Origin of the sequence: Ructibacterium gallinarum, assembly GCF_014982785.1 — a bacterium.
Taxonomy (GTDB): domain Bacteria; phylum Bacillota; class Clostridia; order Monoglobales; family Monoglobaceae; genus Ructibacterium; species Ructibacterium gallinarum.
In genome coordinates, this window is record NZ_JADCKB010000007.1 from 1 (window position 1) to 57,671 (window position 57,671).

The 57,671-nt window shown below is 40.5% G+C and carries 42 protein-coding genes and 1 rRNA gene (1 of these 43 running past the window's edge); 7 read left to right on the forward strand and 36 right to left on the reverse strand.

What is annotated here, in order from left to right; all coding sequences use genetic code 11:
- The 3 genes from INF28_RS04360 to INF28_RS04370 all read right to left on the reverse strand — a co-directional run.
- Nucleotides 1–62, reverse strand: a 16S ribosomal RNA gene (locus INF28_RS04360); the annotation flags it as partial.
- A 191-nt stretch (nt 63–253) separates the two neighbouring features.
- Nucleotides 254–415, reverse strand: a complete 162-nt coding sequence (locus tag INF28_RS04365; RefSeq protein WP_226392256.1) for a hypothetical protein — start codon at nt 413–415, stop codon at nt 254–256.
- Nucleotides 416–675: 260 nt separating this feature from the next.
- A complete protein-coding gene (locus tag INF28_RS04370) occupies nt 676–1,725 on the reverse strand; it encodes a 3D domain-containing protein (RefSeq protein ID WP_226392257.1) in 1,050 nt (349 codons plus the stop codon).
- Between the two features lie 486 nt (nt 1,726–2,211).
- On the opposite strand from INF28_RS04370, the gene INF28_RS04375 reads away from it, so the two are divergent.
- From INF28_RS04375 to INF28_RS04385, 3 genes are all read left to right on the forward strand, one after another.
- On the forward strand, nt 2,212–2,973 hold the full coding sequence (locus INF28_RS04375; protein WP_226392258.1) for a tRNA1(Val) (adenine(37)-N6)-methyltransferase: 762 nt from the start codon (nt 2,212–2,214) through the stop codon (nt 2,971–2,973).
- Nucleotides 2,970–3,848 carry a 16S rRNA (cytidine(1402)-2'-O)-methyltransferase gene (gene rsmI, locus INF28_RS04380; protein ID WP_226392259.1) on the forward strand — a complete coding sequence of 293 codons (879 nt, stop codon included), beginning with the start codon at nt 2,970–2,972 and terminating at the stop codon, nt 3,846–3,848. The genes INF28_RS04375 and rsmI overlap by 4 nt, the downstream gene beginning before the upstream one ends.
- 239 nt (nt 3,849–4,087) lie before the next feature.
- The gene (locus INF28_RS04385) at nt 4,088–5,200 is read left to right on the forward strand and encodes an ABC transporter ATP-binding protein (RefSeq protein ID WP_226392260.1); all 1,113 of its coding nucleotides are present in this window, start codon (nt 4,088–4,090) and stop codon (nt 5,198–5,200) included.
- Between the two features lie 225 nt (nt 5,201–5,425).
- Here the strand turns inward: INF28_RS04385 and INF28_RS04390 are convergent, their stop codons facing one another.
- Both INF28_RS04390 and INF28_RS04395 read right to left on the reverse strand, forming a co-directional pair.
- Nucleotides 5,426–7,105: a stalk domain-containing protein gene (locus INF28_RS04390; protein WP_226392261.1), complete on the reverse strand. Its 1,680-nt coding sequence runs from the start codon at nt 7,103–7,105 to the stop codon at nt 5,426–5,428.
- 120 nt (nt 7,106–7,225) lie between these two features.
- Complete coding sequence (locus tag INF28_RS04395) at nt 7,226–8,017, reverse strand: N-acetylmuramoyl-L-alanine amidase (RefSeq protein WP_226392262.1); 792 nt, start codon at nt 8,015–8,017, stop codon at nt 7,226–7,228.
- 148 nt (nt 8,018–8,165) lie between these two features.
- Here INF28_RS04395 and INF28_RS04400 point away from each other — a divergent pair, with 148 nt between their 5' ends.
- On the forward strand, nt 8,166–8,798 hold the full coding sequence (locus tag INF28_RS04400; RefSeq protein ID WP_264175688.1) for an NAD(P)H-hydrate epimerase: 633 nt from the start codon (nt 8,166–8,168) through the stop codon (nt 8,796–8,798).
- 28 nt (nt 8,799–8,826) lie between these two features.
- Here the strand turns inward: INF28_RS04400 and INF28_RS04405 are convergent, their stop codons facing one another.
- The gene (locus tag INF28_RS04405; RefSeq protein ID WP_226392264.1) at nt 8,827–9,708 is read right to left on the reverse strand and encodes a helix-turn-helix domain-containing protein; all 882 of its coding nucleotides are present in this window, start codon (nt 9,706–9,708) and stop codon (nt 8,827–8,829) included.
- Nucleotides 9,709–9,813: 105 nt separating this feature from the next.
- Between INF28_RS04405 and INF28_RS04410 the strand changes: the two genes are divergently transcribed.
- On the forward strand, nt 9,814–11,064 hold the full coding sequence (locus INF28_RS04410; protein ID WP_226392265.1) for an FAD-dependent oxidoreductase: 1,251 nt from the start codon (nt 9,814–9,816) through the stop codon (nt 11,062–11,064).
- 58 nt (nt 11,065–11,122) lie between these two features.
- On the opposite strand, the gene INF28_RS04415 is transcribed toward INF28_RS04410, so the two are convergent.
- From INF28_RS04415 to INF28_RS04525, 23 genes are all read right to left on the reverse strand, one after another.
- The gene (locus INF28_RS04415; RefSeq protein ID WP_226392266.1) at nt 11,123–13,069 is read right to left on the reverse strand and encodes a Sip1-related alpha-galactosidase; all 1,947 of its coding nucleotides are present in this window, start codon (nt 13,067–13,069) and stop codon (nt 11,123–11,125) included.
- A gap of 44 nt (nt 13,070–13,113) precedes the next feature.
- Nucleotides 13,114–14,871, reverse strand: coding sequence for a sensor histidine kinase (locus tag INF28_RS04420; RefSeq protein ID WP_226392267.1), 1,758 nt, complete (start codon nt 14,869–14,871; stop codon nt 13,114–13,116).
- 14 nt (nt 14,872–14,885) lie between these two features.
- Nucleotides 14,886–16,091: a response regulator transcription factor gene (locus INF28_RS04425; RefSeq protein ID WP_226392268.1), complete on the reverse strand. Its 1,206-nt coding sequence runs from the start codon at nt 16,089–16,091 to the stop codon at nt 14,886–14,888.
- Entirely contained in the window at nt 16,088–19,057 is a 2,970-nt protein-coding gene (locus INF28_RS04430) for an S-layer homology domain-containing protein (RefSeq protein WP_226392269.1), read from the reverse strand. The genes INF28_RS04425 and INF28_RS04430 overlap by 4 nt, the downstream gene beginning before the upstream one ends.
- Nucleotides 19,058–19,072: 15 nt before the next feature.
- Nucleotides 19,073–20,806 carry an S-layer homology domain-containing protein gene (locus INF28_RS04435; protein ID WP_226392270.1) on the reverse strand — a complete coding sequence of 578 codons (1,734 nt, stop codon included), beginning with the start codon at nt 20,804–20,806 and terminating at the stop codon, nt 19,073–19,075.
- A complete protein-coding gene (locus INF28_RS04440) occupies nt 20,803–24,036 on the reverse strand; it encodes a right-handed parallel beta-helix repeat-containing protein (protein WP_226392271.1) in 3,234 nt (1,077 codons plus the stop codon). The genes INF28_RS04435 and INF28_RS04440 overlap by 4 nt, the downstream gene beginning before the upstream one ends.
- Nucleotides 24,037–24,070: 34 nt before the next feature.
- Nucleotides 24,071–27,244, reverse strand: coding sequence for a right-handed parallel beta-helix repeat-containing protein (locus INF28_RS04445; RefSeq protein ID WP_226392272.1), 3,174 nt, complete (start codon nt 27,242–27,244; stop codon nt 24,071–24,073).
- A 32-nt stretch (nt 27,245–27,276) separates the two neighbouring features.
- Complete coding sequence (locus INF28_RS12990; RefSeq protein WP_226392273.1) at nt 27,277–31,845, reverse strand: SGNH/GDSL hydrolase family protein; 4,569 nt, start codon at nt 31,843–31,845, stop codon at nt 27,277–27,279.
- Nucleotides 31,846–31,925: 80 nt separating this feature from the next.
- Nucleotides 31,926–33,380: an extracellular solute-binding protein gene (locus INF28_RS04455; protein ID WP_226392274.1), complete on the reverse strand. Its 1,455-nt coding sequence runs from the start codon at nt 33,378–33,380 to the stop codon at nt 31,926–31,928.
- A 43-nt stretch (nt 33,381–33,423) separates the two neighbouring features.
- Nucleotides 33,424–34,320 carry a carbohydrate ABC transporter permease gene (locus INF28_RS04460; RefSeq protein ID WP_226392275.1) on the reverse strand — a complete coding sequence of 299 codons (897 nt, stop codon included), beginning with the start codon at nt 34,318–34,320 and terminating at the stop codon, nt 33,424–33,426.
- Between the two features lie 16 nt (nt 34,321–34,336).
- Complete coding sequence (locus INF28_RS04465; RefSeq protein WP_226392276.1) at nt 34,337–35,206, reverse strand: ABC transporter permease; 870 nt, start codon at nt 35,204–35,206, stop codon at nt 34,337–34,339.
- 650 nt (nt 35,207–35,856) lie between these two features.
- Complete coding sequence (locus INF28_RS04470; protein ID WP_226392277.1) at nt 35,857–37,581, reverse strand: hypothetical protein; 1,725 nt, start codon at nt 37,579–37,581, stop codon at nt 35,857–35,859.
- Nucleotides 37,582–37,699: 118 nt separating this feature from the next.
- The gene (locus tag INF28_RS04475; protein ID WP_226392278.1) at nt 37,700–37,840 is read right to left on the reverse strand and encodes a hypothetical protein; all 141 of its coding nucleotides are present in this window, start codon (nt 37,838–37,840) and stop codon (nt 37,700–37,702) included.
- Nucleotides 37,841–38,088: 248 nt separating this feature from the next.
- Complete coding sequence (locus INF28_RS04480; protein ID WP_226392279.1) at nt 38,089–38,814, reverse strand: NgoBV family restriction endonuclease; 726 nt, start codon at nt 38,812–38,814, stop codon at nt 38,089–38,091.
- Nucleotides 38,815–38,820: 6 nt separating this feature from the next.
- On the reverse strand, nt 38,821–40,107 hold the full coding sequence (dcm, locus tag INF28_RS04485) for a DNA (cytosine-5-)-methyltransferase (protein WP_226392280.1): 1,287 nt from the start codon (nt 40,105–40,107) through the stop codon (nt 38,821–38,823).
- Nucleotides 40,100–40,318 (reverse strand): helix-turn-helix domain-containing protein, encoded by a 219-nt coding sequence (locus INF28_RS04490; RefSeq protein ID WP_226392281.1) that lies wholly within the window; start codon nt 40,316–40,318, stop codon nt 40,100–40,102. Before INF28_RS04490 ends, dcm begins: the two co-directional genes overlap by 8 nt.
- Before the next feature lie 165 nt (nt 40,319–40,483).
- Nucleotides 40,484–40,852 (reverse strand): TnpV protein, encoded by a 369-nt coding sequence (locus INF28_RS04495; protein ID WP_226392282.1) that lies wholly within the window; start codon nt 40,850–40,852, stop codon nt 40,484–40,486.
- Between the two features lie 83 nt (nt 40,853–40,935).
- Nucleotides 40,936–42,075 (reverse strand): plasmid recombination protein, encoded by a 1,140-nt coding sequence (locus tag INF28_RS04500; protein WP_226392283.1) that lies wholly within the window; start codon nt 42,073–42,075, stop codon nt 40,936–40,938.
- 433 nt (nt 42,076–42,508) lie between these two features.
- Nucleotides 42,509–42,766, reverse strand: coding sequence for a complexin-2 (locus tag INF28_RS04505; protein WP_226392284.1), 258 nt, complete (start codon nt 42,764–42,766; stop codon nt 42,509–42,511).
- A 92-nt stretch (nt 42,767–42,858) separates the two neighbouring features.
- Nucleotides 42,859–43,911, reverse strand: a complete 1,053-nt coding sequence (locus INF28_RS04510; protein WP_226392285.1) for an AAA family ATPase — start codon at nt 43,909–43,911, stop codon at nt 42,859–42,861.
- 118 nt (nt 43,912–44,029) lie between these two features.
- A complete protein-coding gene (locus INF28_RS04515) occupies nt 44,030–44,347 on the reverse strand; it encodes a plasmid mobilization protein (RefSeq protein WP_404815142.1) in 318 nt (105 codons plus the stop codon).
- Nucleotides 44,328–45,422, reverse strand: a complete 1,095-nt coding sequence (locus INF28_RS04520; RefSeq protein ID WP_226392287.1) for a site-specific integrase — start codon at nt 45,420–45,422, stop codon at nt 44,328–44,330. The genes INF28_RS04515 and INF28_RS04520 overlap by 20 nt, the downstream gene beginning before the upstream one ends.
- 3 nt (nt 45,423–45,425) lie before the next feature.
- Nucleotides 45,426–45,620, reverse strand: a complete 195-nt coding sequence (locus INF28_RS04525; RefSeq protein ID WP_226392288.1) for a LysR family transcriptional regulator — start codon at nt 45,618–45,620, stop codon at nt 45,426–45,428.
- A 189-nt stretch (nt 45,621–45,809) separates the two neighbouring features.
- Between INF28_RS04525 and INF28_RS04530 the strand changes: the two genes are divergently transcribed.
- Both INF28_RS04530 and INF28_RS04535 read left to right on the forward strand, forming a co-directional pair.
- Entirely contained in the window at nt 45,810–46,313 is a 504-nt protein-coding gene (locus INF28_RS04530; RefSeq protein ID WP_226392289.1) for a helix-turn-helix domain-containing protein, read from the forward strand.
- Between the two features lie 15 nt (nt 46,314–46,328).
- Complete coding sequence (locus tag INF28_RS04535; protein ID WP_226392290.1) at nt 46,329–47,186, forward strand: hypothetical protein; 858 nt, start codon at nt 46,329–46,331, stop codon at nt 47,184–47,186.
- A 156-nt stretch (nt 47,187–47,342) separates the two neighbouring features.
- Here INF28_RS04535 and guaA read toward each other — a convergent pair whose 3' ends face one another.
- The 7 genes from guaA to pta all read right to left on the reverse strand — a co-directional run.
- The gene (gene guaA, locus INF28_RS04540; protein WP_226392291.1) at nt 47,343–48,650 is read right to left on the reverse strand and encodes a glutamine-hydrolyzing GMP synthase; all 1,308 of its coding nucleotides are present in this window, start codon (nt 48,648–48,650) and stop codon (nt 47,343–47,345) included.
- A gap of 83 nt (nt 48,651–48,733) precedes the next feature.
- Nucleotides 48,734–49,921: an AI-2E family transporter gene (locus INF28_RS04545; RefSeq protein ID WP_226392292.1), complete on the reverse strand. Its 1,188-nt coding sequence runs from the start codon at nt 49,919–49,921 to the stop codon at nt 48,734–48,736.
- A 174-nt stretch (nt 49,922–50,095) separates the two neighbouring features.
- Nucleotides 50,096–52,585, reverse strand: coding sequence for a M13-type metalloendopeptidase (locus INF28_RS04550; RefSeq protein ID WP_226392293.1), 2,490 nt, complete (start codon nt 52,583–52,585; stop codon nt 50,096–50,098).
- Nucleotides 52,586–52,610: 25 nt separating this feature from the next.
- Nucleotides 52,611–54,287 carry a 2-isopropylmalate synthase gene (locus tag INF28_RS04555; protein WP_226392294.1) on the reverse strand — a complete coding sequence of 559 codons (1,677 nt, stop codon included), beginning with the start codon at nt 54,285–54,287 and terminating at the stop codon, nt 52,611–52,613.
- A gap of 838 nt (nt 54,288–55,125) precedes the next feature.
- Entirely contained in the window at nt 55,126–55,764 is a 639-nt protein-coding gene (gene sigH / locus INF28_RS04560; protein WP_226392295.1) for an RNA polymerase sporulation sigma factor SigH, read from the reverse strand.
- Between the two features lie 95 nt (nt 55,765–55,859).
- The gene (locus INF28_RS04565) at nt 55,860–57,059 is read right to left on the reverse strand and encodes an acetate/propionate family kinase (RefSeq protein ID WP_226392296.1); all 1,200 of its coding nucleotides are present in this window, start codon (nt 57,057–57,059) and stop codon (nt 55,860–55,862) included.
- Between the two features lie 26 nt (nt 57,060–57,085).
- Nucleotides 57,086–57,671 carry the 3' portion of a phosphate acetyltransferase gene (gene pta / locus INF28_RS04570; RefSeq protein ID WP_226392297.1) on the reverse strand. Its footprint extends 413 nt past the window's final position, so only the last 586 of its 999 coding nucleotides appear in the window; its start codon lies off the right edge, out of view; the stop codon is at nt 57,086–57,088.

The window sequence follows — 57,671 nt, forward strand, 5'->3', positions numbered from 1 at the left end:
ACTTGCATGTGTTAGGCACGCCGCCAGCGTTCGTCCTGAGCCAGGATCAAACTCTCGATTATATTGTTATATACTCAAAGCTTTCGCTTTGCCTATATACTCGTAATCGATCGCTTCTCAGCTCTTTATCGAATACTAACGTTAAAGTTCGTTAGACTTTTGTCTTTAAACTTTGGAATTGACAAGGTATTTACCTTGTGCAATTGTCGTAATACTGTACTTCGTACTTTTCGTATTACCGCTTCCTCACTGTTTACTTTTCAAACATCACGTCGCAACTAACTTCGCTTCGCTCCTTTTGGCTTTCCGCCAAAATCTCACCCGCTTCGTTGTTGCTCCTCTTTCCCAAAAAACTTCCGTTTTTCGGGAGCCCTACAACTTCGCTTCGCTCCGTTGTTGCTCCTGGCTGAGCCATTGCTTTACCAGGTTGTCCCTCTGGGGGAACAGCTTGACTATTATACCATCTTTATTTCCCTTTGTCAAGCCTTTTTTTCACTTTTTTCGGATTTTTTTCGTGGCCTTTTTCTGACCCTTCCCTTAAATCCTCTGCCGCTCCCGCAGCAACTTTTATATCCTACCACATCTTTCCCCTTTTGTCAATACCTTTTTCCCTTGTTTTTTTACAAAAACAGCGCAGAGCTCTTCGCTCTGCGCTAAAAACATTACCTTTTTTTCTCAGTCTAAGAAATATATATTAACATCTCGTCTGCCGAATTGATAACAAGTGCTTCGGTTCGGGAAAAACAGATCTACTTTATTTCCCTTGATTGCGCCTCCGCAGTCACCGGCAATTGCATATCCATACTTATACTGTCCGTCAACGGATTCGATATACATCTTCGTTCCATATGGTATCACACGAGGATCCACTGCAACTACACCATACACCAAAGGCATACCCGTTGAAGTCTTTCCAGCCCAGATTCCATTGTCAGCAGGAGAAGCATCATAAGCCGTTGCCTGGAAACGCTCCACTCTAGTATAGTTGGTGGGCTTGCTAGCCGGCACCACACCCAGTTCCCATACATCTTCAGGACCGTATTCTACAATTTCTTCTACCGGTTCGGCAAGCCGTGTTTCCCGTACCAGCTGCCGGGAAATCTCTTTTCCATTCTCGTACTGGATATTGTACTCATATTCAATAACACCATTTTGTCCAGCCTGCACCACTCTTCTTTCACCAGAAGCAAGCGCCGTATTCTCGCGCTCCTGCGTGGAATATGCAATTTCTTCCTGTACGGTTACATTATGATTATCATAAAGAACCACATTAATGCTGGCGCCTTCCGTCACAGTACTGTCTAAGGACGGTGTTACCACATCTCCCGCATCCACAGGTAAATCCAAATCTTGAAGGATATCCGACACTTTTGTTTCTACGGTGCGATAACTCTTGGTTTCGCCCATATAAGTGACACTAACATCCATGGCCCGATAAATTTTAATTACCGCATCATTCTGAATGTCATCAGACAATGCATAATTTAATTCATCGCCCTGATTCAAAACAATACCCTGTTTGGAAAGAATCTTACCGACATTCGTATCCGCCGTTGTTATCCTAATGGGGGTACGGCCTGCATCTGCAATTGTTACTACATTCTGCGCCGCATACGTAAAATTACAACAAGTGGTAATAATCGTTGCCGAAGCAACTACCAGCGCCGCATTCTTTTTAGCCGATGCAGAAATTGCCGAGAACTTTCCTCTCAGTTCTTTTAACATCAAATCACCTCGTAATATTTTTTGACCAGTCCTTCAAAAATGGAAATTTCTGGTTTATGCTACTACATGGCTCATTATAACGGCAAATAAATTTTTCGTCAAATTTTAAATTTGATTTAATTTCTTTTTATTTTGCTTCATATCTCCTCAGCTTAAATCATTAGCAATTTTTCTTCAAAAAGGTCTTTATTTCACCCAAATCCTTTTAAATGGACCCAATTTGGAAAAATATACCATAAATTTTGGTTATTGTGCAATACATATTTTTCTGTTATACTAAAAGAAAGCAAAAAATTTACCGGACACATTTTCGTTACATAGTTGTAACAAAAATGTAACAAGCTTTGCAACCCTTGAAAAATCAAGGATTTTTCCAACCCAGGGGGTCTTTTTTTAAAAAAATTTTTTATTTGTGCAAAATGCACAAATTTATAAGAAAAGTCCTCTCAAAAATGCAAATTTGGATAAATTCGGAGGAATTTGACAATGAACGACAATCTAATATTTCCTCATGAACGTGTTGATGACTTACAGCTTCAAGGACTAAAATTAATTCAAAACCCCAGTGGCTTTTGCTTTGGAGTGGATGCAGTTTTACTAGCCGACTATGCATCTAAAACCATTAAAAAAAATGTACACGTTCTTGACCTTTGTACTGGCAGTGGAATTATTCCAATTTTACTCAGTGCAAAAACACAGGCCGAAAAAATTATTGGGGTTGAAATACAAAAAACAGTGGCACAAATGGCCAGCCGCTCTGTCAAACTAAACGGTCTGGAAAACAAGATTTCCATTTACTGTGATGACTTAAAAAATGCGGCTGAGCATTTTGGAAGGAGTTCTTTCCAATATATAACTTGTAACCCGCCCTATAAAAAATTGGGCAGCGGGATTTTAAATCAAGCAGATGAAACCACAATAGCCAGGCATGAAATTTTATGTTCTTTAGATGACATAATACGAGTTTCTTCTATAATATTAAAGCCCCTTGGAAAGCTGTGCCTAATCCATCGGCCTGACCGATTGGTTGATATTATTACTGCTATGAAACATTATGGAATAGAGCCCAAACGGCTGCGGTTTGTTCACCCTTATCCTTACAAAACCGCCTCTATGATTCTCATAGAAGGAACCCGTCAGGGAAAACCGCAATTATTTTTAGACCCACCTCTTTATATCTACGAAAAACCGGGGATTTACTCGCAAGAAATTCACGCAATATACGGACGGGAGGAATTACAGCTATGAATGGAAAACTATATCTCTGTGCCACACCCATTGGCAATTTGGAAGACATTACTTTGAGGACACTTCGGCAGCTGCAAAGTGTTGATTTGATTGCCGCAGAAGACACCCGTGTAAGCAAAAAACTTCTTCTACATTTTGGTATTCAGGTTCCGGTCACCAGTTATTATGAACATAACAAACGGGAAAAGGGAAATTATTTACTGGAAAAATTAAAAAATGGAATGCAAATTGCTGTAATTACCGATGCAGGTATGCCGGGCATTTCTGATCCTGGAGAAGATTTGGTACGGCTATGTGCAAGAGAGCAAATTCCGGTCGAGGTACTGCCAGGTCCCTGCGCCTTTGCCACCGCCTTGGTAGGTTCCGGGTTACCAACGGGACGTTTTGCCTTTGAAGGATTTCTGACTGTAAACAAAAAAAACCGTATGGAACACCTAAATAGTCTTAAAACAGATACAAGAACCCTTATTTTTTACGAAGCACCTCATAAATTGCTCACCACACTGAGAGATATGTATATGGTTTTTGGTAACCGCCGTTTAACTTTGGCCCGGGAACTGACCAAACGATTTGAGGAATACCGACGCACGGATTTATCCGATGCAATTACCTACTACGAAACCAATCCGCCTAAGGGAGAGTTTGTCCTCGTTCTGGCAGGAGCTGATCCTAAAGAAGTGCATCAACTTTCCATCGCCGATCTACCTTCCGCCGAAGAACTCATCCGAAAATATGCAGCAGAGGGAATGCGGGCTAAAGAGCTGACCAAACAGGTTGCAGACACCCTACACCAGCCTCGCCGTGAAATTTACGAACTTTATTTACGGCTAAAAGATGAACTTGGTGAAATCAGCCGATGCACTGGTGACAAATAATAACTGAATTTTAGCATAATTTTTAGATAAACCTACAAAGCTGTTAGGCATAATTGCCAAGAATTTCTTCCTATTATTTGGTCAATATGTACGCTAAAATAAGCAAAAACAGCCCTTTAGACAATTTCACTAAAAAGAAATTTTTAAATTTGTGTAAATAGGCTCTAACATTCCCTTTGATTTTGTGTTAGAATATTTGCATAAACGATGAAACTTAATATTTTAGGAGGGTTTATATTATGGCAAGTTTGAGTCTTAGAAATATCACCAAGACTTATGCCGGCGGCTTTACAGCCGTTAAGGATTTTAATCTGGAAATTGAGGATAAAGAATTTATCATATTCGTAGGTCCTTCCGGATGCGGTAAATCTACTACTTTGAGAATGATTGCAGGTCTTGAGGAAATTTCTGAAGGAGAACTTTACATTGACGACCAATTAATGAATGACGTCGTTCCTAAAGACAGAGATATTGCAATGGTTTTCCAGAACTATGCTTTGTATCCGCACATGACCGTTTTTGAGAACATGGCATTTGGTTTGAAATTAAGAAAAGTTCCGAAAGATGAAATTAAGAGAAAAGTTACCGAAGCTGCACAGATCCTGGGCATCGAACACCTGCTTGATAGAAAGCCGAAGGCTTTGTCCGGCGGTCAGAGACAGCGTGTTGCTCTGGGACGTGCTATCGTGCGTAATCCTAAAGTCTTCCTGATGGATGAACCTTTGTCCAACTTGGATGCAAAACTTCGTGTTCAAATGAGAACAGAGATCGGTAAACTGCATAAGAAACTGGAAACCACCTTCATTTACGTTACCCATGACCAGACCGAAGCTATGACCATGGGTTCCAGAATCGTTGTTATGAAAGACGGTATTATTCAGCAGGTAGATACTCCTTCCAATCTGTATCTCTATCCCTGCAATGTATTTGTAGCTGGTTTTATTGGTTCTCCGCAGATGAATTTCATCAATGTTACTGTGGACTGCAAACCAGAAGGTACTTATTTAAAATCCGGCGACTTTTCTGTGAAACTGCCTGACGGAAAAGGTAAAAAAGCAGAAGTTCAGGCTTATAACGGCAAAGAAGTTTTGATGGGTATTCGTCCGGAAGATCTTTATGATGATGAAGCTTTTATTTCCACTGTTCCTGAATGTACCACAGAGGTGGATATTGGTCTGACAGAAATGATGGGTGCAGAAACATTCCTGTATTTCCAGATTGCCGGCGTAGATGTAACCGCAAGGGTAAATCCGCGTACTACTGCAAAACATGGAGATCACATTAAGATTGCGCTGGATGCCAACAAGATCCATCTGTTTGACAAAGAGACAGAAAACGTAATTATTCATTAAGATTAAAAGCTTTCATTGCATATGCATTGTTTTTGAGGTTTAAAAAGAGGATAACGGCTTCGTTATCCTCTTTTTTGTACCTTGTTCAAAGGCATCAATCCGTCCATTACATTCTTGAACTGAGCTCTGTATGAGAGAACAGCTTCCATTCTCCAATCGTTTAGAAACCCTTCTTCGATTTAATCTTTGCCATCCGAATAATGTCTACTACTAAATGAAATATCTTCATTCCAAACTCCCCCCTTCTCCGCTTTTCGCCCATTCTTGAATCCGTCCGCAAAGGAGAGCTGGAAAATATTCTAAAACCAATTCTGGATCCGCAAGAATATCTTCCCTGGAAAGAAAATATTCCGTCACAAAGCCCTGTTTATTTATGGCTTTCAAAATCATGGCTCCCTCTTTCATGATATTCCCTTCCGCATCCAATGCGGCCGTCCATACATAATATTTAGGAAACCCGATGCCTATCTGTATGGGTTGATCCCGCAACAAGCGATATTGCACTGCGTAAGGCTCCTCAAAAAATGCTGAAAGCTCCTTTTTTAAAAGCAAATCAAAATCTTCCTCTGCCGGAACATTGCCTTGGATATGTGACCAAAACAATGCGGAAAACATTATTTCCTGGATCGAAACACAGTTGCTTCCATCTGTCTCTGCAAGGTACAATAACGGTTTCTGCTCCTGCTCCATTTCTTCCGGCTCGGCATAATAACAAATATAGCTTCCATGTATCTCGCTGCTGCCTTTGATACCATCCAAAACTTTTGCGTAATAGCCGCGATTTAAACCATACCGATACAATTCTGCGCCGACGCCGAAATCAGGTGTTTGATAAAACAAATTATCCTGCCAAACCCACAGGCTCTCAGCTTGAGCAGTCTCCAATTCTGGCAAATCTACCTCTCTTTGATTGGTCATATTATAACTTCCAATTCCCAAATACCGTATTTCTTCTCCCTGACGTTCCGCTTTACCATAATAGATCATATCCTCCACAACGTCGAAGCAGGAAGTATATCCGCCGTAAAGCTGCGCGGTACTACCTTCTGCCATTTTGTATACATAAAGCTGATGATTTAAACCGTGAATATAATAGATGTTGTCTTCTGCCACCCGGTAATCACTGCAAGGGTGATCCATCATTCGCTGCTCCTGTCCCCCAATGAGATTAGACCGATATAGATAGCCGTCTTCTTTAATATAAAAAAGTTGATTTTCCCTGATCAGAATACCCGAAACGGGGGAAAAGAGAATCTGGCTCGTCTCGCCAGTTTGGAGGTTTGTCCGGTAAACATAATGTTCTGCATTGGTATAATATAAATCCGTTCCGCAGAGCTGCAGTTCTTCTCCGTCCCCAATTCCCTCCTGAAAAAATGTCCCATCCAAAGCAAAGCAAATTCCTTCCGCCCACATTGTCTTTCCCTGCAAGGCACAATACTGAAATGGCCTGCTTGTCTCCATTTGACAAGAATTTTCGATATAAACTGTACTGCCCTGTTCATCCCACAAGACATCATAATCCGCTATTTCAGCCACAAAACGCAAAGGCACCATGGTTCTATCCTCGGTGATGCAGGGTGGGACATCAAGGGAAATACCCCATTCATAATGATCCAAAACCGCTAGCTTATCTCCCACTGTGAGCTGGATCCACGAATCGTCCCGCTCTGCCGTCACGCGCTGCAAAGTCTCATCCCATTGGATAACATATCCCAATGCTTCAAAAATTCTGTGCATGGGGACAAGAACTCTGCCTTCCTCTATGTACGGGGCAACATCAAAATCCAACATGACTCCGTCCAAACAAACCTGGATCGCTTTCTCTTCTGCACACACTTGAAGTCTTTGCCCATTTTCCCCAAAAAGAAACAACAGGCACAAAACCACTGCTATACTTTTTTTCACTTGCACTCCCCTCCTATCTCCATTTTGTACATTATATCATAAAAAGCGGCCAAATCAACGGCCGCTTTTAGCGAAGATAGGTGTTTCATAAATTTTTTATTCCAAAAATACTACTGGGCATCAACCATAGAGTCCAGCCCTGTCATTGACCACAAAAATCCGCATCATATCATTGCTTAATCCAAGTTCACCATTAGCGTTTCCCTGCAAAAAACCTTTTTCTACCAGTTTCTGTATGGTGGGACGTGCCCATTCCGGCATGTTTTCATCGATATAATTATATTGGGTTTCTGCATTTTTCAGTCTGCTTTCCAAATCATTGATTCTCTGATTTAATTCTTCATATTGCTGCATTGTAAGATCCCCACTTTCCGTATTTAATCCAAATCCTTGTATGATTCCTTGTGCAATTGCCTGCACTGTTTCCCGCTTTTTTGTTTGATAAAGCAACATATCATCTTTATCATCGATAAAAGCAACTTCCAGCAAAGCGGCAGAAACGCCCTGCGCCTGCACCTTGGAAATGACACTAAAATTCTTTCTTTTTACGCCGCGGTTGGTATAGCCAACCATCGTCATCTGCTGTAAAATAGCTTCTTCCACCGCAATTCCCGTTTCGCTGGTTGTGACATATGCCTCCGCACCGGACACTTTCCCATTGCCCGCAGAATCATTCACTCCAGCGTTAAAATGCACTTCCAGCACATATTGATACGGCCGGAAGTTAAAGGAATTGGTTTTGAGCCATTCATACCAGTTACGATTGGTATCTCCAACCGTGACATCCGCATAAGGCGCCAAAAACTCCGGCAGCATACTGACCACTTCCCGAGTCAGGTTTGCTTCATAATAACCATTCCCTACGGCGCCACTGTCCCCATCACCATGGCCGGCAATTAAAAAGATATTCATATACCCTCCTCCTTTTTTGATACAGACCGCACCTTTGTCCTATGTTACACTACAGTATATGCGCTACTTTCAAAAAAGGTGACACCTTGCCAAACCTTCCGCGGTATGTTATACTGAAAATATAATTAAAAAGAAAGGATTATGCAATATGAAAGCTCCAGTCTCCGCACAAGAAATGAAAGAAATAGAAAAAACCGCTGCAAGCCGCGGCATTTCCTATCTGACAATGATGGAAAACGCAGGTATAGCAGCTGCCGAAGAGATTATAAAAGAATATAAACCTGAAGGAAAAATTGTCATTATTGCCGTCGGAAAAGGGAACAACGGCGGAGACGGCTACGTTGTCGCACGCCTGCTCCAAGCCGCCGGTGCCATGGTTATGATCATCATGGCAGAAGGTCTTCCCGTGACCGATTCTGCCAAAATCAATTTTGACCGCTGTCTCCAATGCGGTATAGAAGTGGTACAATATGAACCACAGACCAGCGATCCGTTTTTCCAAGGAGCGGATTTCATTGTGGACGCAGTCTATGGCGCAGGCTTTCATGGCAGTTTCCGGGAACCTGCGGCCTCTGCCATACGAGCCATCAACGCCTCTGATGCAAAAAAAATTGCACTGGATCTTCCCAGTGGCTTAAACGCTGACACTGGCGAATGTGCTCCGGACGCCGTACAGGCGGATACTACCGTTACTTTTGCACGCTTGAAAAAAGGACAAACCACTGCGGAAGGATTACAACTGTGCGGTAAATTGGTTTTAAAAGACATTGGCCTTGAATAAATCCCCATACACCTTAATTATATATTGTCTATGTTTTTCTCTGCCTATATTGAATGGGTGTCATCTCGAATGTCTCTTTAAATATCCGGTTAAAATAAGTGACATTCTGAAAACCGCTTTCGAGAGAAATTTCCAAAACTGTTTTTTGGGTTTTTTGCAACTGTTGCAGTGCATGTGTAAGCCTTACTCGATTTAAGTATTCGTGAAACGTCAACCCTGTTTCCCGTCGGAACAAACGTCCCACATACTTTTCATTGAGAAAATACAGCTGTGCTTCCCGTTTCAGGCTAAGCTCTCCGGAAAAATGCATTTCAATATCCCGACAGATTTTTTTCACAACCCAATGCCTGTTCCCGCCGCCCCGCAATTCTGCGCTCTGATACAACATCCGAATCCGTTCTTCCGTCAATCGTGCAAGGGACAGATAATGCTCCCGGCTCACATATTTCTGGGCTTGTGCAAGGCACGAACGCAAGCGTCCTGCATCTGTACCAGTAAATCGGGCTGTTTTCATCATACTTTCTTCTGTCTCACGATAATTCTTTTCAATATATCCAATATAAATAATGCACTTTATGTTCCCATCTATTTTTACGGGATATACCAGTTCGTAAAGTCCATAGGCACACCGTCCGTCAAAATACTCTCCAGTCCGAACTGCTTTTTGATTTGCACGTTCCTTACACCGCAGACATAATTCCAAGCCCAAACGGGTTTCTTTGGCCACATCACAAAAAGGCCGGGCATGAATCTGATAATAAAACGGCAATTCTAATTCCGGTTGTTCTAAAATTCCGGAAATATCATGTATACATATGTGAAGGTCATTTCCTTCACATAATGCTTTAAGCAAAGTCTCTAATGTTTGATATTCCATACTCACCACACCTTTTAATAAGGATTCTTTCATGCCTGATATTATACCGCAAAAGTTTCGTTTGTGCAATAATTCCCTTTCTTTTTTATAAGATTTTCTGTTTTTTTCCATGCATAATAAAAAGTGAGGTGATTAAAATTGAATACATATGATATTGCAGTGATTGGCGGAGGCTTTTCCGGCGTTTGCGCTGCCATTGCCGCTGCGCGGCAAGGCGCCTCGGTTTTACTGGCAGAGCGCGGCAATTGTCTGGGCGGCGCTGCTGTAACCTGTCTGGTGAACCCATTTATGCCATATTGGACACAAGAAGGAAATCAACGCAAATTTTTAAGCGCTGGCCTGTTTCGAGAAATTTTGGAGGAACTGCGAGAAGCCGGCGGTTTAGGAAAAGGAGATATGACATTTCATGAGGAAATCCTCAAACTGGTGCTGAACCGAATGGTTCTACGCGCCGGCGTAAAATTGCTGTTTCATTCTTATTTGACGCAGGTTACAGTAGAAAACGGCCAAATCCAGGACATTACTCTGGCCAACAAGTCAGGCAATATGATCATTAAAGCAAAATATTTTATCGATGCCACTGGAGATGCAGATCTTGCAGTTTTGTCCGGCTGTCCCTATCATTTGGGGCGAGAAGCCGACCAGCTTTGCCAGCCTATGACACTATGCTTCCGCCTTGGGAACGTAGATCTTGCGGCCTTTGAGAAATCAAAAAATAGCATTAATCCGCTTTATCAGCAGTTTCAGCGGGAAGGAAAAATTAAAAACCCCAGAGAAGATGTCCTGATTTTTCCAACTCTTCTTCCAGGCGTTTTGCATTTCAATTCTACCCGAATCGTAAAAAGGAACCCTGTAGATGCCGAAGATATTACCAATGCTGAAATTGAAGCCCGGGAACAAGTTTTTGAGCTGTATCATTTTTTAAAGGAAAACATTGATGGGTTCCAAAATGCTGAACTACTTATGACCGCTATGCAAACTGGCGCCAGAGAAAGCCGCATGATCGACGGTGACTATCTTCTGACTGCCGAAGATTTAAAAAACTGCATCAAATTTGAAGATGCGATAGCTGCTGGAAATTATGACATAGACATCCACAATCCAGAAGGAAGCGGAACCAGCCACTATTATTTCCCCCAAGGAGTTTATTACACCATTCCATACCGCAGCCTGATCCCTCAAAAAACGGAGAACCTGCTCGCCGCAGGCCGTTGTATTTCTTCCACCCATGAGGCGCAGGCCTCTTACCGCATTATGCCAATTTGCAGCACCTTGGGGCAGGCGGCCGGGACCGCAGCGGCACTGGCGTTAAAAGATTCCTGCAGTGTTCGTGCCATCAATATCTCCCGCCTTCAGGAAACACTAAAACAACACGGCGCGTTTTTCTGATTTTTCTACCAAAAGCCCGCAAGGAAGGTTCACCTTCCCTACGGGCTTTCCTTTTTACCTATAAAGACATATTTTCATTCCAAACTTTCAACTGGTAATCCTGCACCTCAGCCCAAGGTCCTTCCTCTTCAGGCGCTGCTCCTCCACTTTCCAAATACCGCACCGTCCCAGCAGAGATATATTTATCAATTCTTCCAATCACGCCATTTCCATCTATTAGAGGTACAATATTATACAGCCGGATATCATCTGGTCCCACCAAAGTGATTTCCATACACTGCTGATATTCCAAAATATGCAATTCCCTGGAAAAATATTCATATACAGCAAAACAATTCCCTGAAAGTCCCGGAACATCCGATGGAGAAATCGTCCCCGATACGTCCGAACTGCCTTCACTCAGATGAAATGCTGCAAGTATTCCGCTTCCGCGACAGATATTCTGTAACTTAAAAATTTTTCCGCTTTTCATAGGATCTGCAATCAAGCAATCCGCTGTAGGCATGGCGGGCCTATCACAGCGGATCACTCTTCCGTCCTCGTACATCAGCGGCAAGAGTACCTCTTTGCGTGTTCTTCCAATTTTATCGCTGATATAAACCGGCCCGCCGCTCATGGCACGCAGAACGCTATTTTTGATTGCCTGTGAATCGTCAGTCCACCACATATCCCAGTCACACCACAAAAACTGTCCCTGTACCAACGAATTAAAGGAACACTGCAAAAGATGCTGCACAAACCACGCTCGGTTCTCCGGCTGAAAATCATCACTGCATCGGCAAATAGCAGAATATGGCCGGTTCCACATATTTTCACTTGCCATACCCATACAGTTGATCAGCTGTCCTTTAAAATGTTTCCGTACCGATTCCTCAATCGCCTTATGCTGGTCTCTTGCCAATTTACCAATGGGTTCCCTGCCCTTATAAAAACCTTTTAAAAAGCTTTGTGCATCGATCTTAACAAAATCTGCTCCGCAGTCTTGTAAAAATTCATGAAACGCATCGTAATACGCAAATGCCTTACCATATTCCCAACTATGTACCAACCGGCCATCTCCGGTTTTTACCAGCAATTCGGAAAGATTTTTCGCAATTTCACCTTCCGGATCAATTCCCCGCCAATAACCGGTCGTAGGGTGCCAGATCCCTATTTTAGGAATAAACTTTTTCATTTCCGAACTACAATGTGCCAATCCATTCGGAAACCGTTCGGTATCCGCCTGAAAGGAATACAGCATGCTGTCATGCATTCCCTGAAACATTTCTTCGCCCCGCTTATCCTGCAGTTGTTTGACCTGCTTGGATTCCGCCCACATATCATCAATAATTGCCCAGGCCACCGGTATTTCTTTTTCTTTAAATTCCCCGCATTTTTCCAAAAGTCCTTGCTCACTTACCCGAATCTGCATAGCATCCCAGCTGCACCATCCTAAATATTCAAAAATCTCGGGATATACCCGTTCTTCCCGAAGCATGGTACTTTTTCCCATCAATTCCGCTGCATATGCGGCAAGCCGTTTCATCAAAGTAAAGGGATCCTTCGATTCTCCCCAAACAAATGCCAGGGCTCTGCACTCATTTTTCCCGTAATACCAGCTGTATACCTCTGCAAGCAGTGCGTTTTTACTTCCCCGCAAGGTACATTTGTATTCTTCAGACACTACCGGAAATATCACGCCAAAGACACCATTCGGCCTTTGATATATCAATGCTTGCGTTTCTTCTGGCACTTCTTCCGGCTTCGTACAAAAGCAGGGTTTACACCAATATTCCAGATAACGATAATCAGCCATCAAACCGGTTATTTCTCCCATTTCTGTTATCTCAATCTGTACGGCACAATCCATATCCAGATAGACAAAATCACCGTATGGAAATTTTTCCGCAGGAAGAACAGCATCTGCGTATATAGCATGCAGACCCTCCTTTTCCATTTCCATCAAACGCGCATTTGAGCAGGAGATACTGCCATTCTGCAGTTTTGCTGTAATACTTAACTTCATTTTACCCCCTCTTTCTTCTAATCAAAAGTATCTCCTATATTATTTTACACTTTTTCAACCGCCGGCATTTCCATCACAACCGTAGTCCCTATTCCTAATACGCTTTCTATATGCACACCGTATGCATTTCCAAAGGCCAAACGGATTCGCTGATTCACATTAGAAAGGCCAATATGGCTTCCTTCCGCAATGGTTCCACTGTTCATCTTAGCACGAATTCGATTCAACTGTTCTGGTGTCATTCCTTTTCCGTTATCGCTGATTTCAAAAAAAAGCTTGTGTCCCTTTTGATAAATATGAACGCAAATCCGACAAAACACATCACCATCGGGGTCACAGCTGTCAAATCCATGCTCAATAGCATTTTCCAATATTGGCTGCAAAACCAGCTTCAGCGTCTGACATTTTCTGGCATTCTCTTCTACCTGCCATAATACGGTATGAAGTCCGCCATATTTCAATTCCTGTATTTCTAAATATTTTTTTGCATGTTCTATTTCTAAATCCAAAGGAATAATATTATCTTTGGTATCAAAAGTAATCCTTAACAGCTCGCCCAGGAGTAACACCAACTGTACCGCTTCATTATCCTCCCGCACTTCAGCAGCAATACAAGCAGCGATTGCCTGCAGTGTATTAGAAATAAAATGCGGAGAAATCTGGGCCTGCAAAGCGATTGAATTGGCTTTATCCAGCATTCGCCGGCGTTGCTCCAGCTCTTTTTCTGCCTGTTTTTGTTTCTGAAATAAATTAAGGATATTCTCAGAAATATAAGAGATTTCATTTGATTTTTGTATTTCCGATGTGTTCTGAGATGGATAAAAAAAACTGCTGACATTTACAATAGAACGGTAAATCCGCATTGCCACTGTTAACGACAAAATACCTGCCATCAATAAAATAATCAAGCTAATCCCTATAAAGAAATTACGCAAACTGCTCATATTGTCTTCCAAAGCATATGGAAAATCTGCCTGCATGGTATATACCAAATCATATTCTGACCAGGTTGCAACAGTAACCCCATGCTTGTCTGTTTCTGAAAATTCCTCTCCGTTTCGTAATTTTTCATAAGATAATTCTGCAGGGAAAAAAAGCTTGAGTGCCTGCCCGGTTAAATCAGGTTCCGAAGAAAAAATAATATGATCTTGACTATCAGAAATGATCAATTGCTTCACATATTCACCGCTTTGAATATTTTTCCAAAGCTTATCTGCATTCACTTGTACAGTAATCAATCCATCCGATTGTAACAATCTACAAACAAAAAGTTCCTGTTGCGTTCCTGCCGACAGAACAAAATATTCTTCTCCTGTTTCACGGAAATGCCGCATCCATAATGTTTGTTCAAAGTTTTCCAGTTTTCCACCAGAAATAGTTGACAACACATATTCATTGTTAAAAGAACAAAGCCAAACACCGCTGATATAATCACTGTAGCTGACCAATTCTGTCAAACTATTGAGAATCGGGCGAATTTTGGTACGGTATTGGTCACCACTCAAATATTGCTGCGAAGACTGCAAAAACATCTGTGCATATTGATTAGATAGGGCATATGTATAATAACGAAAAGCTTCATTAAACATACCATCCATGGTTGCGCTTGCAGTTGTCAAAATCTCCTGTGAAAAAGCCGTCATATTCTCCTTTTGACTTTTTTGGTAATAACCATATAAAACAATACTGTATAAAACAATAATAACCAGCGCGGCGCCGCCAAGCATTTTCAAATAAGAAAAAAAGACACTTTGCATTCGGTATTTTTTGACCAATGCCCAAATTTTTGCCATCCTTTTCATGGCGTGCCCTCCCTTTATTGATTAAGCGCTGCACGATATTCCCCTGGTGCACATCCAAACGTCCCTTTGAAAATTCGATGGAAAGTAGAATAATTGGCATATCCTACCTTTTGGCTTATCTCAGCCACCTTCATATCCGTATTCATGAGTAATTCTTTTGCTTTTTCCATACGAATACGAATGATATAATCAACAAATTTCTCCTGCGTAATATTTTTAAACAGACGGCTGAAATAATAAACGCTCAGCCCCACATATTCCGCCACCTCTTCTTGGCAAATATCCTTCCAATAATTTGCACAGATATACTCTTCTGCTTTTTTCACAGGAGACACAGAATCCACTTTTTCCGCTGTATGGATCACTACCTCGCCTATTTGCTTTTTAAACGCCTGCCTTAATTCCTCTAATTCATAGACGCGCTCTCTAAAGTTCATTTGGGGCTCCGCCTTTAAAACCATTCTGATATCTCTCATCACCCGGTTTAACATAGACCGCACGTTTTCTTTTAAGTTCATTCTTTCCTGATTTTGCGCCACTGCTAAAATGGTAAACTTTTCTTCGGAAATATGCAACACACAATAATAAATTCCGGCATCACATTTGGGAACCATCTGACAAAAAGAATTATAAAATCCTTCTTTTCCATACGAATAATGCGCCAAATAATTATGGAAATTGAGAATTTCCATCTGTGCCAGCAAATACTGCGCCTGTGCACAGCACAGATGAATGCCCGCATCCGCAAGCTGCTGCTCTGCCCCATCTGTTTTATCTCCAGAAAGTAAATTTAAAAACGCCTGCCGGATGGATAAATGAGAAAAACCTTGACTGCGTTCTGCTTTCCATTCTTCTTTGATACGCAAAAGTGTATTTCTTACTGCATCCCGTCCGACAGGTTTTACGAGATAATCTGTAACTCCAAATTGAATCGCCGCCTGCGCATATTCAAATTCACGATAACCGCTAATGAGAACAACCTTGACATGAGGAAAATCCTCATGGAGATACTGCGCCAGTTCTAACCCGGACACTGGACTCATCCGAATGTCCGTTAGCACCACATCCACAGGATTTTCCTTCACATATTCCATAACCCGTTGACCGTTTCCAAAAGCTGCGGCAACCTCAAAATCCAAGGCTTCCCAATCTATCATTTCTCGCAGCTTTTTGCGAAACAAAATTTCATCATCAGCAATGACAACCTGATACACGGTCATGCACCCTTTCTAAAGTTCTGAATGATGATTACATGAACTACATCACCATAATTTGAAGCCACCAGTATTTTGGAGCATTCCTTTCCTGCATCGGCATAGGTCACTACATCTGACAAGCTTCCTATTCTAACCGTTACATCATTGTCTCTTAATTCTACCACATCAACACGGGTGTTGTCTAGTCTAATTACATCTGTAACAAAAACTCCTACATAACCTCCTTCCTCTTCGGCTCCTGCGGGAATTCCGTTGGGGTAATATTCAGGATAAACCGACATATCCTGCGTGGTCAGGGTAACGCTAACATCATCTCGTGACAATGCGTAGCCAAGCATAACCCTTTGCTCCCTGCCGAACCAGTGAGCCGGCTGTGTATTTTGTCCTAAATTTCCATAAGGATTGCCATTGGGCAAAGAATACCCGCCGCCATAAGGTGATATTCCTTCATACATATGATTTTCGTTCGCGGCAATATCCACGTAACTGGATTTGATGTAATACTTTTCCGTATTTCCCGGCAAATACCCCGGATGGCCGCCAGAAGGATTTTCTGCATCCGCATCATAGACCAAATAAATTTGCGCCACCTTTCCTCTGGCATCGGTGCCATACCGAATGATATCACCTTTTGCAATTTGATAGGTTTTCCCAGATGCCTCTGCTACTGCTGGAGGCACCGCGTCAAAGGAACAGTCATCCCCTTCATACAGCTGGACTTCACTGCCCGCTTTATTCGCATAAAGTACGTTGCAAAGTTCTCCTTCTTCATTCAACGACTGCACCACATCTGTTACCACCGCCAACTTATCGCTATTATTTAACGGTTTGCTTCCCGATCCATAGTTTACAAGATATTGTGCCATTTTTGAATTCGGCACAGTAGTATAGCCTGTTACCTGATAGGTCATATTATCCGAAAAGAACGAAGATGTCAATAGGGAAAACTCATCATCTGCCGCGTTTTTAAAGTCTTCCGGAATATTGAAAACACGAGTCGAATCATTAACATTGATTCGATATCCAAAATTTTTTGTATAAGATTTATACATCATCATCTCTTTTTCCGCAGCAGTAATCTCATAAATTTTATACAGGCGCTGACCATTTGTGCCTTCTTCTAATGGCAGTACGATTCTACGGATTTCCTGATTGCTGTTTAATTCAAATTCCACAAATCCTGTCCGCTCCGCAAGCCATGCATCAATCTCTTCCCCTTTTAAGGTATACTCCCGGCCTTGTTCATCATTTAACGTGATACGGCTTGCTACATTATATTCATTCATCTCGCCTGCGGCAGTAAAAACTTTCAGCATCCATTCACCATCAAAACTATCTTTTTTTACCGAATTGACAACAAATCCATAAACAGTCCCTTGCGCCGCATTTCCAGATTCAACCCAAACAATTTTTTGATCCGTATCCAAAAACAAATTTACATTTTCACCCAAGTTTGCCGTTATTTTATTGCTTGCATTCAGATAGTCCTGTGTAAACGGATAAAATGTTCCACTCACTGTCACGCCCGCTTCTCCTGATGCAGCAACGTATTCCACTGTTCCGCTGACTGCTGCGCCACAGAGGATGATCTCTACATCATACATACTGTCTGCAATCATCATTGCCATACTGGGTCCAAGGTCTTCTGTAGATGCCAGGGTTTTATCCTTGTTTTTAATACTTATGTGTTTACTGTGATCTTCTGGATTGAAATAGATGGGTGATGAGGGATCCAGTTTATCATAAATAACTCCTTCATCCGTATTGACACTGCTGGCAAAAACGCCCCGGTAGTCTTTCATAACCACCAAATTGGTGCCATTTTGCATGATCTTAATCCATCCTGAACTTAAGTCACGCATGGTATCGGTCAGCGTAGATACCGCCGTCCCATTATGGATAAACTGTGTTCCAGCCGCAATCGTTTGTGTTCGGGTCTTGCTATTTTCATTATAAGAAACAGTGTTTCCTTCAAAAGAATCAATTTCCTCTGCTGGAATAAAAACATAACGGTTAACATCAGACACCTCGGCGTAAACCAACGTATTTGGACCTCCGTTTTTATCCACATGATAATAAGCCTCTAATATACTCCCTATTTCGGTTCGGATTTCTTCCTGTGTGTCACTTACTTCTATAGTAATATTACCAATCTTTATCTGATTTTCAGCAATCTCACTTCTGCCTGAATAAGAAGTAACACCATTATCTGTCATCTCTCCCCGCACTTGCTCAATATTCAAGAAATCACTCATCAAAGTTTTCCCTGTTGGAGAAAATTGCGTAGACTCTGTTCCGATTTGATCTACCGCCTGTGTCTGCACGCTTAAACAGTTATAAATCAGCTGTGCAACCTGCCCTCTGGTCATACCGCTTTCCGCTAAAAGATCGATTCCGGTGGTAATATCCAGGCGGTTTGCTATGAGCAAATATCCAGCGGGATAGCCTCCGTTTACCTCGGCATTCACCTGATACCCCAACAGACAAAGCATGACTTTGACAGCTTCCTCTGGCAAAACAGGGCGATCAGGTTCAAACAAACCTTCTGTAGTCCCGATCATAATACGGTATTGCATAACTTTTTCAACCGCTGCATATGCCCAGTGCCCCGCCGGCAGATCTGCAAACAATGCGGATTGAGTTTCTGCGCCTTCCCCTGTTTGCGTTCCCTCAGGCAGAGGAGTCCCATGAAATTCATTTTCCCAAATTGCTGTGTTTACCGCCGTTTCTCCTATTTCATCCGTCGCCATCCCTAAAAAGGCCGCTATACATTGCGCAAATTCCGCACGAGTCAGAGCGCCCTCTGGCCGAAAGCTTCCATCCTCATATCCCTGCATAATACCAAGGCCTTTGATAATACGAACTGCTTTGGTTTCGGCCGAAGTTTCTATAGCCGCTTCCGTTTCCTCCGCAGCGACCGGAACTCCCAGCAAACACAGCACAATCAATAAGCAAATGATCCGTTTCATAAAATTCCTCCCCCTTTACAACAGCGCCAGTACTCGACTTAGCAAAACAGCAGCTTCTGCACGGCTGCAAAAATCATTGGGCCGAAATGTCCCGTTATCATCCCCTTGTATTATGCCCGCTGCACTTAATTCCCTAACGGCTTCTTCGGCATAAGGAGCAATTTCTTCTGCATCTTGAAAGACGGGAGCATCACTCTCCGGTAAAGTAATCTGCAAAGTATCAAGTCCCCGTTTCAGCATCACCATAACATCCTGCCGGGTAATATTTTCTCCTACTCCAAAACTTCCGTCCGGTTTTCCTTCTATAATTCCCATACTTTTTGCCGTTGTTAAATAAGTCGCGTACCATTGCACTGCATCAACATCAATAAACGAATGGTCAGCTGGCAGCAATTCTGCCTGAACCAAAAGTACAAACATTTTTACAAATTGCTCTCGCGTGGTTTGTCCCGCAGGTTCAAAGCGGCCGTCTCCCACACCATTAATAATCTTTTTAGCATACAACGCTTCTACTGCATCCTTTGCCCATTCATAGCCATTCATATCAGAAAAAATTTGTTGGGTAACATTATTCGAAGGGAGTAAATCATTATCCACACGAATGGGAGCACCGCTGCTTCCAAGGCTTCCCCCACCAGAATTTCCGCCGCCAGAACTTCCGCCGCCAGTATTTCCGCCTTGGCTAGTCTCCAATGCTTTGATGGCATCATCCATGGCCTTCTGCAATTCCTGAATATTGGCGCCAAAAGCAATTCTAGCCAATACCGTATCTACTTTATCCTGTTTCTGCTGACTTAACCCAAGATAGGTAGATATATTTAAACCGGCATAGGTACCATTTTCAGACAATAAACTGCGAATATGCCCCCAGCCTGGCTGTTTTGGATTGGATACCCCCTGCAAAATTACCATCTGGGCAAAGGTGCGGTAAAAATTGTCCAAAGTCTTCAAATTTCTGCCCATCATGGCTGCAATCACTGTTTTCTTTGCAGTTTCCGGCATATTTTCTGTATAATACTGATATACACTAATATTTTTTGCCGCATCCAGATCGGCAAGCCTTAATATTTCCGGATAAAGAAATTCCGTTCCAGACACAACCAGTTCAGATTTTTCTTCGTTGTACGCCTGCAACAATGCAAGTTTTTGTACTGTTTGCTGTAAAATTGCTTCACTTTCTACACAAGAAGGATTCACAGCATATTCTTCTATCAGTAACTGTGCAAGACCTGCATTGCTGACCGCATCAAATAATACGGAATGCAGCGCCAAAGCATCAGCTGCATTTTTTAATGCATCCTCCACCCCTTGTCCATTTTTCAATGCTGTCTGGAGCAGTGCCAGCGCAGTATTGATTTCGTCTTCTGACGCCACATACAAAGCGCCTATGTATTGCTGTCCATTACAATCAATATAATATTTCAAGTTACCGGATATAAATTGTGGATCCTTAATATCAATCCGAAAGGGCGGAAAAGAAAATTTGCCATCTGCATTACTGATGATTTGATCTATTTTCAGCAGTGCTTCAGGATCCGTTTCCACATCGGCCGTATCTTTGCCGCACTGAAAAAGGCGCAGTAATACCTCTTGTCCCGCACTGGCAGAGTCCACAGTCCCTTCAATTATAATTTTCTCCGTTTGCATATCTACCCGCGCCTGCGTTATTTGAATACCGTTTTGCGTTGCCGAAACAGGCAGCAAACCTAGAAATAACATTAAGCAAAGCAATACCGCTGTTTTTCTCATTCCATCACACTTCCTTTCGGTAATTGGTCAACTCCTTCTACCATGATGTAACCATCTGCTGATGCACTACAGATACTAAATGCTCCGGCTTGATAAATCGGATTGGTGGTATCCACCTCATTAAAGACGGTTTCACCATCACATTGCAAAATAATTCTCACCCCTTCACCGGTATTGACCGCTCCAAAGGCAATACTATGAGGTGTATTTTTCTTAAAGAAGGTGTTAGGTACAATTTTAATCATTTCTTCACTATTTCCATGAATAAAACGCTGTAATTCCACCTGATCATCTTTAATGACAACCAGGTACGCATCAGAAGGCAACGCAATATCATAAACAGCTGCCTCTGGGTGCGTTTGCCGCAGTCCCATTCCAACCCAACTTGAACTATTGTCATAAGTTAGGGTGAAGCATAAAATTTCATAAGATTCCGGGTTGATCTCCTGATTTCCGGCCGCAGCATTGAGTCCTGTTAATTTTAAAGAAGTTTTAGAGCTCTCTATCGTTCCTTGGCTGCTTTTCCATGTTGGTGACGCCGCTAAAATATCTCCAAAATTTTTATAGCCAACATTACGGTCGCCATCAATTTTTAACAGCAGGGCATCTAATTGAGAAGCTTGCGCATCAATTTCTTCCTGTGTTGGATGCAAAAGCATACTCATCTTTCTTGCTTCATCCACCGCCTGCTCTAATACTGCTTTGGTTCCGCTCCGATACTGCCCTGGTTCTTCTCCTTCCACAATTCGCGTAATCGTTTGTAATGCGGTCTGGAATAATTCGTTAAACTCTCTTTTATCTACCGGTTCATATAAATTGGTCGTAAACTGTAATGTTCCGCTGGAAGCAGGATATTCCCCCTGCATCTGCCGGCCATTTACCAATGCCGTCACCTGCCAATAATAGGTGGTCTGCTCAGGATCAAGCCCTTCTACCGTATAATAATTATAACGAGAATTAACATCAAGGACCACATCCTGCAATGCAGCGTCTTTTGCAACAACCAGCCTGTACCGGTCTGCACCGGTAGGATTTTCCCAGCGAAAGAAGTAACTTAAATTATTAATCTCATTTGCATTTGTTTTTGGTGCAATCAAGCGAAAATCTATGCTTTCCGCCGGCGCAATTTCCGTTCTGTATGCATCCTGATATAAACCGATTTCTTCCATATTAATCTCCGAAAGTCCAGGGATTTTCTTTAGAATATCCGCTCCCTCTTGAATGGAATAATCCTGCGTCTCTGGATCTTTAAAAATGTCTCCGGTTTCCATTACTACGTTATTGGTAAATTTTCTTGCAAGTTCATAAAAGTACGGTAGAAGATTGGCCTCGCCAGATTGATAAATCAGGTTATCATATACCGCATTATTCGCAGGGTAATTCAGCATGGGATCGGTCAACACATTTTTAAGTTCCGGATATCTGGACAGCCACAAACTACTTTCCACTGGCCATTTCTTGGTTTTATTATAAGCCTCCCCTCCAGGTTTAGCCTGGGTGTATCCTGCAGTGCCAGGTTCTACAGCCCGCTGATCTAAATACATGGATTGGGCAGCATCAATGATAATATTATTATATACGGTCATATCCCTTCCACCGCCCAGCAACATGCCTCGCGCAACATGCTGAATCACGTTATGATGGATACTGGTCCCGCTGAACATATCATCCATATAAATGGCAACATCATCAAGATATCCACTCTGTGTTCCTCGCGCAATCATGGAATAATCCAAATCATGAATATAGTTAAATGCCACCTCATTGCCCCGGCTTCCATAATCTCTCCCTGCATAAATGGCCCCTGCATCAATGGTTTCTTTCAGCACATCATAAATTTCATTATATTGAATTTTGTGGTCATTTCCTTCAAACCAAATTGCCTGATGCGGGGAATCGTGCATTAAATTGTGCTGTACCGTATGTCCAGCTCCTCTGAGCGAAACAGCGCCAGAATATGTTTTTCGGCTGTTACTAAACTTATAAAAATGACAGTTTTCAATGGCATTATTGCTTGGTGTCAGGGTGTTGCGGTCACCCCCATCCATATTAATCGCATAATCTCCAATATAGAAAAAGTCACAGGACTGAATATCAATTTCGTTGCCGATCACATCAATGGCTTCCTTTCCTATATTCTCAAAGGTACAACCCCAAAAAGAAATATGATCGCAATCTGACAAATTGACAGCCACGCCCCGGGTCTTTTCAAACCGAATTCGTTCAAAACCCACATAGCTGAGTTCATTTGCATAAACCATGTCATCTGTCAAAACAGAAATATCCATCTTCATCTGATTCGTAATTGGATAAGGCGGATAATAATAAAGAATAAGATTTTCACGGTCAATATAAAATTCACCGGGTGCATCGATTTCTTCTAACAGATTAAACACTGCAAACCGTTTCCCTGGTGCAATTCCAAAATTGGTAATACTGTCCCGGGTCACAATTGCATTATTATCTGTGACATAATCCATATAGAGCTGTTCATATGCCCAATCCCACATAAAATATCCTTCTATAATAGCATCCTTTGCCTGTTTCCAATTTTCTGCTCTGTAACCGCCCTGAAAAACAATGGGCTTCGCATTTGAAACAATACTTTCTGCCGTATACATCATATTTCCTGACTGGGAAACCTCCTCAATCAACGCATAACCTTCGTTTGGCCAGCGCGATAGAACCTGTTCCTGATTATCAAGATAAAGCTTGGCAATCCCAATTGTAGCATAATTGAATCCGGGTTGACGCATATATGCTTCAATATTGGAAATACCTTGCTGCTTTAAATCAAGCTGTCCCACGCGATCCCGCACTTCAGGACGCAGCCGCACTCGGATTGCCGGATCCGTAACTGGAGTAAATGCAGAAGAATCTACCGGCTTGCTGCCAGTAAAGGATACCGTCTGCCCCGGCTCCGCCCGATAGATAATGGAAACTTTCTCGGTTCCGGAATCCTCCCGGGAAAATTTAACCGTTTGATGAAAGGAATATTCTCCTTCTAAAAAACTGACAATAATACGTCCTTGTTTTATACTTCGTTTTATCTGCTGGACACGCTGACGAGCGCCATTTAAAGTAGCAAGTGGATTTTCATAACTTCCGTCTCCTGCGTCAGAACCATTCGGTGATACATAAAGTATTACTTCCTCTTCCTGCGCCAACGTTGGGGGTGCCGCTGTCCATAGCATGCAAAAACAAAGCAATACTACTGCTATTTTTTTCATAATTGGCCTCCTTCTTTTACCTCCGTCCGGATTCTTACACAGAATCTTTTCGGCACGGCACACAAATCTGTGTTTCCGTCTCTCCGCACCATAGATATATTACAACAAAATCTGTACTTTTGTTTTGTTTCATTCTAGATACAAAACAAAAACTTCCGTCTTCTCCGGTTGTGGTTTGATCTATTTTTTGAAGCAACTCTGGCTGTAAAAGCGCATCGATCAAGGGTTCCCCCTGGGTAACACCCATCAGCACCTGCTTTCCTTGTGTTTTGGGAAGAATGGTTCCCGTTAGAGACAACATTCCGTTTTTAACTTCTGCTGTTTCAATATCCAACCATTCTCCCGCAGGAAGCAGCTGTTTTTCATGTAAAGGGCACATATCTTCTGTCGACCATGCGCAAAATTCAATTCGTGTATTCTTTCCAGCCTGCTCCGGAACCACAAGATATTTTTCTATCTCCACACCGCCCGGTGAAACAGTCTGCCTCCACTGCTGTCCACCTGTCATAACACCATTTTCCTTAAATACTGCTAGGAAAAGCACCTCATTGATTCCCTGAGGCAAGGTGTTTTGATATTCTGCCCGCAGCAAAACCTCTGTTCCCTGCAATCCGTCCAAAGAAGAAGCCGGCGTTCCAGCCTTGGTCACAAGCGTCATCTTTTGCGGAATAAAAACCGCTTGCTGCTGATGCAGCTTTTGTTGCTGTATCGGCATAATTTTATCCCAATACGCAACGCTTTCCGTATCCGTTGTTCCCATTGTCCCTTCATGAATATTTCCGTCTCCGGTAAAGGAGTAGGAAAACAATTTAGAGTAAAGCTTATTGTAGGAATATTTTTCTGCGTTTGGCGCCGCAAACGTATTATTACGCAAAATATTTTCCCGGGGAATCCCTATATCATTATCTGCAGTGATCGGATTAACAGAAAAATCCTGAAACATATCTTTGAATTTACCCATCAAAACCGGATACTGTTCTCTCCACCGTTCTTCTGCTCCGCTCTGCGCAATGCGTTCAAAACTCGCCTTGGTATTGACATAAGTCTCTCCATTCGGCGGCGTAATAGAAGCAACATGGGTAGCTTTACGCGTGATACTTGCCCGACAGTCAAACTGCATTCCCGTATCACAGTTTAAAAACACATTATCCTCTATCAGATTATTCCATCCGCCTCCAAACAAGGCCGCAGAAGAACAGCCATCTACCACATTATTTTTAACAACTGCTCCGCTGGTCATGTCATCTAAATATATGGCATGCCTTCCGGAATCTTTTTCGTCAAAAGATTCTTTTGAAATATCATGAATATAATTACGAAGTATCTGATTTCCCTGTTTGGTATAATCCCGCGCACAGGTATAAATCACACCTGCATCTGCGGTTTCCTGTAAGACATTATATATTTCGTTATTTTGAATCACAATTTGATTTCCTGCAAAATAAATTCCACTGTGGGGTGCATCAAAGATACAGTTATTTTCCACTATTCCTCCATTACCCCGAATCACAATACCTCCCTCCACCGTTCGGAAGGTTTGATTATAGGATGAAATACGACAGCCTTGCACCAGATTCTCTGACATTTCCAAAGACACATTCTCATTTTTCCGGATGCCGCTTTCATCAAACTGCACTCCAGCGCCTCCTAATTGGTTCATGATACAATCTTTTACCACAACATTTCTGCCGTCTAACACCCGGAGTCCATGGGTTCCTAAATTGCGGAAAGTACAGTTTTGAAATGTAATATATTCCGCTCCATCCATTTCAACGCCATGTCTGTTATTTTCAAACCGCAGTCCTTCCAAAAAAACAAATTTAGTATTCGCGCTTACTTGCAATACAGGGTCTGCATTCACTGCAAGTTCTAAAGAATCCAATTTTCCATCTTTGGGATAGTAATAAATTTTTTGGTTATCAGGCTCTATATACCACTCTCCCGGGATATCCAGCTCCTCCAGCAAATTCATAGCAAACACTGGGTTATTGGGACGGATACCAAAATGAGTTTTTCCATCCAGTATAACGGTATTTTCGGATATACTGCTGACTGCCTTAGCCTGATATGCCCAAAAATAGCCCCAATATCCCGCAAACACCAAATTCTGTGCCTGTATCCAACGCTGCAAGCGAGTATCATCACAGGTAAATACATTGCTGTTTGCACAAATCCCCCAGCTTTTTTCCGGTTCTTCGGTTTGCCCAGTTGCCGGGTCAATGCCCGGCACCACCTCTCCAATCCGCATCCATCCTTCGTTTGGATACCGTGCCAGCTGCTGCTGAACGCCGCTGGCATAAAGCTGATAATAATCTGTAGTTACCTGGGATTGATATCCCAAATTAGTTGGATATGGAACATAAGTTCCTAAAAGTCCGCTTATGTTTGCCTCATAGACCTTGCCCCTTGCCTTTTCCGGAATCCGCTCATCCTCAGACACAGTGAACGCTTCCGAAGATAAATGGACAGCTGAACTGATACTGACTGTATTGGCCTTTAATGCCCGAAATCGCACCGCGTGCTGTTTTGTACCGCTATCCTCAGAATGTAAGGAAAAGGCAGGATAACTTCCGGGTTGAAAAAATATCGTCATATCCATACCGCATGCATTGACAGCTTCTTTCCATGACCGAGCCAGGGCGGCTGCGGCGTCCGGCGTCCGCACCGGCGCAGAGGGATATCCCTCTGCGCCGTCATCTCCATCGGGAGAAAGATAAATGCCAAACATCCGAATGAGTACTTCCGGCTCAGCCGGCGCTAATCCAAACACTACCATTTTATATTCCGGCACTTCAATAATCGGATAATAAAGTCCATCCTTACCAAAAACCGATGCGGATACGAACCATCTGCCACCCATCTTACTGGGGGCGGGAGCAGGAACAGCAGTCCCATCTATACTGATGCGTTCTGCAGTACCAGACAAGACATGCCCTTTTAAGATACACCGAAACCCATTCGTTTCAAAACTGCCTGTTCCCCCCAACTCTTGCGTAAAGATTTGAACATCCACAAATGCCATATTGTTCTGGAAAGAAACAATTTCCTGTTGTTTTTCCACATATTTGCCATCGATTACCAGCATGCTGGAATTTTCTGCTGCAACTATGTATTCTGGCTGCTCATCAAGCGCAAAAATAACGCGTGGTACAGACAGCAAAGACAGCATCATAGATACACTTATGGTAAACGCTATCCATTTTTTCATAATTCCTCCCGCCGGTCACAGTGCCGGGTCTTCTATTGCGGATAAACCATTTTTTGATACAGCGGTCTTATGTTTTGTGTGTTTGTCCATGTATAGATCTCAATATAATATGTCCGTGCATCATCGGGAACAGAAAGAGTAAAATCTGTGTTCTGTTCTTGCCCAATCTCCATAGCTGGAAGTGCTGCCCGATCAATATCCACCGTAGTACCGTCTGTATCCACCAATACCGCAAAAACCTGAATATCCGGCATATCTTCCGCTGCATTATTTTGCAGCTTCACTTTTATTGCAGCATCTTTTCCACGATATGATGCAAGATCCTTAATTTCACTTCCATCTGCAAAGGTAACACTAACCACATCAAAAGCAGGTTTTTGTGTTGCAAAAGTCAAAGTATAATCTTCTTTCATACCGCTCACTTGTGCTCCATATGCATTTTTCTGTCCGGGCGATACTGGAATGGATTTGCTGACTGTAACCGTATAGGTTTGTTTTTCCTTTGCATTCTGAATAAGAAGATGAACCGTCTGTAAATCCTGATCCAACACCGCAGTAAAACTCTGTTCCCCGCCATTTACTTTAATATATTGGGTAACATCAGTGCCCTCTAATAGCTTGTAGTCAAATTTTAAATCCAACGGAACGGTTCCATCAATAACAGAAATGTCATCCACTCCCTCTGCAATACTTGTCTCTACAACCTTCATCCATGGCTTTGCAAAAGATTCCACCGAGATATCTTTAATTTGGAATGTTATCTTTTCTTTTCCTGCTGCACTTCCATCTAATCCAGCAAAAAACAACTCTGTAGGAATTCCTAAATAGCGGCTTCCATCATATTCTGTAACAGTCCCATTTACTACATTTCCCGGACTGGCAGAAGAAGATATCTGTACCTTTCCGGTCTCAGCCTCAATGACATATTCAATATCCGCCCATTCTTCACCACTCCCTTTTGTTGTATCCACAAGCCAAAAATTACTGCTTCCAGCTGTTACATTGTCCCAACTTCCATAATAAAAGTTCCAGTTATCTACACCAATTGTTGCTGCATCTCCATACCAAGTGGGACGAATTACTTCAATCCTGTCAGCGGTAAAGTAATAAGTACTGGTTCTAAGCGCACCAGCTATAAATCTTGGTCCTATGACAGAGCTTGGAATGCGCATACTGTATTTAATTCTGTAATAATCATTGGATCGAATCCCTTCCAGCGGAATCTTTAAGCTTGGCGATTGAAAACCTACAATTTGTTTTATATCCAAGGTGCCAACGCCATCTGTCACTGTCCATGTATTTTCTGGATTATCGCCGTTATCAAATCCACTATTTGGATTCAAAACAATATCAACCTTACTGTATGGTTTTTCCTCCGGTGGCTTCCCAGGTTCGTTATCAGAAGAAACAAGAATAAAATCTATCTTAATATCTTCCGCCGAACTTAGATTGTTTTTCGTTCCCGAAGGCCGGATGGTTACAGTATGCATGGTGTCCTCCAAATCCATTCGTGTGTACCAGGTTACAGGCTGATTATTGGTTTGATAATAAAGATCAATCTCCTGCTCCGGTTCTCCATCCACTGAAACCAGCATCTTACCAAAATTTGTGCCTATACGGTGTCCAATTAACAAAACCTGACCAAAGAATTCATAGGTGAGGCTGGCATCCGGATTCCTGGACTGTAACCCTGAGCCGTTTTGAGCTAAGTTTGCTTCATTCCAGTCGCCTTCACCATATGGAGTCCAGGCTCCTTGCTGCTCCATATAATCTGCATTAACAAAAGTACCGCTAAACGGATAATAATCTGTCCTGACGGGAGAAGAAGCATTCGGCTTGTTCCAGCTTCCGCAGTTAATCTGCGTCTTTAGAAAATCCGTATAAAATGCATAACCGGCATCATTAGGATGTGTATTATCTGAGGTGTACAATTTATCCCGTTCCAAATTACTACCGGGAGCAGCATCTCCTAAGCGGGAATCCATGTATTCCTGAATGTCAATATACTGCAATCCATAATGCGCTGCAATCTCTCTGTGCAAGTTTGCTCTGGTCGGGTTCGTACGGTTTGCAACCACACCTACACAAATTACATAGGGTATTTTCTCCATTCCCATTAACTGACGAATAATGCCTTCATATGCTCTGGCAGATACACTTTCACTCAGACTTTCATCATTTAATGAAAACTCAATGAATACAACATCAGGATTTTTTGAAATGACATCCCGCTGCGTACGAAGCAATCCATACGTTGACGGCGTACCACCGATACCGGCATTGATCTCTGTAAAACTGGTATTGCCTAAATCCAAAGTGTTAAGCCACTGTGTTATTTTTGTGCTCCATCGATTGTTGCTATTGGAAGCGCCTGCCCCCTCAGTGATGGAACCACCCAGATATGCTACATTCAGGTTTCCTTTATTGTATAGTTCGCCGAACGAAGCATCCATTGCATCAAAGACCGGAAGCGAAACATGGTCAATCACTTTTTCATCTGCGCTCAAAAACCGGATTTCATAGGACGAAGCCGCTTCTGCCGATGGAAGCTTGACTTTTTCTCCTACTGCGACCGCAAAAGATTCTGCTTCTGTTCCATCTGATTTTACAATCACGCCTTGTGCCGCGCTTGCCTGCCCCAGATTTCCAACCTTTACATAGATTTCCTGTCCCGCAGTGGCAGTACGCACAATTCCGCCATAGCTATCCATAAAAGCTACTTCTATTTTAGCCGGTCCGCTATCTTTCGTTTCCGCATAAACATTTCGGATCTGAAGCGTGGTCGGATTTTGGTTAACCGAAAAAAATTCCAGGGACTGCAGGGCTTTCACCTTATAATTGTTCTCATAAGGTCCCTTTATTTCTCCATTCACGCCGATATAGAGGTTGCTCTTTTCCCCTGCCGCTTCAATCCAGTATTCTATCGTCGTCCATTCACTCAAGTCCACCGCTCGGCTCTCATACGCTCCCGCATTGTCCGGCTGAAAAGTCATTTTCCATTCTGATCCGTCTTTTGCATATTGCGGCTGCAGAATAAATCCGGCAAATTTATTGTCCTCCGGATTCAGCAACGCCAAAGACCCCACCTTACCCATGGAATCCGATGGGCCATCCGGCATTCTCACATCATAGGACACATGATACCATGCCGCGTAAGAATTTTCCCATTTTCCATTTTGGCCCAGGAAGATCGACAGTGACGGCGAGCCGCCTGTCTTATTGATGGTCAGTCCATTTTCCACATCATACGATGGAGTCCCTTCACTCAGCCAATATGTACTGCCATTATAGCCGCTTAGATCTGGTATATATTTGTTTTCCTTTGGCGGAAGTTCCGGGCCGCTCTCCTTCGTTTCCGCATAAACATTTCGGATCTGAAGCGTGGTCGGATCCTGATTTGTTGACCCAAATCCCAGGGACTGCAGCGCTTCTACTTTATAACTGTTCTCATAAGGCCCCTTTATTTCTCCATTTACGCTGATATATATGTTGCTCTTTTCCCCTGTCGCTTCAATCCAGTATTCTATCGTTGTCCATTCACTCAAGTCCACCGCTCGGCTCTCATACGCTCCCGCATTGTCCGGCTGAAAAGTCATTTTCCACTCCGAACCATCCTTCGCATATTGCGGTGTCATAATAAATCCCGAAAACTGACTAGTCGCCGGATTCAATAATGCCAAGGTCCCTACATTGCCCATAGATGCTGATGGGCCATCCGGCATTCTCACATCATAGGACACATGATACCATGCCGCATAAGAATTTTCCCATTTCCCATTTTGACCCAGGAAGATTGACAGCGACGGTGAACCGCCTGTTTTATTGATGGTCAGCCCTGTTTCCGCATCATACGATGGAGTCCCTTCACTCAGCCAATATGTACTGCCATTATAACCGCTTAGATCTGGAGTATATTTGTTTTCCTTTGGCGGAAGTTCCGGGCCGCTCTCCTTCGTTTCCGCATAAACATTTCGGATCTGAAGCGTGGTCGGATCCTGATTTGTTGACCCAAATCCCAGGGACTGCAGCGCTTCTACTTTATAACTGTTTTCATAAGGCCCCTTTATTTCTCCATTTACGCTGATATATATGTTGCTCTTTTCCCCTGCCGCTTCAATCCAATATTCTATCGTCGTCCATTCACTCAAGTCCACCGCTCGGCTCTCATACGCTCCCGTATTGTCCGGTTTAAAAGTCATTTTCCAATCCGAACCATCTTTCGCATATTGCGGTGTCATAATAAATCCCGAAAACTGACTAGTCGCCGGATTTAATAATGCCAAGGTCCCTACATTGCCCATAGATGCTGATGGGCCATCCGGCATTCTCACATCATAGGACACATGATACCATGCCGCATAAGAATTTTCCCATTTCCCATTTTGACCCAGGAAGATCGACAATGACGGTGAACCGCCTGTTTTATTGATGGTCAGCCCTGTTTCCGCATCATACGATGGAGTCCCTTCACTCAGCCAATATGTACTGCCATTATAACCGCTTAGATCTGGAGTATATTTATTCTCCGCAGATACCGGTATTACTGTCATCATACTAAACAGCATTGCAGTCGCAATAAAAACAGCAAAAAATCTTTTCACAATTTTCCCCTCCTAGCACTAAAATCTATTTATAATTCTGCATAATTCTTCTCACAACGCACTTTTTTACCTTTGAAAGATCATTGTCCCAGATACGCATCCAGCTGACGCTGAATCTCTTCGATTACTTTTCGCTGTCCTGCTTCCTCTAATTTAGAAACCATTTCATTATACATTGCTTCATTTTCTGTGCCATTATCAACTGAAGCATATTCATTGCGCACTGTTGAAATCTGTGATAACTCCGTCTTAATCGGTTCAGTATCTAAAATAAAGCCAGAAATCGGAGATGGAATAGCCGTATCGTTCATTTGTTTTGTCTTTTCCCATACATCAGGCTCCTGACCTACCGTCAAATAAGCGTTAAACTGATTGCCAAACATCCATGCCGCATTAAGATTATAGCCACTCTCTGCAATAGGCTCAATATATTGCTCATCTATTCTGTTATAATGTTTTCCTTCAATTCCAAAGGCAATTAAATTGAATAATTCCTTGTCTGTCTGAACCAATTCCAGCATTTGAATCGCTTTTTCCTTGTTCTTGCTGGTACGCGAAATAGCTGTCATCGTTGCCATACCTGCATTCGCAGGAAGAAACGCCTCTCCGATCGGAATAAACGTCGCCTCTCGACCTGTTTTAGCCTTCCATTCCGCTTCAATTCCGGGTTTATAAACGGTATCTGTTACGGCATACTTTCCTGCAAGAATTTCAGAATCCACGTTTAAAACACTATTAATATCCTGCCGGATATATCCCTTTGCATACCAATCATTCATCTTTTTAACGGCTTCCTTATACTCCGGCGTATCCTCTATCAACTCTACCTTCACATACTCGCCTTTTGGCGTATCCACTCTGATACGGGCGCCACATTCCGGCGGAATAGATTCAAAATTTTCATTAATAAACACACTGCTCGTGGTTCGAGCAAACGGATACAAAGATGGCTCATTTTCCTTGATGGTCTGGAGATATGGTTCTAAATCATCAAGCGTTTTCACCGATGAAGCATCAAAATGATACTTTTCTGCCAAATCATTAAAAATGACAAGGCATTGCTGCCGGAAAAGAACCTGCTGGTTAGGAATACCATAAATTTTCCCATTTATTTTTGTTGCATCAAACAAATATTGTGGAATTACCTCACGCAATTGGGGCGCATTTTGATCAATTAATTCATCCATTTCCGCCAAAGCACCTTTCTGCACAGCAGTCAACACGTTATTGGTCCAATTTGACACAAAACACAAATCCATCTCTTGTCCCGAAGCATACAACATTGTCATTCGATCATCATAGGCGCCTGCATCTACAAATTGGATATCCAGCCGCGCACCTATTTTCTCTTCTGTAATTTTATTTACCGCATCCATTACCATTTGTTTGTCTGTCGGATTTTCTTTAGGGACATACCAAGTAAGTGTAGGGCCATCACTATTACCGTTCTTTTGCCCATCAGAACTGCATGCCGTTAAACTGGAAAGCATCATTCCGATCATTACTACCGCTAGTATTGTGTGTTTTGCTTTCATTATAACTCCTCCTTTATAATCAATTATTTTTTTCTTTTAAAAATTATCCCTTGACAGAACCAATGGTCAACCCTTTGACAAAATATTTTTGAAAAAAGGGAAAAACCAAAAGCATAGGGCCAATAGCAATGATAGCCATTGCCATCCTGACCGTTTCAGAAGGCAGATCAGCCATACTCAAGATGCTGCCAGGCACCATGTTTCCCGAAGAACTCATTCCCTGCAAAAGCTGAATATTCAATAAAATCCGTTGCAATAAATATTGCAATGTAATCAGCTTATCATCGCTAATATAAAGCATGGCTGTAAACCAATCATTCCATCGGGTCAGCGCTCCCAAAAGAGCTACCGTGGCCAATGCCGGTTTTGAAAGCGGTAATATCATTGTAAAGAAAATTCGATATTCTCCTGCCCCGTCCAGCAAAGCAGATTCACCAATGGAATCCGGAATCGATTTAAAAAAGGTACGAAGTAAAAAAACATGCCATACATTAATTAAACTGGGTAAAATATAAATCCATATGGTATTGTTTAAATGTAAATACTGGGTATTTAAAATATAAGTAGGAACCAATCCACCGGAAAAAAGCATGGTGAAAAAAATATAAAACGTAATTCCTTGTTTAAATACCATATTTCTTTTTGACAGCGGATAAGCCACCATAGACATCAGCACAACACTGAGCACTGTCCCCATAACCGTGACCAGAATTGTTACGCCATATGCACGCAGTATCGTGTCTGGGTTTTTAAATAAATACTGATATGCTGAAAAATCAATCTTCTTAGGAATGAGCTGATATCCATAAAGCGCCACATCTTTTTCATTGGAAAAAGACACAGCAAGAATCAGCAAAAACGGAAATAAAATGGCAGCACACATAAGAATGAATAAAATATGTATCCACCAATTGCTGCACCATCTTTTTTTTGCCAGCATAAGAACTCCCCCCTTTTTAAAATAATGCACAATCTGAATCGATCCGGTTAACAACATAGTTGGTAAGTATAATCATGATAAATCCTACTACCGACTGCAAAAGCCCGGTTGCAGCGGACATGGATAATCCGTCCGTCCCGATCTTCATGGTACGATAGATATAAGTATCAATGACATCTGTGGTAGAATACAGCTTGCCCACATCACGAGTCAGCTGATAAAAAAGTCCAAAATCCGCACGAAAAATATTTCCAATTGCCAATATAGTCATAATAATAATTAAAGGGCGAATAGATGGCAAGGTAACATGCCAGATGGCTTGGAACCGGTTTGCACCGTCCACTTCTGCTGCCTCATAATAAGATCGGTCTACCCCCATCATTCCTGCATAATAAGTAATACAATTAATACCTATATTTTTCCATAAATACGCAAGTGTTAAAATTGCAGGCCAGTACTTTGGTTCACTGTACCAGTCAATACCAGCCATCCCGAAACTCTTCAAAACTACATTTATAAAGCCATATTGTGGATTTAAAAGCGCATAAGTCATATAACCTACAATAACCCAGGATAGAAAATAGGGAATAATTAAGATAGTCTGATAAATTTTTATACAAAGACGAACAGAAACTTCATATAGCATCAAAGCCGTTACAACAGCTCCAACCGTACCGGTTGCAATAAACAATGAATTAAGCAAAAGGGTGTTACGAGTAATTCTAGTAAAATCATTAGAGCGAATTAAAAACTCAAAATTTTTCCATCCTACCCAGTTGCTTCCCAAAATGCCTAAATCAAACCGATAATCTTTAAATGCAATTACCAATCCTCCCATAGGAATATAATTAAAAATCAAAAGTAACAAAAGAGGTATTGCGCACATTGACAAAAGCTGTATCATGTTTTTATTTTTATACCATTTATTTTGGTTTAACTTAGGTGGTGCCGCAGTTTTCATCTTGTATTTCTGGTTATTTATCACAAACCATCCCTCCCTCTCTGCGGATTATTTATCTATTTTAATTATATCACCTATACATCTTTTTTTCTACTTTCCATTTTTGCTCTTTTCATCACAATTTTTGCCATTATATTTTGTATATTATAATTTTTCAGCAGCATAAAATCTTAACTAATTTTTATTAATAAAACACAAGGAACACAACTAATATATTCCCCTTTGATATACTAAAAAAAGCCCAGCAAAAGCTGAGCTTTTTTAGTGTATGAAATAATAACATCTGAGAAAGTATAATCCATCTTTTTTATAGATATTTTCTTAACAGTATCAAAATTTAATTTCTGTTTTTACATTCCCTGAAATGGGAATGTTTTTGTTTCTCATTCCCACTCCACAAATGTTTTATTTTACTAAACTTATTTGTTTAAGTTTTTAGCTGCTTGTTTATGTATTCTATTCTTATTTGCTCCATTATTTCACGGCTAAAAATTTTTTAGTATCAAAATAGTATCACTATCTATAAAACATCGTTCATACAATCTAATTAAATGCACTTTCGTTAAAGTGCCAAATTATTTTTTTAAATTATATATTGGCCAATGCTTAAATTCTTCTTTTTGTTTCACAGTAAGCTTATCATAATAATATTCAAAATCGGATTGATTATCAAGTATAATATTTATGCATGAAAGTACCATGCTATCCTCAGTATTATTTTTTAAGGATATGAGTAATTCCTTTTCTTCTTTTGATAATTGTCGAAGTCTCTTTATGGTTTGATAATAATTCACAACAACACTTATATCATCAGTATATGTTTGTCTTAAATATTCTATTGTCCTAATACATGTATTTAAATACTCATCATTATTTTTAATATCATAGCATCTAAGCATTTCCAGATATATTTTAATGCAGCGTTCCTTAGCCACCGGAGAAGGATCGCATTGCTTTATTGCTTCTTCATAGCTATTTATTCTGAAATTACAAAACATCAACCATAGGTCTGCATTAGTATCATTATAACATGGAACTTGATATTTTTCTCCTTTATCATCTTCAACAATTGTTTTCATGTACTTATGTAAATCAAAATAATTATATACTTTTTGAACACCATTATCATTAAAAACTACTATTGCAATGTTTTTATTTGCTATTCCAACATTGATTGCTTGAATTACATTTGATTGCGTTATTTCGCCTTTATTATATATAACAGCATTAACTAATGTTGCTATAGTTTCATTATCTTTTGCAGATAATTTACCTATGTCCACATCAAAATATACTCCTAAATAATCAAACATTGTTGCAATTTCTTGAAGATTCTTTTGAATAATTTTTAAATTTTCAAGATTTTTTTCATTTGGAACTATTTCAAAAAACGAATCCCCAATCGATACTCTTTTGTAGTTATTCCATGCAATCAAAAATTTAATATCTCTGATTCTTTCGTATAAGTTGCCTTGAATTTTAACATCAATCTTAGGAATAAAATGTTCTCCAATATTTGAAATATATATTCCTTTTCCAATTTTTGCTTTTATTCCGTTTTTATTATGTTGAATTACAAATTCGTCATAATATTTTTCATCACCAATATATACAGCTACATGACTGTGCTCGTTGATTTGACATATTGTAGCTTTATTTGATATTATTTCTTCTTTTAATTCAGTCTGATAGGCTTTTATATAGACATCATTGTTGAGCAAATATTTTATTGCATTTTTAATATTTCCAGCAAGTGTGAACTTGAAATCTTTAAGTTTTTTTACATCTTCGTTTGGAATACATTTTACACCTTTTTGATTCTGTCTTTCTGCAATAAATTGATTACATATTTTTAAAAACTGCTTTTTTTCTAATTTTTTTAATTTAATTCTTTTTTGCTTTTGATCTGTTTTAATGTTTTTTAAAATAGCGTGAATGTCATATGGCAGTAGTAAATTATAAAAAATTCTATACTGTGTATTTGATACTAGTTCAACAACAAAAAATATAACACCATCAAACAACAAGAAATTTTTTAAATCTGCAATCTCTACATCAAAAGATATTTCTTTCAAAGATAATTTTTGTACCTGGGTTCCTTTTACTTGTACAGTAATATAATCCAAAATATCTTCTTTCTTTTCAGTAGGATGTTTACGAACGATGATTTTTCCATCTACACTTGCCGTTTTATCATTCGTATCAATATGTGATTCAAGTCGAGAAAATTCGTTACATAAATTTTCAATCTTATTTACTGAAATTTCTTCTATTTTTTTCTTGGTTAATTCTCTTCTCATATAAAAAATCTCACACTCTATATTTTACAAATCCTGTCTATAATATTGATTTTCACAAGAAATCAAAAATGATTATTTTAGAACATTTTTCTCTCTATATTAATACTTATCGCTTAACTTAAATGTAATCAACAACGATATATTCACCCAAATCACCAGTAACATTTTTTGAACGAATCAGTTTTTCTTCACGCATCTTAGACAGTAACTCTCCATAAATTTCTATTAATTCCAGTCCGGAATATTTTGAAAAATCCATTATATCTAATCCCTTACTTTAATTATTTAGCAAAACCTTTATAACTTCCAAATCCAAGCATATACGCAGCCATCGCAATTGCCAAATCTTCCGATTCAAAATTCTGTTCGCTCGCCATAGCTCTCAACTTTTCCAACCAATGCCGTCAGATTATCAAAGTTTATTGATGTTTCTCCGCAATAACCACGGAAATTCTTTATTCTAAGAGTTTTGATCTTCATAAATATGCCTCACAATGAACAACAATATTACTTGTCATAAGTTTCTTCAATATCTGACCAACGAGGAATAACTAATCTTTCACCATAATGTTTCTCATAACTATCAAGAAACTGACGTTTCCACGAAGCTGCTGAATTGTGTGTTTTCGGATTTTGATAAACCGCTTCCTCAATGGCTGAAATAAAATCTTCCATCGTTCTAAACATAGGATAATTACCACGTTGAGTACTATACCATACACCAGGGCGAATCTTATGTACAACATTCTGCTTAACTTGTAAATTAATTGACCAATCTCTCATACGACGTGTTATCTGCCAAACCTTCTTCAACCAAAGATCTTTAATAGTAACTATACCATCGTCGCTCATATCATAGCCAAAAATCAAATAATCTACGTGAAGCATATATGGCTTTTCGATTATTTCCTCTTCGTACATTCTAAAATCAGCAATATCGAAACCTGGCGAAGCATTTCGATTAAAAGCCTTTACCTCTAACAAGTTTTTCGTTAAATCATCTGGATTTAAGAAGAAATCTGGTGGCATTTGAGTGTTTTCGCTTGGTGCATACTCAATGCCTCTTTTATCTAGCCATCCTTGCAACCACTCTTGAATAATATTACCAACAACATCTTTTTGGTGAACTATAATATCTACATCTCCGAGAAAAAACTTTATTTGACCTTGTAGTTCAAGAATTCTATCTTCATTAATCAGTTTATCATATACCTCTTGGCTTGTAAGTCTCATATTGCATTATACCTCCTTGCAATAAATATCAAGTACACGAGTTGATACCTCTGCAATGACAGGTACAACTACTGTATTACCTAACAAATCATAACCTAAACTTTTTTCTACATCTAATTTATAATCATCAGGATAGCCAAACAAGCGTAAACCCTCTTTTAACGACAAAGTTCTCAAACCATTACCATCTGTAACATACAAATGCTGCATATCCATCGCTACAAGTGTAGGTGCAATATCATTATCACCCATAATCTTGCTAATTTCAAAGGACATTTTACCCGCAACAATATTATATCCTTTTGGTAGTTGTGTGTCAGGTTCTCTATGATTGCCGACTTTTTTCTTTGGGTGTTCATAGCGAAGATATTTTTTATGTACAAGGTCGTTTAACATATCTTCAAGTTCAGGATGATTAAAAAAAGTTTTTATTTGATTAAGTGTTAATGGCATTCCGTCCATCCAATCAATTCCATATTCTTCTGCCCATTTCTTTTTTCTGCGCTCTTTTAACATTGTGTTCAATAACTCTCTTTGAGTTTTACTAACAGAACCTTTGATTTCAATATCCCAACTATGTATATTGTTTTCTCCTCCACGTTTATCTTTGATTGATTTACCTGCTAGTTCTTCAATTGAATAATGTGCCAATAAGTTATCAATAAATTTGCTATGTTCTGTAGGCAAACCTTTTTCAAGGATATCTCCTAATACTGCTGACGTGTGCTTAAAATTAGAAATGTCAGGGCACTCTCGTAATGTACCGACAATATAGATTCTTTTTCTTTCTTGAGGTATTCCAAAAAATTTAGCATTTAACACCCTCCAAGAAACCTTATAACCCAACATATCTAAATGTCCAAGAATAGTTCTAAGCGTTTTTCCGATCTTATCTTTCGCATTCTCCTTATCGTGGTTTACAAGTCCTTCAACATTTTCAAGCACAAATCCATATGGCTTCTTTTCTTTTAATATTCGTTCAACTTCAAAAAAGAGTGTACCTCTTGTGTCTGCAAATCCCAAACGCTTTCCAGCCGAAGAAAAGGCTTGGCAAGGAAATCCAGCCAACAAAAAATCAAAATCAGGGATATTCTTAGCTTCTATTTGCGTAATATCTCCGTGAATTTTCTCATCAGGATGATTCTGCTTTAAGACTTCAACAGCGTGTTGCTTAATTTCTGAAGTAAAAACACACTCAGAGGTATATCCTTTTCTATTGCAAGCAATTTCAAAACCTTTACGAATGCCACCAATTCCAGCAAAAAGGTCAATAAATCTAATATGCTTATTCATTTTCATTATCCTCCAAGACAACTTCTGTTATATCTCCAATATCACAATGTAATACTTCGCATATTTTTTCAAGTGTTTCAATAGGTACAGATTCATCACGTCCCAGTTTAGCCATTGCGTTTGAGCTGATCTTTGCAGCAGTACGAAGCTGTGTTTTGTTCATTTTTTTATCTATCATTAACTTCCAAAGTTTGTTGTATGACCTTGCCAAAGTACAATCCTCCCTGCAAATACATTGTTTCATTTATTATAGCAGATATAGCTTTGAAATTCAACATCTTTTTGCTAAATTCAAAATAATATTGCAAATCTCAATTGTAATTAGAGGATTATTTAAATGGGAGATGGATGTTTTGTACTCCATCTCCTTTTGGAATTACACAAATATAAAATCTGAATTCACAATATCCGTCACTCTGCTGCGGATATTGTTCATCCTCTGCACCCACAGCATTTGGTTTTCAGCTTTGAGTTTTTCCGTTACGCCTTCTTGTTCTGCATATTTTGATATAAGGTCGTTCAGCATATTATAAGCTTCACGATCAATTTCATAAATGTATTCATCCAGTTTACCCTGTAAAATCAAAGATGTATAAAACCCTTTGCGGTATTCTTTTATAAACTCTTTATGTAATCTGCCATAAACTCCGATTGGGTAGCGTTTTTTTGGCACTTCGACATTTGGATAGTAATAATCTCCGCGCTTTACATACTCAATTCCGTTTTCAATAATTTTTTCTTTCATGATTAAATTCTCCTTTTCATTTTATCCTTAACCACCCAAACAGGAATGTGGCACATTCCTGTAGAGGCAGTTAATGGAAAGTATTATTTTGTAATATCCGAGCGTTTTTGTGATTTTTGTTTATTTATAATTTTAAGTATTTCTTGTATTTTATCAAATCCGAAATATGATTTAATCTTATCATAATCTCTTACTTGAACTTTTAACTGGCTGTTTTCCAAATTCAAATTCCATACTTTTGATTTATAACTTTCTTTTTCTTTAGTCAGTTTATCGATAATTTCCGACGATTTTTCTTCGGCTTTTTCTGCCCGGTAACATCTGCGTGCAAGATTTTTTACAATCTCCAATAGTTTTTTTATAAAAGGCTCAACATACTTTGATTTATATGTTTTTGCTGACATTAAAGGCGGAGCATTTTTGATTTCAAAATCTTCATTTTCTTTTATTTTTCTAACCGTTACCATTGCATATTCCTCAGCATTTTTATAAGTTTTCATCTCCTCCTTCAATTCTTCTTTTTTATCTTCAAGAGCTTCCACTTCTTCAATAAGTTTATCTCTCTTAAATTCACTCACAGATTTATGCTTTTCGTGTGTATTTTTTTGATCCCATTCAATGTCATGATCAAGCATAATTTTTGATAAAACTTCCTTTTCAGAATTTCGCCATTTAATTAGTTCCGTATTGCGTCGTCCCATTCCAATGAAACCTTGTTGATTTAACGCACTTTTTAATGAAACTCTTGTATCAAGTTTTCTATTGCCTTCCGTAGTGAACGGAACAAAGTCAATATGTAAATGCGGTGTTGCTTCATCCATATGCAAGTGAGCAGAGAATACATAAAGTTGTGGATTTCTGTCTTTAAATCCTTTCATATACTCATCAAGGATTTTCTTTGCAAGCTGCCCGTTTTCCGTCGTAGCTCCCATATTATCCTTATCTCCAATCTGCACTATGATTTCGTGAAAAGGTTTTTCCTGCTTGCTTTCTTGACTGATTTTTTTATAATAATTTGTAATATGTCTATCCTTGCGTGTCTGCTTCTCGTTGTGTCTTTTAACAGCATCATCAAACAATTTATGATACACAGTTCTGATATTTTCCCTGCAGTAAGTGATGTTATTTTGGGTGCGTTCTTTATCAACATTTTCTGCTGTAAATTTTCTGTCGTTATGGTTTACCGAGCCTTTACCCGTCATAATGGATATTGTTCTTTGCATAGTATTTTCACCTCGCTGATTGTATTTTCAAGTGAGCGATAGCGAACTGAGCTTTTGTTCAATAAGTTGGGCAACGCCTGCCGTCATTCAACAAAATATTCCTTAATTGCGAACACAGTGAGCATCTTTTTGTTTTGTTACTTTTGTCAAAAGTAACGCAAATGCACTTTTGTCAGCAAGCCAACAAAAATGCGGCTACCTACGGCAGTTTGCGCTCCTGCGGAGAGCTTGTTCGGCTATCGCCGAAGTGTATGCCGCCTATAGCTGCACACACCGCAGACGGCAGATATTTTTTACATAAAATCTGCCGTCTGCAATGGTGGAGAACGTTCAAAAATTTCACGTTCTCACCTATCGGCAATCCATCACTTTTGTGCCTTCATTGCCTACACAGGAATGTGGCACATTCCTGTAAATATCTCTTAAGGAAAAATTACCACTGGAAGCTTTCCGGCACTCCTTTTTCATCGAGATATTTTTTGCGTGCTTCCTCACACTCCTGTTCCGTTTCTGCAGTTTTATATTTTGTGTAGTAACTCCGCATGGAAATTCTGTCTAACTTCTTCTGAAGTTCTTTTTTGATTTCACGCTCCAAATCGAATAGCTCTTCATCGTCATATCCGATTTCTTCACTGTAAAAAAACTTAACCAATTTGACAAACAGAGCTTCGCTTATTTGCAGCTGTTTCATATTTTTCCTCCTTTCCGTGACGGTCGTGACGATATTTTAGATACCTATATCGTCACTCTAAATACCGTCACTATCGTCACCATCGACACGCTTTATTCCTCTTTAGGAACATATTGGAATGTCACCTGTCTGCCCGAATGAGTTCGTGTATTCTCATATGCTATTTGATATTCATAAAACAATCTGTCTGCATTTACATTCAGATGTCTTGTCATTGTGTTCGGCTGAATATCGAGGCTGAGTTTGGAAATCAACTCAGTTGCAGTTCCAGTCCATTCAGGAATATCAGCATTTACAAATTCCGAAACCCTTTCGAGGATATCATCAGTTGGAAGCTTCCAAAGTTCATTTTCGATTTTTGTCAGTTCCCAAAGGCAGTGTTCAGAATTGAATTTCAAATACAATCTTTGATCTTGCTGATCTCTGCCGACAATATCGAGCGTTGCTTTCGGCGATGTGCGTTTTTCTTTTTGAAGAAGAAACGCACCGTCAGCAGCTCCAAGGAGTCCGTTTGTTCCCGATATTGTTTCAAAGCAATCATCTGCATGCTGTTTACGCGTATGATGTACCAAAAGCAGACAAACATTGTTACTGTCACTGAATTTTTTCAGTTTTGTGACAATATCATAATCGCTTCCATAACTGTATTTATCACTTCCGGCATCACGGATTTTTTGCAAAGTGTCAATGATAATCAACTTTGTATCTTTGTGCTTTGCCATAAAATATTCCAGCTGTTTATCCAGTCCTTCATTGAGCTGATTTGAATGTGTGGACAAATAAAAATTCTCATTTTCCGTATCGCCGAACATGGTATATAATCTGTGCTGAAGTCTGGCATAATCATCTTCCAGCGCAAGATACAGAACAGTTCCGTTATTGACTTTATAACTCCAAAGATTGGTTTCTGTGCTTATATGATATCCCAGCTGCGCCATAAAGAAGGATTTACCAACCTTCGGTGCACCTACAAATAAATAGGTGCCGCTGTATAAAAGATTTTCAATGATTGGTGTTCTCGGTTTGTAAACTTCGTCATATAAGGCTGTCAGCGATTTTGCCGGCAAGTAATACGGATTGCTCATCTGTCTGTAAAATTCCTGCATTTCATCCATAGCAATATCGTCAAATTTTTCTTCAAACATAAAATTCACCCCTCTTTCTATTGAAAAATCAATAGAAATGTGGTAAACTATCTTTTCGTAGTGAGGAAGTGTTTACCACATTCCTTATCCCAAAGTATTTGCTTATACTTTGGGATTTTTATTTTTCTTCCAAATCATGATAGGTCTTTGCCAAAAGGTTTATGGTGTCTAATACCTCATCGGTTACATCGCTTGATTTTTCTATACGCTTCAGTTCGGATAATATTTCCCGTATTCCGTCGCGCATAGCTTTGAAAAGTCTTGAATTCGGCTGTACAATGACGTCACGCTCCTGCAATCGGCAAACAATATATTCCTGTTTGGTCAATCCGGAAAGTCTGACGCGCGTATCCAAATCTTTTGCCTCCTCAAAGGAAACTCTGAATGAAACCGTTTTTGCTCTCCACCTGCCCTTATTATCCAATGATTTCATCATCAAAATCACTCCTTTCATCTTCGAGTTTATCAGCCATTTCTATTTGCTTTGAGGGGAACAGGTGCGCATACCGATATGTGATTTCAACACTTTCGTGTCCGACACGATCGCCAATCGCAACAGCTGAAAATCCCAAATTGATTAAATGTGATATATGGCTGTGGCGAAGCTCGTGTATCTTGATTCTTTTAACCCCAGCCGCTTTTGAACCACGTGCCATTTCATGATGCATAAAGCTTTTTGTTATCGGAAAGATTCTGTCCTCAGGATTTAAACCATACAGCGTTTTCATATATTCTCTGAGCTCATCACACAGAAAATCAGATAGAGAAATCGTCCGAATACTTTTCTTTGTTTTCGGAGGGGTTATTACATCCTCGCGGTTGATACGCTGATAGGATTTATTGATATTGAGCGTTTTATTTTTCAAATCGATATCCGCAGCTGTAAGCGCAAGCATCTCGCCAATACGCAGACCGCCCCAGTACAAAACTTCAAACGCATAATACGATATGGGCTTGTCCATAATTGCGTAGGAAAACTTTTTATATTCCTCTGTTGTCCAGAAGTTTACTGTACTGGCATTCTTTTCGCCTATAGAACCCGCTTTGGCGGCCGGATTTTCTTTCAATCCGTAAAATCGCACTGCGTGATTAAAAATTGCACTCAACTGATTATGAATTGCTTTTAGATAAGTCTGCGAATATGCCGCGCCATTTTCATCACGGTAACTCATGACTTCGTTTTGCCACCTGATCACATCTTTCGGTGCAATATCGCTCATTTTCATATCACTGAAGAATGGCAGTATCTTTTTACGAATAATGCTTTCTTTGGTAAGATAAGTAGTTTCTCTGATCCTCTGCTTCATATCTCTAATGTAAATCTCAACGAAGCTTGAAAACTTCATTTCCGGATTACTGCTTGACTGCATTAAAAATTCTCTTTCCCACTCTAAAGCCTCCCTTTTTGTTGCGAATCCGCGTTTCATTTTCTTTTCACGCTGACCGGCTTGTTTTTCGTAATAAAACGAAGCATACCATTTTCCTGTTTTCTTGTCTTTGTAAGACGGCATTGTTTATTCCTCCTTTTCAAAATGTTTTTTATAGACCTTTTCCGCAAAGTATTCACGGTTGAGTCTGCCGCTGATTACAAGATAGCCTTTCGCCTTAAGTTCCTCATTTAGCTGTTTAATGAGTTTATATGCATAGGCTTGAGAAACTCCAAGTTCTTTGGCTACTTCATCTGCTCGCATAAATAACTTGTTTTCCATTTTTATATCCTCCTTCATTATATTTACTAAACATATTTGTTTAGTTATTGATTGTATTATACTAAACATTTTTGTTTATGTCAAGTGGTTTCTGAAAAATAATTAAACTTTTTTGTTTAATTTCTATTGATTTTTATTTTGTAATATGATATACTAAATAAAAATGTTTAATCTATGAGGTGTTTTGCTATGGCTATCGGTAAAAGAATAAGGTATTTCCGCACATTATTAAATCTCACCCAAAAGGAATTGGGAAGAAAGCTTGGTTTTCCTGAAAGGGCTGCTGATGTTCGTGTTGCACAATATGAATCTGAAACACGAGTACCAAAACAAGATATGATTAAAATGCTTTCAAATATTTTAGGCGTTTCGGAAAGAGCTTTGACCGTTCCCGATATTGATACTGAAATCGGACTGATGCATACGTTTTTTGCACTGGAAGATACACAGCACTTTCAGATCGGAGAAACGGAAAACGGCAATATGTGCATATATTTGGATAAATTCGATACCGCAACACACACCTTGGCGCAGGACTTCCGCGCTTGGTATCAAGAATACCAAAAATTCGTTAACGGTGAAATAACGAGGGAAGAGTATGACAAATGGAGATATACATTCCCTCAGATTGAAGCGGAACGGTTTAAGGAAAACCTTGAAGAACTTCGTAAAAAGAATAAAACGGACAATTAGTAGGGAGGAAATATAATGAATAAGCTCCAATACGATAGCTTTTATAAATTTATAGTTTCCGTCGGAATTATCTTGATTACTGCCCCTATATTAGGAATATACTATTACTTTACAGGTTCCAATGATATTTTAATAACCAGGCAAGAGTTTAGTGAATTATCTGATTTTTCATTGCAAGCTTTAAATAACAGGATGACAATATCAAGAATAATATCAATCATTTTTCCCTGTATATGCTTTATTCTTATAGCTTTAGGTTTAGTTTGTATAATATATGGTTGTATCAAATGGCATAAGATTCAAGCAGACTTGGATGAACAAACACATCTAGATACTTTTATGAAACGCATCAATGCTCAACAACTTACACCGACAGAAATAGCCGAACGTACGATTAATGAAGTAATTGAAGACAATAATGATTCTTCAAGTTCAACATCTGTCATTTCTCACAAACAACAAGAAGCAATTATGCGTGGTTTTAGAATGGAAAAGCTGTATTATGATTATCTATACAGGCATCAGCGAAAGTTTTATGATATTAAGCAAAACATCCGAGTAGGGTCTAAAGAGTATGATATTGTTGCTGTTTCAAAACTAACCAATACAGACTATTTATACGAAATAAAGGCATGGAATTCATTGAATCCTCAGGCAATTCATCATCAAATCACATCTCAAAAAATTATATCCAAAATGGAGGAAGATTCACTAAATTATATAAAAGTCACTAAGCGTAATTGTATTTACAAATTAGTTATTATCACTTCAAAAAAATATGTTAACGAAACTAATATGCTGGTTTCAAAAATTCTGAATAATTCTTATGAATTTGAAATCGAATGTTATTCAGAAGACCAACTTTCTGATTAATATGCAAAAAATCCCCCTGAAAACATTTGTGTTTTCAGGGGGATTCGTTTGTTCTTATTTATAGCCTGCAATGATATTTAGTATCATTTTAGTATCACAGGCTGTTTTAAAACCTAAAAAACCCAGTGTTTAAGCCACTTTTTGGGTTTTGATTCATCATTCCCACTCGATTGTACCAACCGGTTTAGGTGTCAAATCATAACAAACGCGATTAACCCCTTTTACCTCCTTTAAAATACGGTCGGTAATCTTAAGCAATATGGGCCATGGCAGCTGCTCAATAGTGGCCGTCATGGCATCTACAGTATTTACTGCCCGCAAAATAATTGGATATTCAAAACATCTTGCGTTATCACGAACGCCTACGGATTTAAAATCGGGAATGATGGTAAAATACTGCCACACCTGGCGATCCAATCCTGCATTTTTAAATTCCTCCCGCAAAATAGCATCTGCTTCTCTAACCACTTCCAATCGCTCCCGGGTAATGGCGCCAAGACATCGAACCCCTAGGCCCGGTCCCGGAAACGGTTGACGATATACCATTTCATCCGGCAGTCCTAATTCTAATCCACACGCACGCACCTCATCTTTGAACAACTGACGAAGCGGTTCTACCAGTTCAAACTGCAGATCTTCTGGTAGTCCTCCCACATTATGGTGAGATTTAACCACTTTAGCTGTTTTAGTCCCGCTTTCTACAATATCGGGATAGATGGTTCCTTGTCCAAGATATTCAATGCCTTCCAGCTTCCTTGCTTCTTCTTCAAATACACGAATAAACTCGGCCCCAATAATTTTTCGTTTTTTCTCCGGGTCAGACACTCCTTCCAGCTTGTTTAAAAACCGCTCGCTAGCATCTACGTAAATCAAATTGGCTCCCAGTTCTTCCCGAAAAACCTTCACAACCTGCTCTGCTTCACCCTTACGCAGCAATCCATGATTTACATGGACACAAGTAAGATTGTTTCCAATTGCCTTTAAAAGCAGCGCGGCTACCACAGAGGAATCCACACCTCCAGAAAGCGCGAGTAATACTTTTTTATCTCCCACCTGCCTGCGTACCAGTTCGACCTGATCGGAAATAAAATTTTTCATATTCCAGTTTGCTTCCGCGCCGCAGGCATCAAAGACAAATAGCTTCAGCATGGTCAAAAGGTCTTCTTCGTCCGCAGGTAGTACAGAGACTTTCTTTTTGCACAAAGCCGCCTCATGTGCAACTGCTATTATCGGTATCCCCGCATGATAAATCTCTTCTGAAACATATATTTCTTTCCCCTCCACAACATGATTCGGGCCACCGTTTATGATAATTCCCTTTACATTTGGAAGTTGAGCCAATTCCTTTTCGGTCAAATCGTGAGGGTAAATCTCACTGTATACGCCCAAAGCACGAACCGCCCGTGCCACTCTTGTATTTTCTTCGCTTCCTAAATCTAAAATAACAATCATATCTTGTTTCATAACGTATTCTCCTATTCCAAATTCTTTAACAGCATTTTATACTTCATCTTTTAATTATATTTCTTATACATCATTTCAACATTTTACGTATCAGAATTTTCTCCAGAATCCGGTATAGGTTCCGATGTTCCCGACGATGGGGGTGTTTTTAAACCTTTTTTCTTTTCCCATGTTTCCAAGATATCCAGAAGGATAATCCTCAGCAGTGCAAAAATCGGGACCGCAAGAAAAATACCTAAGATACCAAAAAGACCTCCGCCCAACAAAATGCCGAGAATAACCCAAAACGGTTTAATATTTAAAGAGCCGGACAATAATTTAGGCTGAATAAAATTAGCATCAATCTGCTGCAAAACGATCAGAACTGCAATCACAATCAATCCCGAGGTAAAACTTTTGGTAAACATGGTTATCACAGCCGCCAAAATTGTAGCTGTAATGGCCCCAAAATAAGGAATCAAATTAAACGCGCCCACAATAAAGGCCAGTAACGGTACATACTCTACCTGCATAATCGTAAGGGCGAGAAAGGACAAAACAAAAATGATCACTGCGTCCACCAGTTGGCAGTATATATATAAATTAATAAATTCATTAACTTTCCTTCCGTACCGGCCTAAAATTCTTCGGTGCTTTTCTGAAACATATGTTCTGGTAAATCGCATAAAAATTTGCTTTAAGCCTTGACGGTCCAATAAAATATATACGGAAATAATCATTCCCAAAAACGCGTTAAACACACCCGTTCCAAAACTCACAACACTTTTGGCATATTTATTCATATTATCAAAATTGACACCGCCTAAAATGCTGTCAATAGAAAACACTTTGCTGCTGAGCAGCTGCTGCAGTGTCCCTTCTGTAATCGTATATATACCCAAACCATTAAACCACTGAACCGCCCCCCGTATTAAATTGGGAAGCTGAGCCCAAAATTCCCGCACACTTTTGGAAAATGCCGGAATAATGGCAACCAACAGCAAAGCAATTGCGGCAAGAAAAATCAAATAAATAGATGCGACAGCGATACCACGCCTTCGATTGATCAAAAAAGCCACTTTGGTTTTTTGGCATAATTCTTCGATTTTCCGACAAGGAATATATAATACATAGGCTATGCAAAACCCTATCACAAACGGAGTCAATAACGACAGTAAGTTTTTTATCCAACCTATCACATTGCCAAAGTTATCAAAGGTTTTATACACGGCAATCAAAGCCACACCCAGCAGAAAGAGGCCGATATATTTTTTAAATTCCTGAAACCACATAGAATCACCCCAATAGTATCCAAACAACTGTACCTAAAAATATTTTTTATTATAACATAGCAAAGAAAAATAGTAAACCTTCTTCTTCATCATTTTGAACAAAAATTTGCAGAAATAAACTTCTTTCGTCAAAAACAGAAAAGCACGCCCCGAGGACGTGCTATCATAACGGCTTTAAGGAGCAGTCGGCATGCTGCGCCATATCTGGATTCTCTGATCTTCCGGCAGATACATGCCATCCCCTTCATGGATATCGTAATACTCTTCAAATATATCAAAGTTTGATAGTACCCGATTTACCCGGATTTTGTCTGGCGCATGCGTATCCTGCTGTAACATAATCTTTGCATATAGTTCCGTGGAAACCAATCTCCATGTTTCCGCATAGGTCGTGAATAGGTCATTAAGCCGCGGATTGTCCTTGCCCGCAATATCTAAAACACACGCCATACCCGCCAAATCCGCCAAATTTTCTCCCAGCGTCTGCGTCCCATTCACATAAACACCGGGCAGCGCTTCAATCTGGCCATAGGCTTCAATTACTTGTTTACAGATGGCATCAAATGCTTTTTTATCTTCTTCCTGCCACCAATTTTGTAAATTGCCTTTTTCATCAAATTGGGAGCCCAAAGAATCAAGTGCATGGCTAATTTCATGAGCAATTACAGTACCGATACCTCCCAAATTTGATTCATAACTAGCTTTGGGATCATAAAATGGTGCATGAAGGATCCCCGATGGAATCGTAATACTGTTGGATGAAGGATCATACATAGCATTCACCGTCTGAGGCAGCATACTCCATACCGTCTGATCTACAACCGAAACATCTACATCAAAAATTCCTTCACAAGTATCAAAATAACGTCTGCAGTATCCCGTCCGGTATGTCATCAAATTACCGCCATTTTTAATACTGGTAATTTCATATCCTGGATCCGGATATTCTGCTATATCTTCTGGATACCCCACCCGAATTTGAATGTTCTGAATTTTCGAAATTGCTTTTTTTCTCGTTTCATCACTGAGCCAGGTATTCTTTTCAAGCCGTGCGACATATGCATTTAAAATGGTTTCCGTCATAGCTTCTACCTCCGCCTTTGCCGTTGGTGAGGCATATTTTTCCACATACAACTTTGCAAGATCCCAGCCCAGCAGTTCCTCCACCATGTTCACTGCATAATCCGCCGCAATCGCATCACTTTTGGTTCCGTTAAGAGCATCCTGATAATCCCGCCATACAAAAAATGCTTCTGAATTCAGATACAAGGCCGAACCGTCCATCACACTTGCCCTTAAATAATTTTTTAGTAATTCTATATTTTCCTGAACAAAAATTTTGTTTATCTCTTCTGCCAAAGGCAAATCATAAACCACCATACCTCCTGCGCCAGAAAGCTTTAATATTTCCATAAATTTACCCATATCAATGTTAGAAAATATTTCATTGAGCTCTTGATCCGAATAAAATTGGTAATGACTTTTCACCGCATTATGCTCTGCAAGAGGCATAGCTTTTTCCGCCAGCTGAGTACATAAATCCGCAACCTCAGCAGCCACAGATTCCGCCGTCTCTTCCTGTCCAAAAAGCGAAAACAACGCGGCTAAATATTCGCGGTAAGCGTTGGTAACTTTTTCTTTATCCTCACCCTGCACCAAAGCCGTATTCATTCCAGTATAGCAGGAAGAAAAAGTCAGCACATATTTGGATGAATCATAAACATCTATGCTAACCGCTAAAGGCAGTAATCCATGAAAACCGTTATACTCAAGATACGCCATAGTCTCTAAAAGATCGTCCATATCCTGCACATCATCAATTTTTGATAGATACTCCTGCGCCGGTTCCAAGCCCAGAAGATCGCGGTATACCGTATTGGATGCCGCGGAAAATACATCAGCTATTTTTTGTTCATTGGTTCCTTTTTCAAACTCTATTTGTTCTTTATAACGTTGCCGGTACAGAGTATAAATGATATCACCGATTTCTTTATACATCGACTGGGATATTTGATCTATATTAGACCAGAATGGCTTTCCAGCAGGGATTTGGGTTTCTTCCATCCAATCTTCATTAATATATTCATAAAAATCCCCTGCCGGTCCCACCATACGCGCGGCCCGTTCCGTCAGTAATTTCACCTGTTCCGTCGTAAGCAGGTCTTCTGCCCCGAGCGTACCATCTCCATAGCCTTTCACAATGCCGGCTGCACCCAGGCGGTGAATATCCCCTGCTGCCCAAGCCGGCGTATCTTCAAAAGACACATCATAGAGGGCCGGAAGGGTTCGCTTGGAAAGCGCACGGTTCAAAATCACCAACGCTTCTATTCTGGTAATGGTGTTCTGCGGTCGGAAGGATCCGTCATCATAGCCAGATACCAACCCCTCTTCTACCGCGATGGCGATTTCATCCTGATAGACAGACGCGATCTTGCCGGCATCGGAAAACTGAGACAATACTGCATATACATTTTCCTCCGTTTCTGCTCCGATTGCTTTTACAAACCCCGCCACTGTTTCTTCACGGGTGGCATAGTTTTCATCACGGGGCACATAATTATTGTCCTGTGCCACATAGCTCTGATCCCCGTCTGCAAAAACAAAAGGAGCCGAAGAATAAAGAAACAGTCCCGCTATCAGCAGTATTGCGGTCAAACGCTTCATTTTCTTCCACTCCTTATGATTCAATTCAAGCCTTTTTCCCTTCTGTACGGTGTGCACGGTTAATAGCACTTACCAATGCATGCAGGGAAGCTGTAATAATATCATCATCCGTACCTACACCCCAAAGCACGGTTCCGTATGCATCCGAAAGCCCGATGTAAGCACAAGCCTTAGAACTTGACCCTGTACCGATGGCATGTTCTGTATAATGCTCTACCACAAATCCCGGCGGCAAAACATCTCCTAAAGCAGCATAAACCGCATCCAAACGGCCGTTTCCGCTTCCAGAAACCACTTTTTCTACACCATCCTTCTCCAGGGTCACATGAGCAATAATCCCATTTTTCTGCTCAAAATGACACTCTTTCAGCGCAATCGGATGATCAATATCCACATACTCCTCTTTAAAGATTTGGAAAATTTCTTCCGGCTGCAATTCTTTATGTTGCCGGTCAGAAACGCTTTTCACCTTATAACCAAAGTCTTCCCGCATTGCCTTGGGAAGATTAAATCCAAACCGCTGTTCCATAAGGTATCCGATTCCGCCTTTTCCGGATTGACTATTGATTCGGATCACGTCGCCTTCATATTCTCTTCCCAGATCCTTAGGATCTACCGGCAAATAAGGTACAGTCCAAAGTTTTTCGCCTTTCTCTTCCCGCCACTTCATTCCCTTGGCAATGGCATCCTGATGCGAACCTGAAAAAGCTGCAAAAACCAGTTTTCCACTATAAGGATGCCGCGGTTCTACAGACATTCCCGTCAAACGCTCATAGGTCTCCACTACCTCCGGCATATTCTCAAAATTCAATTTCGGATCTACACCGTGCATAAACATATTAAGCGCAAGTGTTACAATATCTACATTTCCGGTTCGTTCACCATTGCCGAACAAGGTTCCTTCCACCCGGTCAGCGCCTGCAAGCAAAGCTAATTCCGTATCCGCTACACCACAGCCTCTGTCATTATGCGGATGCAAAGATAATACCACTGCATCACGATATTTCAATCGATCGCTGACATACTCCACCTGGCTGGCATACACATGCGGCAAAGACATTTCCACCGTGACTGGCAGATTGATAATCGCTTTTTTATCCGCCTTCGGCTTCCATACATCAAGCACTGCATTGCAGACCTCCAGTGCATAATCCACTTCCGTTCCTGTAAAACTTTCCGGACTATATTCAAACCGGAAATTACCTTCCGTTTCGTCCGCAAGCCGCATAAGCAATTCCGCACCATCCACCGCAAGCTGTTTAATTTCTTCTTTGGATTTGCGGAACACCTGCTGTCGCTGTGCCACTGAGGTAGAATTATACACATGTACAATCGCTTTTTTTGCTCCGCGCAATGCATCAAATGTCTTTTTAATAATATGTTCTCTTGCCTGTGTAAGCACCTGAATCTCCACATCATCCGGAATAAGATGATCCTCTATCAGTTTGCGCAAAAACTGATATTCTGTTTCAGAAGCCGCCGGAAATCCTACTTCAATTTCCTTAAAACCAAGCTTTACCAGGTACTTAAAAAATTCTACTTTTTCCTCCAGGCTCATCGGAACGACCAGCGCTTGATTCCCATCGCGCAAATCCACACTGCACCAAATTGGCGCTTTTTCAATCGCATCCTTGTGAACCCACTTCATTTCACAGACAGGAGGCAAAAAATAGCCTTTTTGATATTTATCATAATTTTTCACAGACAAATCCCGCCTTTCTTGTATCGTCTCTCAACCGGCAGCTTCTCTGGGGTAATTTCGGCTCCCCTTCCATGCCGCCGCAAAAAACAATCTATAGATTTTTAGTATATCATATTCATTCTTAATATGCAAGAATTATTTTCATTTTTCCTCACGCTTTCCTAACATTTGCAGCCTTATTCAATCTTTTTCCATTCTTTACTCTCTTTTAACATTTTCCATCATAAATAAATTTCAAGAAAAAAACAAGTAAATTTTCTGTAATTTTATTGTAAACCTTGCGTAACATTTTGCCCGTCCCAATTTTGCCGAAAATCCGTTGCCTGTGGATAACTTTACTTATTTCCTATTTTCCACCCTGCAAACCTGTGGAAAATGTGTATAACTCTGTGAATAACTTGATAATTCGAAAGTTTAAACGGTGGAAAAGCTGTGTGCGCATTCTTTGCTAATTTCGCATTTTGTTACAGTTTGGTTACACCGAGGTTTACATAATCTTAATTTTTTTTTCTTGACAAAATAACATTTTTGTATTATAGACTCGTTTATTTGTGTCAATATCCACGAAAAATAAAAAGCAATGCTAGCCTTGCAGCAGCCGTATTTGATGCCGTCTATTTCTTACAGCATTACAACCAGGATTTTCCCTTACCTTAGCTATCATCGTCCCTTTTATACCTGTTTTTGAGCAAAACAAAATCCGCTTGCGCTGTGCCGCAGCCTTAATTGATGAAAATGTCGAAAAATGTTTTAAAAGAAAAAAGGTGCAGATGTAAAAAACACCTGCACATTTTTTCTGCAAAACAACTTTGTCACATTGATAAATATCATTTCTTATCTATGCTTTATCCTTTGGGGGATTGGGTTCGGAAGCTGAAAGCTTCCGTTTGATTCTTTGAAGTGCATTGTCAATCGATTTGGGGCTCCTGCCCAATTCCACCGCAATTTCCTGGTAATTCATTCCGCCAAGATGCAAAGACAATACCGTCTGTTCCAACGCGCTGAGTTTTTGTGCAATCTCCGCTTCCAAAGCCTCTGCTTTTTCCCGCCGAAGGAACATTTCTTCCGGATCAACTGCTTCGCGTTCTGCCAGCATATCCACCAAGGTTCGCTCAGATTCGTCTTCATAAACTGGACTGCTTAAAGAAACATAAGAATTGAGCGGCATATGCTTCTGCCGGGCGGCAGTCTTAACAGCAGTAATTAGCTGACGCTTGATACACATCTCCGCAAATCCGCGAAATGACGCCTGTTTGGTAGGATCAAAATCACGCACCGCCTTAAAAAGGCCGATCATTCCTTCCTGTACCAAATCTTCCCTATCGGCACCCGCCAAAAAATATATTTTTGCCCGGGCGCGCACCAAATTTTTATATTTGCTTAAAATATATTCCGTAGCGGCTTTGTCCCCCTGGGCTGAAAGCTCCACTACCTGCTCGTCAGCCAGTAATTCATACTGAAACTGTTTTTTTTCCATACTTCGCCCTCTTATCCGGCAACATACTCACTTGCCGCATTTTTCTTGAATTGAAAGAACGGGAAACCCAAAGGAATCCCGTTTTTATATTTGATTTATTTGGTAAGTGCAGCAGTATCCCGCGCAATCATCAATTCCTCATTGGTAGGAATCACCAGTACCTTTACTGTACTGTCTGGTGCGCTGATCAATGCCTCTTTGCCGCGGGAAGCCTTGTTGACTTCTTCATCCAGTTTCACACCCAAGAAGCCCATATAACTCATAATTTCTGACCGCATGGGCGCATCATTCTCCCCTACGCCGGCTGTAAAAGCAATGGCGTCAACGCCGTTCATGGCCGCTGCATAGGACCCAATATATTTTGCTACACGGTAAGCAAAAGCATCAAGCGCAACTTCAGCCAAATGATTACCCGCATCCGCTGCTTTTTTCACATCACGAAAATCGGTAGAAACGCCGCCACTCATACCTAAAATACCAGACTTTTTATTGAATAAAGTCAGGACTTCATTAATATCTTTACCCTCTTTATTACAGATATACTGTGCCACAGCCGGATCAATATCGCCACAGCGAGAACCCATAATCAAGCCTTCAAGCGGTGTGAGTCCCATACTGGTATCCACACATTTACCTCCGATGGAAGCAGACACACTGGCGCCGTTTCCAAGATGGCAAACGATCACTTTTGCCGTTTCAGAATCAAGGCCTGCAAAGCGAATGGTTTCTTTCGATACAAAATTATGGCTGGTCCCATGGAAACCGTATTTCCGAATACTGTATTTTTCCAGATATTCATGGGGAATAGCATAAGTATAAGCCTTTTCGGGCATGGCCATACCAAAAGCTGTATCAAATACCGCTACATTGGGCTTGCCGGGCATTGCCGCCTCACATGCCTCAATGCCTGTTAGATTTGCAGGGTTATGCAATGGACCCAAATCAAAGCATTCCCGAATTACACGCTTTACATCATCATTTACAACAATGGAATCACTATAAACCATACCGCCGTGAAGAACCCGATGCCCTACCGCATCTATTTCATCCGCACTCTTTACCACGCCATGTTCCTCATCCATCAGCGCTTCCAAAACCAAATCCACCGCTACCTTATGTTCCGGCATGGGCGTCTGTCGTATGTAATCCTCTTTCCCCGGCACTTTATGGGTCAGTTTAGAGCCTTCAATTCCGATCCGCTCACATTGGCCTTTTGCAAGCACCGTTTCTGTTTCCATATCAATCAGCTGGTATTTCAGCGATGAGCTTCCAGCATTGATTACCAAAATTTTCATTTTTCATTCTCCTCCAAACTCAATCATTAGGCCTGTTTTTGTGCTTGTACACAGGTAAACGCCACAACACCCACGATATCCTCATAACTGCAGCCACGGGACAGATCATTAACCGGTTTTGCAATGCCCTGCGTCAAAGGCCCGTAAGCTTCTGCTTTTGCCAGACGCTGTACCAGTTTATAACCGATATTGCCTGCATCCAGATTGGGGAATATCAGCACATTGGCTTTTCCTTCAATGGGGCTGCCCGGTGCTTTAGAGGCATTGATTTCTGGAACAATCGCCGCATCTAACTGAAGTTCTCCGTCTATTTTCAGGTCCGGAGCCTGTGCTTTGACAAGTTCTGTCGCGTTGCGCACTTTATCCACATATTCCGATTTCGCACTGCCATAAGAAGAATAAGACAGCATCGCCACTTTCGGTTCTTCTCCTACCAGCATACGGAAAGACTTGGCCGAAGACAATGCGATTTGCGCCAATTTTTCTTCATCAGGGTACTCATTTAATCCACAGTCGGAAAATACAAAAGTACCGTTTTCACCATATTCGCAATCCGGCACAATCATCAGGAAAAAGGCCGACACTACTTTCGTATCCGGTGCAGTTTTGATA

Bases quoted from the DNA above. Each gene is read 5' to 3' on its own strand.
- INF28_RS04365 (WP_226392256.1), bottom strand. From the start codon at position 415: ATGGCTCAGCCAGGAGCAACAACGGAGCGAAGCGAAGTTGTAGGGCTC.
- INF28_RS04370 (WP_226392257.1), bottom strand. From the start codon at position 1,725: ATGTTAAAAGAACTGAGAGGAAAGTTCTCGGCAATTTCTGCATCGGCT.
- INF28_RS04375 (WP_226392258.1), top strand. From the start codon at position 2,212: ATGAACGACAATCTAATATTTCCTCATGAACGTGTTGATGACTTACAG.
- rsmI (WP_226392259.1), top strand. From the start codon at position 2,970: ATGAATGGAAAACTATATCTCTGTGCCACACCCATTGGCAATTTGGAA.
- INF28_RS04385 (WP_226392260.1), top strand. From the start codon at position 4,088: ATGGCAAGTTTGAGTCTTAGAAATATCACCAAGACTTATGCCGGCGGC.
- INF28_RS04395 (WP_226392262.1), bottom strand. From the start codon at position 8,017: ATGAATATCTTTTTAATTGCCGGCCATGGTGATGGGGACAGTGGCGCC.
- INF28_RS04400 (WP_264175688.1), top strand. From the start codon at position 8,166: ATGAAAGCTCCAGTCTCCGCACAAGAAATGAAAGAAATAGAAAAAACC.
- INF28_RS04405 (WP_226392264.1), bottom strand. From the start codon at position 9,708: ATGAAAGAATCCTTATTAAAAGGTGTGGTGAGTATGGAATATCAAACA.
- INF28_RS04415 (WP_226392266.1), bottom strand. From the start codon at position 13,069: ATGAAGTTAAGTATTACAGCAAAACTGCAGAATGGCAGTATCTCCTGC.
- INF28_RS04420 (WP_226392267.1), bottom strand. From the start codon at position 14,871: ATGAAAAGGATGGCAAAAATTTGGGCATTGGTCAAAAAATACCGAATG.
- INF28_RS04425 (WP_226392268.1), bottom strand. From the start codon at position 16,091: ATGACCGTGTATCAGGTTGTCATTGCTGATGATGAAATTTTGTTTCGC.
- INF28_RS04430 (WP_226392269.1), bottom strand. From the start codon at position 19,057: ATGAAACGGATCATTTGCTTATTGATTGTGCTGTGTTTGCTGGGAGTT.
- INF28_RS04435 (WP_226392270.1), bottom strand. From the start codon at position 20,806: ATGAGAAAAACAGCGGTATTGCTTTGCTTAATGTTATTTCTAGGTTTG.
- INF28_RS04440 (WP_226392271.1), bottom strand. From the start codon at position 24,036: ATGAAAAAAATAGCAGTAGTATTGCTTTGTTTTTGCATGCTATGGACA.
- INF28_RS04445 (WP_226392272.1), bottom strand. From the start codon at position 27,244: ATGAAAAAATGGATAGCGTTTACCATAAGTGTATCTATGATGCTGTCT.
- INF28_RS04455 (WP_226392274.1), bottom strand. From the start codon at position 33,380: ATGAAAGCAAAACACACAATACTAGCGGTAGTAATGATCGGAATGATG.
- INF28_RS04460 (WP_226392275.1), bottom strand. From the start codon at position 34,320: ATGCTGGCAAAAAAAAGATGGTGCAGCAATTGGTGGATACATATTTTA.
- INF28_RS04465 (WP_226392276.1), bottom strand. From the start codon at position 35,206: ATGTGCGCAATACCTCTTTTGTTACTTTTGATTTTTAATTATATTCCT.
- INF28_RS04470 (WP_226392277.1), bottom strand. From the start codon at position 37,581: ATGAGAAGAGAATTAACCAAGAAAAAAATAGAAGAAATTTCAGTAAAT.
- INF28_RS04475 (WP_226392278.1), bottom strand. From the start codon at position 37,840: ATGGATTTTTCAAAATATTCCGGACTGGAATTAATAGAAATTTATGGA.
- INF28_RS04480 (WP_226392279.1), bottom strand. From the start codon at position 38,814: ATGAGACTTACAAGCCAAGAGGTATATGATAAACTGATTAATGAAGAT.
- dcm (WP_226392280.1), bottom strand. From the start codon at position 40,107: ATGAATAAGCATATTAGATTTATTGACCTTTTTGCTGGAATTGGTGGC.
- INF28_RS04495 (WP_226392282.1), bottom strand. From the start codon at position 40,852: ATGAAAGAAAAAATTATTGAAAACGGAATTGAGTATGTAAAGCGCGGA.
- INF28_RS04500 (WP_226392283.1), bottom strand. From the start codon at position 42,075: ATGCAAAGAACAATATCCATTATGACGGGTAAAGGCTCGGTAAACCAT.
- INF28_RS04505 (WP_226392284.1), bottom strand. From the start codon at position 42,766: ATGAAACAGCTGCAAATAAGCGAAGCTCTGTTTGTCAAATTGGTTAAG.
- INF28_RS04510 (WP_226392285.1), bottom strand. From the start codon at position 43,911: ATGTTTGAAGAAAAATTTGACGATATTGCTATGGATGAAATGCAGGAA.
- INF28_RS04515 (WP_404815142.1), bottom strand. From the start codon at position 44,347: ATGATGAAATCATTGGATAATAAGGGCAGGTGGAGAGCAAAAACGGTT.
- INF28_RS04520 (WP_226392287.1), bottom strand. From the start codon at position 45,422: ATGCCGTCTTACAAAGACAAGAAAACAGGAAAATGGTATGCTTCGTTT.
- INF28_RS04525 (WP_226392288.1), bottom strand. From the start codon at position 45,620: ATGGAAAACAAGTTATTTATGCGAGCAGATGAAGTAGCCAAAGAACTT.
- INF28_RS04530 (WP_226392289.1), top strand. From the start codon at position 45,810: ATGGCTATCGGTAAAAGAATAAGGTATTTCCGCACATTATTAAATCTC.
- INF28_RS04535 (WP_226392290.1), top strand. From the start codon at position 46,329: ATGAATAAGCTCCAATACGATAGCTTTTATAAATTTATAGTTTCCGTC.
- guaA (WP_226392291.1), bottom strand. From the start codon at position 48,650: ATGAAACAAGATATGATTGTTATTTTAGATTTAGGAAGCGAAGAAAAT.
- INF28_RS04545 (WP_226392292.1), bottom strand. From the start codon at position 49,921: ATGTGGTTTCAGGAATTTAAAAAATATATCGGCCTCTTTCTGCTGGGT.
- INF28_RS04550 (WP_226392293.1), bottom strand. From the start codon at position 52,585: ATGAAGCGTTTGACCGCAATACTGCTGATAGCGGGACTGTTTCTTTAT.
- sigH (WP_226392295.1), bottom strand. From the start codon at position 55,764: ATGGAAAAAAAACAGTTTCAGTATGAATTACTGGCTGACGAGCAGGTA.
- INF28_RS04565 (WP_226392296.1), bottom strand. From the start codon at position 57,059: ATGAAAATTTTGGTAATCAATGCTGGAAGCTCATCGCTGAAATACCAG.